This window comes from Pseudomonas sp. EL_65y_Pfl2_R95, from assembly GCF_963971045.1.
Classification (GTDB): Bacteria; Pseudomonadota; Gammaproteobacteria; order Pseudomonadales; family Pseudomonadaceae; genus Aquipseudomonas.
In genome coordinates this window covers 400,435-458,105 of record NZ_CAXAOV010000003.1, presented here as the reverse complement: position 1 = coordinate 458,105, position 57,671 = coordinate 400,435, and the positions used below count along the sequence as shown (strand labels likewise).

The window sequence follows — 57,671 nt, the reverse complement described above, 5'->3', positions numbered from 1 at the left end:
AGGTATTCAATCAGCCCGCCGGCCATCTTGAAGCCAACGAATCCCTTGGTCAGGCAGCACTGCGCGAAACGCTTGAGGAAACCGGCTGGGAGGTCGAGCTTACGGCAGTCACCGGTATATATCTGTACACCGCGCCGAGTAATGGCGTTACCTATCAACGCGTGTGCTTTGCTGCAAAGCCCGTCGCCTATCACCCAGAATTACCTCTGGATGACGGCATCATCGGCCCACAATGGCTGACCCGCGATGAACTGGCAGTGCAACCTGAGCGCTGGCGCAGTGAGCTTGTACTGCGCTGCATTGATGATTACCTCTCTGGCGAGCGATTTGCCCTAAGCCTGTTGCGCGACTGATACCCGCGGCGGCTGCAACAGACACTAGCCATCGCCGCCAGCGACGCATCCTGCTAGAATCGCGTCCTTTTGAGCTTCAGCGCACTTCTCCATGTCAGATATCGCCATGCAAACGAATCCATCCTACGACCCGGCCACCACCCGCGTAATAGTCGGCATGTCCGGCGGCGTTGACTCGTCTGTGTCCGCCCTGCTCCTGCTTGAACAGGGTTATCAGGTCGAAGGTCTGTTCATGAAGAACTGGGACGAAGACGATGGCACTGAGTACTGCACCGCCATGGACGACCTGGCTGATGCGCAAGCGGTCTGCGACAAGATCGGCATCAAGCTGCACACCGCCAATTTTGCCGCCGAATACTGGGACAATGTATTCGAGCACTTTTTGGCCGAATACAAGGCCGGTCGCACGCCTAACCCAGACATTCTGTGCAACCGTGAGATCAAGTTTAAAGCCTTTCTCGATTACGCCCTGATGCTCGGTGCCGACCTTATCGCCACCGGCCACTATGTGCGTCGCCGTGATATTGATGGCCGCACCGAACTGCTGAAAGGCCTCGATCCAAACAAGGATCAAAGCTATTTTTTGCATGCCGTGGGCGGCGAACAAATCGCAAAGACCTTGTTCCCTGTGGGCGAACTCGAGAAGCCACATGTCCGTGAAATCGCTGAGAAGTACCAGTTGGCCACGGCCAAGAAGAAAGACTCAACCGGCATCTGCTTCATCGGTGAGCGGCGCTTCAGCGATTTCCTCAAGCAATACCTGCCCGCCCAACCGGGCGACATTGAAACCACGGAAGGCGAAGTCATTGGTCGTCATCATGGCCTGATGTACCACACCATTGGCCAGCGCCAGGGATTGGGCATTGGCGGCCTGAAAGATGCCAGCGATGAACCCTGGTATGTCTTGCACAAAGACCTTGAACGCAATGTGCTGATGGTCGGCCAAGGCAATGACCACCCGTGGCTCTTCTCCAGCGCCCTGCTCGCCTCGGATATTTACTGGGTGAACCCGGTTGATCTCAGCCAGCCACGGGAACTTACCGCTAAAGTCCGTTATCGCCAAGGCGATCAAAACTGCACGCTGGAAAAGACCGCCAGCGGGTATCGGGCGACCTTTGCCATGCCCCAGCGCGCTGTCACACCCGGCCAGTCCGTGGTGTTTTATGACGGTGATATCTGCCTGGGTGGCGGCGTAATTGAAGTGGCGCAGCCGTGGAGCAGTAAGGATATGCGTCGATGAACCAGACTCAAGAGCAACTTGTCGCCCTCGGCGCGGTGTTTGAAGCGGCTGTTCAAGTCGACAAGCTCGCCAGGACGGGGCAATCCAGCGAGGCCGTCGCGGCGTGCCTGATCGGCAGCCTGCTGGTGCGCAATCCAGATTCAACCCTGGGTGTATATGGCGGCGATGACCTCAACTTGCGTGACGGTTACCGCGCACTGATCAGCTCGCTGGAGCGCGATCCCGCCACCCTGCAGCGCGAACCCCTGCGTTATGCCTTGGCCTTGCTCAACCTTGAGCGCCAGTTCTCCAAGCGTGATGACCTGCTGCAGATCATGGGCAGCCGTCTCGACCAGATTCAGCAGCAAGTCGAGCACTTTGGCGTGACCCATGAAAACGTCATGGCCAACTGCGGCTCGCTGTACCAGGACACCATCAGCACCTTCCGCCAGCGGATCCAGGTGCAAGGCGATATGCGCCATTTGCAGCAAACCGACAACGCGGCAAAAATCCGTGCGCTATTGCTCACTGGTATTCGCGCGGCTCGCCTCTGGCGTCAGCTTGGCGGACACCGCTGGCAATTGGTGTTCGGCCGTAAAAAGTTGCTCGCCGAGCTGTATCCCATGCTGCGCGGTTGAAGTAAGCGCTGCAGCCTGTTGATTTAAAAACGATTCAATAATTTCGCAGCCCTGAGCTGCAATCATGTGCATGGATTACGAAGACACTCACCGCTGAACGGCCATAGCCGAATGCGGAAATCAGCTTGTTTTCATGTATGATATGCGCCCTTTTCAATGCCCGACTGTCCGAGAACGCCTTCTTATGCAGCTTTCCTCGCTCACCGCGGTTTCCCCCGTTGATGGCCGCTATGCCGGCAAAACCAGCGCTCTGCGCCCTATTTTCAGTGAATATGGCCTGATCCGCTTCCGTGTAATGGTTGAAGTACGCTGGCTCCAACGCCTCGCCGCGCACCCTGGCGTGCCTGAAGTCGCGCCTTTTTCAGACGAAGCCCAAGCCGCGCTCAATGCGTTGGCAGAGAACTTTGCCGAAGAGCACGCGCAGCGCGTCAAAGAGATCGAACGCACCACCAACCACGACGTCAAAGCCGTCGAGTACCTGCTCAAAGAGCAAGCTGCAAAGCTGCCAGAGCTGGAAAAGGTCAGTGAGTTCATCCACTTCGCCTGCACCTCGGAAGACATCAACAACCTGTCCCATGCACTGATGCTGCGCGAAGGTCGCGACACGGTATTGCTGCCGCTGATGCGCCAGATTGCCGGGGCTATCCGCGAGCTCGCCGTCAGCTTTGCTGATGTGCCGATGCTGTCGCGCACCCATGGCCAGCCGGCCTCGCCAACCACCCTGGGCAAAGAGCTGGCTAACGTGGTGTACCGCCTTGAGCGTCAGATCACCCAGATCGCAGCCGTACCGCTGCTGGGCAAGATCAATGGCGCCGTGGGTAACTACAATGCGCACCTGTCGGCCTATGCGGATATCGACTGGGAAGCCAACGCCCGTGACTTTATCGAAGGCGATCTTGGCTTGCAGTGGAACCCCTATACCACGCAGATCGAGCCACACGACTACATCGCAGAATTGTTTGACGCGACCGCCCGCTTCAACACCATTCTGATCGATTTCGACCGCGACATCTGGGGCTATATCTCGCTTGGCTACTTCAAGCAGAAGACCATTGCAGGCGAAATCGGCTCCTCGACCATGCCGCACAAGGTCAACCCGATTGACTTCGAAAACTCCGAAGGCAACCTCGGCATCGCCAATGCGTTGCTGCAGCACCTGGCTAGCAAGTTGCCGGTTTCGCGCTGGCAGCGCGACCTGACGGACTCCACCGTGCTGCGCAACCTCGGTGTCGGTTTTGCTCACAGCGTTATCGCGTATGAAGCAAGTCTCAAGGGAATCAGCAAGTTAGAGCTCAATGCTCAACGAATTGCTGCAGATCTGGATGCCTGCTGGGAAGTATTGGCTGAGCCGATTCAGACCGTTATGCGTCGCTATGCAATCGAAAACCCGTACGAAAAGCTCAAAGAGCTGACGCGTGGCAAGGGCATCACCCCTGCAGCGCTGATGGACTTCATCGACGGCCTCGACATGCCAACTGAGGCCAAGGCCGAGCTCAAGCAGCTTACGCCAGCCAACTACATTGGCAACGCGGTCGCACAGGCTAAGCGTATCTAAGCAACCCAGCCGTTTAAACGCCCGGCAGTGCCGGGCGTTTTTATTTAAGGCTAAACATTAATTTCAAAGGCTTAGCGATGAATCCTGATAATCCACTGCAGCTACTGGGCGGCCTCACTCCTCGTGAGTTTCTACGCGACTACTGGCAGAAGAAGCCTTTGCTGGTGCGCCAGGCATTTGCCGATTTTGAAAGCCCGATCTCCCCTGACGAACTCGCCGGCCTGGCCCTCGAAGAAGAAGTCGAGTCGCGCCTGGTTATCGAACACGGTGAGCGCCCATGGGAACTGCGCCGCGGCCCATTTGCAGAGGATGCGTTCAGCCAACTACCGGAAACAGACTGGACCCTGTTGGTACAAGCGGTTGATCAGTTTGTCCCGGATGTCGCTGAGTTGATGGAAGCCTTCAAGTTCTTGCCGAAATGGCGCATCGACGACGTCATGGTCAGCTTCGCTGCACCGGGTGGCGGGGTTGGTCCGCACTTCGATAATTACGACGTTTTCCTGCTCCAGGGTTATGGCAGGCGCCGCTGGCAGGTTGGCCAGATGTGCGACTCCAATAGCCCGCTACTCGAACACTCGGATCTTAAGATCCTTGCTGAATTTGCACACACTGAAGAATGGGTTCTCGAGCCTGGCGACATGCTGTATCTGCCGCCACTTCTGGCCCACTGTGGTACCGCTGAGGATGATTGTATGACGTATTCCGTAGGCTTCCGCGCGCCTAGCGCCGCTGAAGTACTGACCCACTTTACTGATTTTTTGAGTCAGTTCCTGCCGGATGAAGAACGCTACAGCGATGCTGACGCGCAACCGACCAGCGACCCCCATCAAATTCAGCACGACTCACTGGACCGCCTGAAGGCGCTGCTTAACCAGCATATGGGCGATGAACGCCTGCTTATGACCTGGTTCGGCCAGTTTATGACTGAGCCTCGCTACCCGGAACTGGTCAACGGCATCGAAATCGACGAAGAACAGTTCCTCGATCACATCGAAGCGGGCGCCATAGTTGTGCGCAATCCAAGCGCACGCATGGCCTGGTCCGAAGTCGGCGATGGCCTGGTCCTGTTTGCCAGCGGTCATAGCCGCATGCTGCCAGCCGCCCTGCGCGACATGCTCAAGCTGATTTGCTCGGCCGATGCCCTGCACATCGACAACCTTGGCCAGTGGCTGGCTGATGATGAAGGTCGCTTGCTGGTGCTTGAGTTGCTCAAGCAAGGTAGCCTGGAGTTCGCTGATGAATAAGATCAGTGTTCGGCTGGCAGACTGGAACAAAGATAACGCTGATATCCGGCGTATCCGCGAAGCCGTGTTTGTTGCCGAGCAATCCGTCGCACCTGAACTTGAGTGGGACTCGGAAGATGCCGAAGCCGCTCACTTTCTGGCCTGCGAGGACGACTACCCTATCGGCACAGCTCGCCTGCTGGATGACGGCCACATTGGCCGGGTTTCAGTACTCAAGGACTGGCGCGGCCTGAATGTGGGCGACGCATTGATGGAAGCCGCCATTGCCGAAGCTGAAAAACGTGGACTGCGCCGGCAAATGCTCAGCGCCCAGGTGCATGCCAGCGCGTTTTATGAAAGGCTAGGCTTTAATATTATCAGCGAAGAATACCTTGAAGCCGGTATTCCTCACGTTGATATGGTGCGTGACAGCGACTGATCGGCCAGCCTGAACCTGCTTGAACAGCGGCGGCTTGCCTTGCCTATGCTGTCTATATAGGTTTTCGAGGCCACTATGATCGATGAAATAGCCCCGCGTGACCCTGTCGATGAGGAGCCAGCCCTTGAGCTGCCCGCTATCGAATTCGAGTCACCGGGGCTTTTTTCTGTGCACAACCCCGAGGCTGTCGTTTCACTGAGCGAACAGCGCGAACCGGCGCCTTTTGTACTGGGCGAGCACAGCGCACTTGAGCGCTTTAACAGCCCCGAACTTGCCCGCAGTCATGCCCTGGCGCTTCTTCAGCAAGCCAAGCGCAGCCTGTGTATTTACAGCCAGGATCTTGAGCCTTGGCTTTATCACCACAGCAGTGTGCAACAGGCCTGCACCGCGTTCTTGCTGGCCAATCCGAAGAATCGCTTACGCATTCTGGTCAAAGACCTTGGCAACGCCATCAAAGACGGCAGCCGACTCATTAGTCTGTCTCGACGATTATCCAGCAACCTGCTGATTCGCAAGCTAAACCCTGATTATCCAATTGAAGATATCGGCTATCTTCTGGCCGACGATCGTGGTTTATTTCTACGCCCTGAAGCCGATCAATGTGCGGGCTACGCCAGCTATCAAGACGCTGGCCGGGTCCGTCTGCGCCAAGCGCACTTCAATCAAGCCTGGGAAACCAGCATCACCGATCCTGACCTGCGGAGCTTTTTGTTATGACTGCGCGACTCTTGCTGCTGGCCACGCTGCTACTGACCAGCAAGGCGCTGCTCGCTGATACCCAGGTGATTGACCTGAACTACCGCACGGCCGATGAGATTCTGCCGGTAATTCAATCAACCTTAGGCAATCAAGGCAAAGTGACGCCTTATGGCAATAAGCTGATTGTTAATGCCTCCAGCGAAAAAATCGCTGAAGTTCGCAACCTGCTTGAGCAACTGGATACCCAGCCGAGACGCCTGTTGATCAGCGTCGACTCCAGCGATTCAAATGTCCAAAGCGACCGGGGCTACAGCACCAACGGCACCATTGGTTCCGGCAATGGCGAGGTGCAAATCGGTCGCGGCGAAGTCAATGGTCGCGATCAGGTGCGGATCATCAACCGCAGCACCAACAGCCGGGGCGGTGGTGTGCAGCAGGTGCAGACCAACGAGGGCTACCCGGCGCTAATACAGGTTGGTCAGAGCGTGCCGCTGACCTCAACGGGCACAGGGCCTTACGGTCAGGTCTACAACAACACCGAATACCGCGACGTTACGCGCGGCTTTTACGTAACAGCCAGCGTGACCGGTGACCAGGTCCATATTGCCTTGAGCAGCAACCGTGACCGGGTCAGCCAGAGTCGCCCGGATGTGATTGACGTACAGAGCACCGACACCCGTGTCAGCGGCCCCCTTGGCCAGTGGATTACCGTTGGCGGCATCAATGAGCAAAACCAGAGTCAGAACAGCGATTTTTTGCAGCGTCGGTCAACCCAGGGCCGGGAAGACATGACCCTGCGGGTCAAGGTCGATGTGGTCGATTAGTGCCCGACCAGTACTGACTTACCGGTCATCTGGAGAATTATGTAGTAGTGCTGAAAAAGCACTACAAAACGTTTGACGAACGCTTGGCTCCGATGCATTATGGCCTCGCTCCCGCTAATCAGGGGCTCTGGAAAGAGCCTCCGGGTTGACTTCAGACTTACCGTCCGAATCGCCCGTGTTGTAAAAGCCCACAAGGCAGATCGACGAGATTGCGACTGGAACGAAGTTGTCCTGAGGGACGGGGAAGCTAAACGTATCAACCAGCATGACCGTAACAGACACTGCATCGCCCAAGACATCCACGAGTCAAACGGCGAAAAATGACCCGCTCATGAGCAGAGACTGCTGTCATATCACTGGTCGACATCCCTCCTCCTGATTCAACTCCGTATTAGTCACTCTCTCTTTATCTGTTGTGAGCCCCCGCAACCAGTCTCTGTTTACTACAGTTGCTGAGTGGGAAAGCGGTGCTCAACCAAACACATACTTTGAAGGATTGACCATGTCAGCTTATCAAAACGACATCAAAGCCGTTGCGGCCCTTAAAGAAGCCGCCGGCAACAGCTGGAGCGCTATCAACCCTGAGTCTGTTGCTCGCATGCGCGCTCAGAACCGCTTCAAAACCGGTCTTGATATCGCCAAGTACACTGCCGCCATCATGCGCAAAGACATGGCTGAGTACGACGCTGACAGCTCGGTCTACACCCAGTCGCTGGGTTGCTGGCATGGCTTTATCGGTCAGCAGAAGCTGATTTCGATCAAAAAGCACCTGAAGACTACTAACAAGCGCTACCTCTACCTGTCGGGTTGGATGGTTGCTGCACTGCGTTCCGACTTCGGCCCACTGCCGGACCAGTCGATGCATGAAAAGACTGCAGTTTCTGGCCTGATCGAAGAGCTTTACACCTTCCTGCGCCAAGCTGACGCCCGTGAACTGGATCTGCTGTTTGTTGATCTGGACGCGGCTCGCGAAGCTGGCGATAAAGCCAAGGCAGCTGAGATTCAGGACAAGATCGACAACTACGAAACTCACGTAGTGCCAATCATTGCTGACATCGACGCGGGTTTCGGCAACCCAGAAGCGACCTACCTGCTGGCTAAGCGCATGATCGAAGCAGGCGCTTGCTGCATCCAGATCGAGAACCAGGTTTCCGACGAGAAACAATGCGGTCACCAGGACGGCAAAGTGACGGTTCCGCACGAGGACTTCCTGGCCAAGATCAACGCTGTGCGTTATGCCTTCCTTGAACTGGGTGTTGACGATGGCGTAATCGTTGCGCGTACCGATTCGCTGGGTGCTGGCCTGACCAAGCAAATCGCTGTAACCAAGACGCCGGGCGACTTGGGCGACCAGTACAACTCGTTCCTTGATTGCGAAGAAGTTTCAGCGGCTGACCTGGGCAACGGCGACGTTGTAATCAACCGTGGTGGCAAGCTGCTGCGTCCTAAGCGCCTGCCGAGCAACCTGTTCCAATTCCGCAAGGGCACTGGCGAAGACCGTTGTGTACTGGACTGCATTACGTCCTTGCAGAACGGCGCCGACATGCTCTGGATCGAAACCGAGAAGCCACACGTTGGCCAGATCGCAGCCATGGTTAACCGCATCCGTGACGTGATCCCGAACGCCAAGCTGGTGTACAACAACAGCCCATCGTTCAACTGGACACTGAACTTCCGCCAGCAAGTATTCGATGCATTCGTTGAGCAAGGTAAAGACGTCTCTGCCTACGACCGTGCCAAGCTTATGAGCATCGACTACGACAACACTGAGCTCGCTCAGGTTGCTGACGAGAAGATCCGCACCTTCCAGCGCGACGGTTCTGCCCAGGCCGGTATCTTCCACCACCTGATCACCCTGCCTACGTACCACACTGCTGCGCTGTCTACCGACAACCTGGCAAAAGGTTACTTCGCAGACCAAGGCATGCTGGCATACGTCAAAGGCGTTCAGCGTGAAGAACTGCGCCAGGGCATCGCCTGCGTTAAGCACCAGAACATGGCTGGCTCCGATATCGGCGACAACCATAAAGAGTACTTCGCTGGCGAAGCGGCTCTCAAAGCTGGTGGCAAAGACAACACCATGAACCAGTTCGGCTAAGACCCAACAGTTCTGTCCTCGCGGCTAACCCAGCGCTAGGATTTAAAACCCGGCAGCGATGCCGGGTTTTTTTATGCCTGTGAGATTCACTATCGCAGCCATAAAACCTGATCAATTGGTCAGCTTATTTGAAATGGGACAGAGTTCGACATATTATGGCGCGTATAAACAATCCGGCGCCGTGCGTTTTGGATACAATTTCGCGCAAATAGTCATACTCGCCTAGTATTGAATAGATCGATGTGGCAACATTCATTCCGAAGAAAAGTGTAACCAAAGTCTTCGTTTGCGAGGTACGAGTAGCATGTCAGACCCAGTCGTTAATTTTTCCCAAAACTGGGCGTTTGCTGTATTCATCCTCGGTGCCTTTGCCCTCATCGCATTTATGCTCGGTCTTTCCAGCTTGCTCGGCAGCAAAGCCTGGGGCCGCAGCAAGAACGAACCCTTCGAATCAGGCATGCTGCCAACCGGCACTGCACGCCTGCGCCTATCGGCAAAGTTTTATTTGGTCGCGATGCTCTTCGTGATCTTCGACGTTGAAGCCCTCTATCTTTTTGCTTGGTCAGTCTCCGTCCGCGAAAGCGGCTGGGCGGGACTCATCGAAGCGACAGTATTTATAGCAATTCTGTTGGCAGGTCTTGTCTACCTATGGCGGATCGGTGCGCTCGATTGGGCACCGCAAAGCCGTCGCGATCGACAGGCGAAGCTAAAACAATGAGGCTTTGGCGATGCAATACAACCTTACACGGATCGATCCGGATGCTCCCAACGAGCAATATCCGGTCGGCGAACGGGAGACCGTAGCCGATCCACTGCTGGACGATCAGGTCCACAAAAACATCTACATGGGCAAGCTCGAGGACGTCCTCAGTGGCGCCGTCAATTGGGGGCGTAAAAACTCACTTTGGCCGTATAACTTCGGGTTGTCGTGCTGCTACGTAGAAATGACCACTGCCTTCACTGCTCCCCACGACGTTGCACGTTTTGGGGCGGAAGTGATTCGTGCGTCACCTCGCCAGGCTGACTTCATGGTCATTGCCGGCACCTGCTTTATCAAGATGGCCCCGGTCATCCAGCGCCTTTATGAGCAAATGCTTGAGCCTAAATGGGTTATTTCCATGGGTTCATGCGCTAACTCGGGCGGCATGTACGATATCTATTCGGTGGTTCAGGGCGTCGACAAATTCTTGCCTGTCGATGTATACATTCCTGGCTGCCCACCTCGTCCCGAAGCATTCCTTCAAGGCCTGATGCTCCTCCAGGAGTCGATTGGCAAAGAGCGTCGTCCGTTATCTTGGGTCGTCGGTGATCAGGGCGTTTACCGCGCTGATATGCCTTCGCAAAAAGAGCAGCGCCGCGCCGAGCGGATTGCCGTGACCAACCTGCGCAGCCCCGACGACGTATAAGCCAGGCTCACTTAGAAGCCTGCTGATTGCCGTACCCTGATTAGTGACCGAGATCATGACCGCTGATAGCTTTCTGTCCATCGCGCCCTATACGCCAGATGACCACAGTGTCATTGGTGAACTAAGCGCAAAATTTGGCGCTGAAACCTTTACCGTGCAAACCACCCGTACCGGTATGCCGGTGCTTTGGGTTGCCCGTGCACAGCTCACCAATATCCTCACGTTCCTGCGCAATGTGCCGCGCCCCTACGTGATGCTGTATGACCTGCATGGCGTCGATGAGCGCCTGCGCACGCAACGCCGCGGCCTGCCTGAGGCCGACTTCACCGTGTTCTACCACTTGATGTCGCTGGAACGTAACAACGACGTGATGATCAAGGTAGCGCTAGCTGAAGGTGATCTTAACCTGCCCAGCATCACCAGTATCTGGCCGAACGCCAACTGGTATGAGCGTGAAGTCTGGGACCTGTACGGCATCCACTTTACCGGCCACCCGCACCTGACGCGCATCATGATGCCGCCCACCTGGGAAGGTCACCCGCTGCGCAAGGACTACCCCGCGCGGGCCACTGAATTTGATCCCTTTAGCCTGACCCTGGCTAAGCAACAGCATGAAGAAGAAGCGGCGCGTTTCCGTCCCGAGGACTGGGGTATGCAACGCGGTGGCGAGCATGAGGACTTTATGTTCCTCAACCTTGGACCTAACCACCCTTCTGCTCACGGCGCGTTCCGGATTATCCTGCAGCTGGACGGTGAAGAAATCGTCGACTGCGTTCCGGAAATTGGCTACCACCACCGTGGCGCAGAGAAGATGGCTGAGCGCCAGAGCTGGCACAGCTTCATCCCGTACACCGACCGTATTGATTACCTCGGTGGCGTGATGAACAACCTGCCCTACGTGCTCTCCGTGGAAAAACTCGCGGGAATCAAAGTCCCCGACCGCGTCGACTTTATCCGGGTGATGATGGCTGAGTTCTTCCGCATCACCAGCCACTTGCTGTTTCTGGGTACCTACATCCAGGATGTGGGCGCCATGACTCCGGTGTTCTTCACCTTCACCGACCGCCAGCGCGCGTACAAGGTTATCGAAGCCATTACCGGTTTCCGCCTGCACCCGGCCTGGTACCGCATTGGCGGCGTGGCGCATGACTTGCCGCGCGGCTGGGACAAACTGGTTAAAGAATTTGTTGATTGGCTGCCAAAGCGACTCGACGAATACACCAAAGCCGCGCTGCAAAACAGCATCCTGCGTGGCCGTACCATCGGTGTCGCCCAGTACAACACCAAGGAAGCGTTGGAATGGGGCGTTACCGGCGCTGGCCTGCGCTCAACCGGTCTCGATTTCGACCTGCGCAAGGCCCGCCCATACTCGGGCTATGAACACTTCGAGTTCGAGGTGCCGCTGGCCAGCAATGGCGATGCCTACGACCGCTGCATGGTCCGCGTAGAGGAAATGCGCCAGAGCATCAAGATTATCGATCAGTGCATGCGCAATATGCCGGAAGGCCCGTACAAAGCGGACCACCCGCTGACCACGCCGCCACCGAAAGAACGCACCCTGCGTGATATCGAAACCTTGATCACCCACTTCCTGCAAGTGTCGTGGGGGCCGGTCATGCCGGCCAATGAGTCATTCCAGATGATTGAAGCGACCAAGGGCATCAACAGCTATTACCTGACCAGTGATGGCGGCACCATGAGTTATCGCACGCGTATCCGTACGCCAAGCTTCCCGCACTTGCAGCAAATCCCCCCGGTGATTCGCGGCAGCATGGTTGCAGACTTGATTGCCTATCTGGGCAGTATCGATTTCGTTATGGCTGACGTGGACCGCTGATTATGAATACGCTAATTCAGACTGACCGTTTTGCCCTCAGCGACGCTGAACGCTCAGCCATTGAACATGAAATGCATCACTACGAAGACTCACGCGCTGCCTCCATCGAAGCGCTGAAGATCGTGCAGAAACATCGCGGCTGGGTGCCTGACGGTGCCAGTGACGCCATTGGCCAGGTACTCGGCATTCCGGCCAGCGACGTAGAAGGTGTTGCCACCTTTTACAGCCAGATCTTTCGACAGCCAGTGGGTCGCCACATTATTCGCGTGTGCGACAGCATGACCTGCTTTGTCGGCGGTCATGAAAATGTCCTGGGCACTATCAAAGATCAGTTAGGCATTGAGCCGGGCCAGACCACGGCAGACGGGCGTTTCACCCTACTTCCCGTTTGTTGCCTAGGGAACTGTGATAAAGCCCCGGCGGTAATGGTCGATGACGACACTTTCGGCAATGTTCAGCCCGATTGTGTGGCACAAATGCTGGAGGCTTATTCATGAGCACTGTATTCAGCCGCAGCACCGATGTGCTGACCTCCATTGGCCCTGCCAATGTGATTCAGCGCAGCGAAGAAACCCATCCGTTGACTTGGCGTCTGCGTGATGACGGCCAGCCCGTTTGGCTTGAAGAATACCAAGGCAAAAACGGCTACAGCGCCGCGCGCAAAGCCCTTAGCGAGATGGCCCAAGCGGATATCGTGCAAACGGTAAAAGATGCTGGCCTCAAAGGTCGCGGCGGCGCTGGCTTCCCGACCGGGGTCAAGTGGGGGCTCATGCCAGCGGATGAGTCGCTGAATATTCGCTACCTGCTGTGCAACGCTGATGAAATGGAGCCCAACACCTGGAAAGACCGGATGTTGATGGAGCAACTGCCGCACCTGTTGGTGGAAGGCATGTTAATCAGTGCCCGTGCGCTCAAGGCGTATCGCGGCTACATCTTCTTGCGTGGCGAATATGTCGACGCTGCCATCAACCTCAACCGGGCCATTGAAGAAGCCAAGGCAGCGGGCCTGCTCGGCAAGAACATCCTCGGCAGCGGCTTTGATTTCGAGCTGATCGTGCATACCGGAGCCGGGCGTTATATCTGCGGTGAAGAAACCGCCCTGATCAACTCCCTGGAAGGCCGGCGCGCCAACCCGCGCGCCAAGCCACCCTTCCCGGCTGCGGTCGGGGTTTGGGGCAAGCCGACCTGCGTCAACAACGTCGAAACCCTGTGCAACGTGCCGTCTATCATCGACCACGGCGTTGACTGGTACAAAACCCTGGCCCGACCAGGCTCGGAAGACATGGGCACCAAGCTTATGGGCTTCTCTGGCAAGGTCAAGAATCCGGGTCTGTGGGAGCTGCCATTCGGCGTCCCTGCCCGCGAGCTGTTTGAAGACTATGCGGGCGGCATGCGCGACGGTTTTACCTTGAAGGCCTGGCAACCCGGCGGCGCTGGCACCGGCTTCCTGCTGCCTGAACACCTTGATGCACCGATGTATGCGGCCGGTATCGCCAAGGTTGGCACCCGTATGGGCACTGGCCTGGCATTGGCGGTTGATGACTCGGTGAACATGGTCTCCTTGTTGCGCAACATGGAAGAGTTCTTCTCCCGCGAGTCATGCGGCTGGTGTACGCCTTGCCGTGACGGTTTGCCGTGGAGTGTGAAAATCCTCCGCGCGCTGGAGCGCGGCCAAGGCACCCGGGAAGACATCGAAACCTTGCTCGGCCTGGTCAACTTCCTAGGCCCAGGTAAGACCTTTTGTGCCCATGCACCCGGTGCCGTTGAGCCTTTGGGCAGCGCCATCAAGTATTTCCGCGATGAGTTCGAGGCCGGTGTCTCGAATCAACCCGCTTTAGCAACGACGGGGCAATTCGTCCCCGCGTAACGATTTCAGGCGCTGGCGGCCAGGTCAAACTGGCCCCGGAGCAAACCGTTTTTCCATTAGCCAAACCCGCTTAGGCGGGGAAGAAGAAACCTCAACCATGGCCACTATCCACGTAGACGGCAACAATTTTGAAGTCGATGGTGCGGACAACCTGCTACAGGCCTGTCTGTCCCTGGGACTCGACATTCCCTATTTTTGCTGGCACCCCGCGCTTGGTAGCGTCGGTGCTTGCCGCCAATGCGCGGTAAAACAGTACAGCGATGAGAACGACAAGCGCGGCCGCTTGGTCATGTCCTGCATGACGCCTGCGACCGACAACAGCTGGATTTCCATCGACGATGAAGAAGCCAAGCAATTTCGCACCAGCGTTGTTGAATGGTTAATGACCAACCATCCCCACGACTGCCCGGTGTGTGAGGAAGGCGGTCATTGCCACCTGCAGGACATGACCGTAATGACCGGTCATAACGCGCGGCGTTATCGGTTTACCAAACGCACTCACCAGAATCAGGAGCTCGGCCCGTTCATCGCCCACGAGATGAACCGCTGCATCGCCTGCTATCGCTGCGTGCGCTACTACAAAGACTATGCTGGCGGTACCGATCTGGGTGTCTATGGCGCCCACGACAACGTCTACTTCGGTCGCGTTGAAGACGGCACGCTTGAAAGCGAGTTTTCCGGCAACCTTACTGAAGTCTGCCCGACCGGCGTGTTCACGGATAAAACCCACTCCGAGCGCTACAGCCGCAAGTGGGACATGCAGTTCTCGCCGAGCATCTGCCATGGCTGCGCCAGTGGCTGCAACACCAGCCCCGGCGAGCGTTATGGCGAGATCCGCCGTATCGAGAACCGTTTCAATGGTTCGGTCAACCAGTACTTCCTCTGTGACCGGGGTCGCTTCGGCTACGGTTACGTAAACCGCAAAGACCGCCCGCGCCAGCCGATGATGATGCTCAGCAAGATGAAGATGGGCATCGACTCAGCCCTTGATCAAGGTGCCGCACTGCTCAAAGGCAAGCGGGTCATTGGTATCGGTTCGCCACGCGCCAGCCTCGAAAGCAACTACGCGCTGCGTGAATTGGTTGGCACTGAGAACTTCTACTCCGGGATCGAGGCAGGCGAGCAAGCCAATATCGCCAAGGTGCTGGACATCATGCAGAACGGCCCGCTGCCAGTGGCCAACCTGCGTGATGTGGAAAGCCACGATGCAGTGTTTGTACTGGGCGAAGACCTCACCCAAACCGCTGCACGCTTGGCGCTTGCCCTGCGTCAGTCGGTAAAAGGTAAAGCCACTGAGATTGCCGCCTCGATGAAAATCCAGGATTGGCACATGGCTGCGGTGCAAAACGTCGCCCAGGATGCGCTGAACCCGCTGTTTATTGCCAGTGTAACCGCCACCCGTCTCGACGATATCGCAGCGCAGTGCGTGCATGCGGCTCCTGATGACCTGGCCCGCATCGGCTTTGCCGTTGCCCACGCCATCGACCCAAGCGCACCCGCCGTGACCGGTCTTGAGTCTGAAGCAGAAACCCTGGTTAAGCAGATTGCTGATGCCCTGCTCAATGCCAAGCGGCCATTGCTGGTCGCCGGTACGTCGCTGGGCGGCCAGACCCTGCTTGAAGCTGCCGCCAATATCGCCAGCGCCCTGAAAAATCGTGAAAAAAACGCCTCGATCAGCTTGGTTGTCGCCGAAGCCAATAGCCTCGGTCTGGCCATGTTGATGGGCCAAGCGTTCGCGAACAAATCAGTCGATACCGCCCTCGACGCATTGACTTCAGGCCAAGCCGATGCGCTGGTTGTGCTGGAGAATGACCTCTACCGCCGCGCTGACAAGGCGGTGGTCGATGCAGCGCTGGCAGCGGCTAAAACCATAATCGTCGCCGATCACCAGCACACGCCAACGGTGGCCAAAGCCCATTTGGTGCTGTCTGCATCGAGCTTCGCCGAAGCCGATGGCACGCTGGTAAGCAGCGAGGGCCGCGCACAGCGCTTCTTCCAGGTGTTTGAACCCAGCTATTACGACGACAAGATTCTCGTCCGTGAAGGTTGGCGCTGGTTGCACGCACTGCAGGCCACCCGCGAAGGCAAGCCTGTGGATTGGACCCAGCTTGATCAGGTCACCGCTCAGTGCGCTGCCAGCAATCCTCAGCTGGCAGCCATTATTGATGCAGCGCCGAACGCCTCATTCCGCATCAAAGGCCTGAAGCTGGCCCGAGAGCCGCTGCGTTACAGCGGCCGCACCGCCATGCGCGCCAATATCAGCGTGCATGAGCCCCGTCAGCCGCAAGACAAAGACACCGCCTTTGCCTACTCGATGGAAGGCTATTCGGGAAGCAAAGAAGATCGCCAGCAAGTGCCATTTGCCTGGGCGCCGGGCTGGAACTCGCCGCAAGCCTGGAACAAGTTTCAGGATGAGGTGGGCGGTCACCTTCGCGCCGGTGATCCGGGCGTGCGCCTGATTGAGTGCAAGGGCCAGGCACTGCCATGGTTCGAGCCGACCGCGGCTTTCAACCCTGCCCAGGGCACCTTACAGGCTGTACCGCTGCATCATTTATTCGGCAGTGACGAAACCTCGGCCAAGGCCGAGCCAATCCAGCAACGCATCCCGGCGGCCTACATTGCCTTGGCTAAGGAGCATGCCGATCAGTTGGCAATCAATGACGGTGCCTTGGTCAGCTTCAGCATCAATAGCCAGACCCTGTGCTTGCCAGTACGGATCACTGAAGAGTTGGCGATTGGTATTGCCGGCCTGCCCGTTGGCTTGAGCAGCATTCCAGCGGTCATCGCCGGTGCCTGCATCAGCAACCTGCAGGAGGCCGCGCAATGAGTTGGCTGACGCCTGAATTGATTGATGTGCTGATTTCGGTACTCAAGGCCGTGGTCATACTGCTTGCAGTGGTTATCGCCGGTGCTTTATTGAGTTTTATCGAACGACGCTTACTGGGTTGGTGGCAGGACCGTTACGGCCCGAACCGTGTGGGCCCATTCGGTATGTTCCAGATCGTTGCCGACATGCTGAAAATGTTCTTTAAAGAGGACTGGACGCCACCTTTCGCCGATAAATTCATTTTTACCCTGGCGCCGATGATTGCCTTTGCCGCGATGTTACTGGCCTTTGCGATTATCCCGATCAGCCCGAACTGGGGGGTTGCAGACCTCAATATCGGCATCTTGTTTTTCTTCGCCATGGCCGGTTTGTCGGTCTACGCCGTGCTCTTCGCCGGCTGGTCGAGCAACAACAAGTTTGCCTTGCTTGGCGCGCTGCGTGCCTCGGCTCAAACCGTCTCCTATGAGGTGTTTCTGGCCTTGGCGCTAATGGGCGTTGTGGCGCAGGTGGGTTCGTTCAACATGCGCGATATCGTTGAGTATCAGGCCCAGCACCTGTGGTTCATCATTCCGCAGTTCTTCGGTTTCTGTACCTTCTTCATTGCCGCGATCGCGGTGACTCACCGTCACCCCTTCGACCAGCCAGAAGCTGAACAAGAACTGGCCGATGGTTACCACATTGAATACGCGGGTATGAAATGGGGTATGTTCTTCGTCGGTGAGTACATCGCCATTGTCACCGTCTCCGCGCTGCTGGTGACCCTGTTCTTCGGCGGCTGGCACGGACCATTCGGCATTCTGCCGCAGATTCCATTTATCTGGTTCGCCCTCAAGACCTGTTTTTTCATCATGATTTTCATCTTGCTGCGCGCCTCGATTCCGCGCCCGCGATATGACCAAGTCATGGCTTTCAGCTGGAAGTTCTGCTTGCCACTGACCCTGATCAACCTGCTGGTGACCGGCGCATTAGTGCTGGCCTCGGCCCAGTAAGGAGTTTTGCATGTTCACCTATATCAAGGATGTCGTTTACGGCACCTACACCCAGCTACGCAGCATGGTGATGGTTTTCAGCCATGGCTTTCGCAAGCGTGACACCCTGCAATACCCGGAAGAAGCTGTTTACCTGCCGCCCCGTTACCGTGGGCGCATCGTGCTGACCCGTGACCCCGACGGCGAAGAGCGTTGTGTGGCCTGCAATCTGTGTGCGGTGGCCTGCCCGGTTGGCTGCATCTCGCTGCAGAAAGCTGAAACCGAAGACGGTCGCTGGTACCCGGATTTTTTCAGGATCAACTTTTCGCGCTGCATCTTCTGTGGTTTGTGTGAAGAAGCCTGCCCGACCACTGCCATTCAGTTGACCCCGGATTTCGAGATGGGTGAGTTCAAGCGTCAGGATCTGGTCTACGAAAAAGAAGACCTGCTGATTTCTGGCCCTGGCAAGAACCCTGACTACAACTTCTATCGCGTTGCCGGTATGGCCATCGCCGGTAAGCCGAAAGGCGCCGCGCAGAATGAAGCCGAGCCGATCAACGTGAAAAGCCTGCTCCCGTAAGGACGCATATGGAATTCGCTTTCTATTTCGCTGCAGGCATTGCCGTTGCAGCCACGTTCAGGGTTATCACCAGTACCAATCCGGTGCATGCCCTGTTGTATCTGATCGTCTCGTTACTGGCGGTCTCCATGACCTTCTTCGCCCTCGGCGCACCCTTTGCCGGTGCGCTTGAGATCATCGTCTACGCCGGCGCAATCATGGTGCTGTTCGTGTTCGTGGTGATGATGCTCAACCTGGGCCCCGCCGCCGTTGAGCAAGAGCGCAAATGGTTGAGCCCGGGTATCTGGGTTGGGCCTTCGATCTTGTCTGCGCTGCTGCTTGCGCAGGTGCTCTATGCCCTGTTCAGCACCCCAAGTGGCGCGGTTATCGGCACCCAGGTGATCGATGCAAAAGCCGTTGGCATCAGCCTGTTTGGCCCCTACCTGCTGGTGGTTGAGCTGGCCTCCATGCTGCTGCTCGGCGCGTTGGTTGCGGCTTATCACCTCGGTCGCCATGAAGCTAAGGATATGACGCCATGAGTGCAATTCCGATGGAGCATGGCCTGGCGCTAGCCGGCCTGCTGTTCAGCCTGGGGCTGATTGGCCTGATGGTGCGACGCAACATTTTGTTCGTGCTGATGAGTCTTGAAGTGATGATGAATGCCACCGCCCTCGCCTTCGTGGTTGCAGGTAGCCGCTGGGTTCAAGCCGACGGGCAGGTGATGTTTATTCTGGTGATTACCCTGGCAGCCGCCGAAGCCAGCATTGGCTTGGCCATCCTGCTGCAGCTGTATCGCCGCTTCAACACACTCGATATCGACGCAGCCAGTGAGATGCGCGGATGAATCTATTATTTTTGACTTGCCTGTTTCCGCTGCTCGGCTGGCTTGCCCTGTCGTTCTCGCGCGGGCGTATTTCGGAAAACCTTGCTGCAGTGATTGGCGTGGGCTCGGTTGGCTTGAGCGCGCTAACCGCCGCGTGGATCATTATCCAGTTCAACCTCAACCCACCGGCTAACGGCGTCTACACCCAGGTTCTGTGGCAGTGGATGAGCGTTGAAAGCTTTACCCCAAGCTTTACCCTGTATCTGGATGGCTTGTCGTTGACCATGCTCGGTGTGGTGACCGGCGTTGGCTTTCTGATTCACCTGTTTGCCAGTTGGTACATGCGCGGCGAAGAAGGCTATTCGCGCTTCTTTTCCTACACCAACCTGTTTATCACCAGCATGCTGTTCTTGGTGCTCGGCGATAACCTGATGTTTCTCTACTTCGGTTGGGAAGGTGTCGGCCTGTGCTCCTACTTGCTGATTGGTTTCTATTTCAAGCACCGTGCCAACGGTAATGCGGCCCTGAAAGCCTTTATCGTCACCCGCATTGGTGACGTGTTTATGGCCATCGGCCTGTTTATTCTGTTCCAGCACCTGGGCACCTTGAATATTCAAGAACTGATGGTGCTGGCGCCACAGAAATACGTCGCCGGTGATAGCTGGCTGTGGATTGCTACGTTGATGCTGCTCGGCGGCGCCGTCGGTAAATCGGCGCAGTTGCCGCTGCAGACATGGCTGGCAGACGCCATGGCAGGCCCAACCCCGGTTTCGGCGCTGATTCACGCCGCAACCATGGTGACTGCCGGCGTGTACTTGATTGCACGCACCCACGGCTTGTTCCTGCTAACGCCAGAAATCCTTGAGCTGGTGGGTATTGTCGGCGGCGTGACCTTGGTTCTGGCCGGGTTTGCCGCGCTGGTGCAAACCGACATCAAGCGTATCCTGGCCTACTCGACCATGAGCCAGATTGGCTACATGTTCCTCGCCTTGGGCGTCGGCGCCTGGGACGCTGCGATCTTCCATTTGATGACCCACGCCTTCTTCAAGGCGCTGCTGTTCTTGGCCTCAGGTGCGGTGATCAATGCCTGCCATCACGAGCAGAACATCTTCAAGATGGGCGGTTTGTGGAAGAAACTGCCGCTGGCCTACGCCAGCTTTATCGTTGGCGGCTCAGCACTGGCTGCATTGCCGCTGATTACTGCAGGCTTCTACTCCAAAGATGAAATTCTCTGGGAAGCCTTCGCCAGTGGCCACAGCTACTTGCTGTATGCCGGTTTGCTGGGCGCCTTCCTGACCTCGATCTACACCTTCCGCCTGATCTTTATTACCTTCCATGGCGAGCCGAAGATCGACGCCCATGCTGGCAAAGGGATCGCCCATTGGCTGCCGCTGTCGGTGCTGATCGTGTTCTCGACCTTTATCGGCGCGCTGATAACCCCGCCATTGGCTGGTGTGCTGCCAGAAAGCGTCGGTCACGCCGGTGGCGATGCTCAACATCGCCTGGAACTTGCATCGGGCTTGATCGCCATTGCCGGGATATTGCTTGCCGCACTGCTGTTCCTTGGCCAACGCCGTATTGCCAAGGCCATTGCTGACAGTGCACCGGGACGCTTCTTGTCGGCCTGGTGGTTTGCCGCGTGGGGGTTTGATTGGCTGTATGACTGGCTCTTCGTCAAACCCTATCTGCTGATTACGCGCCTGCTGGCTCGCGATCCGTTTGATCGCACCATCAGCATTATTCCGCGCTCCACACGCATCGCTCACCTGGCGCTAAGTCGTACAGTTACCGGTGGCCTGCGTTGGTATGCCATGTCCATTGCCGGGGGCGCCGTTCTTGTGCTCGCCCTGCTGCTTCTGAATTAAGGAACACCGACAGTCATGATTCTGCCCTGGCTAATCCTTATCCCCTTTATTGGCGGCCTTTTGTGCTGGCAGTGCGAGCGGTTCAGCAATACGCTGCCGCGCTGGATCGCCCTGTTTACCATGCTTGCACTCTTTGTTTTAGCGCTCTGGTTGTGGATCACCGGTGACTTCACCCTCGCACCAGCACCGGGCGGCGACCCGGTTTGGGCGCACGAGTTCAAAGTGCAGTGGATCCCACGCCTGGGCATCACTATCCATTTGGCAATGGATGGATTGTCAGTGCTGATGGTGGTGCTTACGGGCCTGCTCGGCGTGCTTTCGGTGCTCTGTTCGTGGAATGAAATCCAGAACCGGGTGGGCTTCTTCCACCTCAACCTGATGTGGATTCTCGGCGGTGTAGTCGGGGTGTTCCTGGCCGTCGACCTGTTCCTGTTCTTCTTCTTCTGGGAAATGATGCTGGTGCCGATGTACTTCCTGATTGCCTTGTGGGGACACAGCGGCAGCGAAGGCAAGACGCGGATCAACGCGGCAACCAAGTTCTTCATCTACACCCAGGCCAGCGGTTTGGTGATGCTGATTGCCATCCTCAGCCTGGTCTTTATCCATTTCCAGCAAAGCGGCGTCTGGACCTTCAACTACGCGGACCTGCTGCGCACCCAGTTCGCACCGCACACTGAATACCTGTTGATGCTCGGGTTCTTTATTGCCTTTGCGGTGAAGTTCCCAGTGGTGCCTTTCCACTCGTGGTTGCCGGATGCCCACGCACAGGCGCCAACGGCGGGTTCGGTTGACCTGGCCGGGATCCTGCTGAAAACCGCCGCCTATGGTTTGATTCGTTTTGCCCTGCCGCTATTCCCCAACGCATCGGCGGAATTTGCACCCATTGCCATGTACCTGGGTGCATTCGCAATTATCTACGGCGCACTGCTGTCATTTGCGCAGACCGACATCAAACGCCTTATCGCTTACTCCAGTGTGTCGCACATGGGCTTCGTCCTGATTGCGATCTACTCAGGCAGCGAGATCGCCATGCAAGGCGCGGTGGTGCAGATGATGGCGCACGGTCTTTCAGCCGCCGCACTGTTTATCCTCTGCGGCCAGCTCTATGAGCGCCTGGGCACGCGCGACATGCGCAAGATGGGCGGGATCTGGGGGCGCATGCCTTGGCTTCCGGCAATCAGCCTGTTCTTTGCTGCTGCAGCACTGGGCATGCCGGGCACCGGTAACTTTGTCGGCGAGTTCCTGATCCTGATCGGCAGCTTCCCAGGCGCACCTTGGATCACCTCAGTGGCGGCCACGGGCTTGGTATTCGGCTCGGTCTACTCGCTGATCATGATTCACCGCGCCTACTTTGGCCCGAGCACCTCGGATGAGCCCATGCTCGGCTTGAAAGCGCGTGAACTAAGCATGGTTCTCGGCCTTGCAGGCTTGCTGGTATTGCTCGGTGTTTATCCGCAGCCGGTGCTCGATACGTCTGCCGCCAGCACCCACGGTGTGGTGCAGTGGATGAGCGAAGCGTTTAATCAACTTGATCAGGCTCGGTAAGCAGTTTTATGGACTTTACGACTCAACATTTACTCGCCCTGCTACCGCTGCTGATCACCAGCCTGACGATTGTCGCGGTCATGCTGGGCATCGCCTGGAAGCGCAATCACGCCATGACCTTTGGCATTTCGGTCATTGGTCTCAATCTCGCGTTGCTGTCGGTGTTTGCCGCCGTTAGCGTAGCCCCGTTACAGGTCACGCCCCTGTTGCTGGTGGATAAATACGCCTGCTTCTATATGGTTCTGGTCCTCGCCTCGACGCTGGCTTGCGTGACCTTGATTCATGCCTATTTGGGCGGTGAATCAGGCAAAGGCTATCCAGGTAACCGTGAAGAGCTTTACTTGCTGATTTTGCTCAGCGCAGCCGGTGGCTTGGTTTTGGTCAGCGCCCAGCATTTGGCGGGGTTGTTCATCGGCCTTGAGCTGCTTTCGGTACCCAGCTACGGAATGATCGCTTACGCCTTCTTCAATAAGCGCTCGCTGGAAGCTGGCATCAAATACATGGTGCTTTCGGCTGCAGGTTCGGCGTTCTTACTGTTCGGCATGGCGCTGCTCTATGCCGAGTCCGGCAGCATGAGTTTTGCCGGTATTGGCCACGCCGTGGTTGCCGGCGGTGATCCGAGCCTACTGGTCGAGATTGGCTTTGGCATGATGCTGGTCGGTCTGGCGTTCAAGTTATCGCTGGTGCCCTTCCATTTGTGGACCGCAGACGTTTACGAGGGCGCGCCTGCGCCGGTGGCTGCATTTCTGGCGACCGCGAGCAAGGTGGCCGTATTTGCCGTGCTGCTGCGCCTTTACGAGGTGTCACCGGCTGCCAGCGGCGGCTGGCTGACCGAACTGCTAACAGTTCTCGCCATTGCGTCAATCTTGTTCGGTAACCTGTTGGCACTGCTGCAAAACAACATCAAGCGTCTGCTGGGTTATTCATCCATCGCCCATTTCGGTTATCTGCTGATCGCCCTCATCGCCAGTAATGGTCTGGCGGTAGAAGCCGTTGCGGTTTACCTGGCCATGTATGTGTTGACCACGCTTGGCGCGTTCGGTGTCATCACGCTGATGTCCACGCCCTACAAGGGCCGTGATGCCGATGCACTCTATGAGTACCGTGGCCTGTTCTGGCGCCGTCCGTACCTCACGGCAGTCCTGACGGTGATGATGCTGTCACTGGCCGGTATTCCGCTCACAGCAGGTTTTATCGGCAAGTTCTACATCATCGGTGTGGGTGTTGAATCACAACAATGGTGGTTGCTCGGCGCGTTGGTGCTGGGCAGTGCAGTCGGGGTGTTCTACTACCTGCGCGTCATGGTTACCCTGTTCTTGGTCGAGCCTAACCTGCATCGCCACGACGCGCCGTTTGACTGGGGTCAACGTGCTGGCGGCGTGATGCTTATGGTCGTGGCCTTGCTGGCCTTCTTCCTCGGCGTTTACCCGCAGCCGCTACTCGCCTTGCTGGCTCAGTTCAGCATCGGCTAAGCTTGTGCTGCAGAGCAAAAAAATGGAGACCTTCGGGTCTCCATTTTTTGTTTGTGCCTGGCGCCAGCCCTTACACAGCTGCCAGATGCTCATAAAGAATCGCTGCACCGACCAGCATCAATACCACGCCGCCGATGATTTCAGCGCGTTTGCCAACGACATTGCCCAATACCCGTCCAAGCATCACGCCGATAGTGACCATGGTCATGGTGGCCAAGCCAATGGAAGCTGCTGCAAGCCAAATATTGACATCAATAAAGGCGAGGCCTACGCCGACTGCCAGCGCATCAATGCTGGTGGCGAAGGCGGTAACGGCCAGAATCAGAAACGAGTGTTGATTGGGCTTTTCGACCTCTTCTTCTTCGTGCTTGAGGCCGTTATAGATCATGTGGGCCCCAAGCACCAACAGCAAGGTGAAGGCAATCCAGTGATCCCAGCGCGCAACGTATTGGCTGGCAACCTGACCAATGCTCCAGCCTATTAAGGGCGTAATGGCTTCAATCACACCAAAGATCAAACCGGTACGCAGAGCTTCGCTAAAACGCGGGTTATGCAGACTTGCGCCTTTACCAAGGGCCGCAGCAAAGGCGTCCGTTGACATGGCCATGGCAAGAAAGAATAAGGAAATGGGGTTCACGGTTTACGTCCAGTCGGGCTATGAGTCAACGACGCAGCCACACGCCCGACTTTAGGCATGGATGCATCGTTGGTCTCGCCAACCCGAAGGTGTTCGTACCACGGCATGAGGCCGAGAATGTTGATACGAACGCTCTGTGACCGCAGGCCACGAGCAGGCTACTCCCCAACAAGGGCGGCCACTATAACGTCCTGGGCAAAAAAAGGCCACCGACTGAAATCGCGGCCCCTCAGCAAACGTGTATCCACGCTGTACTGCAACAACCTAAATAAAAACGCGGCAGCCAATTGTTTGGCTGCCGCGCTGGTTGATTCCGCTAACAGGCTGTTGTCAGCCCGACTGGAGCCTTACAAGACCATTGCCGCCACCCAACCGAATACCAGCAACGGAATGTTGTAGTGCAGGAATGTAGGCACCACGCTGTCCCAGATATGGTTGTGCTGGCCGTCGATGTTCAAACCAGAGGTCGGGCCCAGGGTTGAATCAGATGCAGGTGATCCCGCGTCACCCAACGCGCCAGCGGTACCGACAATACTGACGATCGCCAGCGGGCTAAAGCCTAGCTGAATACCCAGGGGCACGAAGATCGCGGCAATGATAGGCACAGTCGAGAACGATGAGCCAATACCCAAGGTCACCAGCAAACCGACCAGCAGCATCAACACTGCACCGATACCTTTGTTATTGCCAATCAGCGCGGCGGCGTCATCCACCAGGTGTTTAACGTCGCCAGTGGCCTTCATCACTTCGGCGAATCCGGCGGCGGCAATCATGATGAATCCGATCATGGCCATCATCTTCATGCCCTCCGTAAACAGGCCGTCGGCCTCTTTCCAGCGCACGACGCCAGACACTGAAAACACCACAAACCCAGCCAGCGCGCCAATAATCATCGAATCCAGCCACAGCTGTATAACGAAGGCAACGGCCACCGCAACACCTGCTACCAGCAAGCTTCGAGGATTGTATTTAACGTCTACCCGCTCAACTTGCTCGATCTTCTCAAGGTCATAAACGCGCTTTTTGCTATAGCTGAAAAATACCGCCACCAACAAACCGCAAAGCATGCCCAGTGCCGGCAGCGCCATCGCATGGGTAACACTGATCCCACTGATATCAACGCCCGCCTTAGCTACGTTGGCCAAGAGGATTTCATTAAGGAAGATGCCACCAAAACCAACCGGCAAGAACATATAAGGCGTGACCAAGCCGAAGGTCAGCACACAGGCAATCAAACGCCGATCGAGTTGCATTTTGCTCAACACGTAGAGCAATGGCGGCACCAGCAGCGGAATAAATGCGATATGGATCGGCAACACGTTCTGCGAGGCAATCGCCACACAGAGCAGCAGCCCGATCAGCAGCCACTTCAATGCCCCGCCCCCTGAACCACCTTCCTCTTTGGCGCCAACCAGGGCTACCGCTTTATCGGCCAAGGCATGAGCCATGCCCGATTTGGCAATGGCCACGGCAAAAGCGCCGAGCAATGCGTATGACAATGCAACCGTGGCCCCGCCACCGAGCCCGTTATTAAAGGCTTCGAGTGAACCGTTAAGGCCAAGGCCGCCAATCATGCCGCCTGCCAGTGCACCGACAATCAACGCGACCACCACATGTACCCGGCACAAACTGAGGACCAGCATAATGCCGACCGCTGCTATGACTGCGTTCATCAATTGCTCCCTAGAGCTCGACTAAAAATCCGCGTAGACACGCCAAAATTTGGCGATCCACAAAAAAAGCCGGGTACTCTGCCCCATGTGCCTGGAGCTGTCAAAACTTCTCGCCCACCGGTGCCAAACAACCCGTCAAGGAGGCGTGACTGGCCTAATCAGCGAGTGCGATTGGCGTTTACATACTTGCTGCCGAGCCCACTATGTCGCTAGCCTGCCCCTTTCGATATGGGGAGTACTGCATGCTTAATATTGCCATCGTCGCGGGATCTAGCCGTAACAACAGCCAATCAGGCAAAGTCGCGCGTTTTCTGCGTAAACGCCTGATGCAACTCGAGCTGACCAGTGAGGCGCAAAGTCAGGTCATTGACCTAGGGCTTGCGCCGTTGCCTCTTTGGCCAGCAGAAGATGCCGGACCTTGGGGACTATTCAGCCAGCAACTGCAAAGTGCCGATGCGGTGATTATCGTAGCGCCTGAGTGGAATGGCATGGCATGCCCGGCGATCAAGAACTTCTTTATCTACGCCAGCAAGACCGAACTTGGGCACAAGCCAGGGCTGCTGGTTGCGGTGTCGTCAGGCATTGGCGGCAGCGCTCCTATCAGTGAACTGCGCGGCTCAAGCTACAAAAACTGCCGCCTGTGCTACCTGCCTGAGCACTTGATTGTGCGCCATGTTGAACAAGTGCTGAATATGCCCGAGCCGCAAACTGAAGATGATCAACGCTTGCGCGCGCGGATTGACTACAGCCTCGACATCCTCGGCAAATACGCACAAGCGCTAAAACCGGTGCGCGAATCAATCGACATGACTCAACCCGCCTTCACCAACGGTATGTAGTACCCATTGCCTGCCCTTTACAACCCGGTTTATTCCGGGTTTTTTATGGCTCAAGCGCAGTTGGAAAACGCCCCAAAAACGGGCAGCAAAGTGAATTTTTCCAGCTTTGCTCGTTAACCCGATGAGCCGTGCAATAAAAACTACATTTTGCGGCAGTTTCTTATAAAGAAACAAAGGGCCTAGCCGATAGTTCGGTATCGAAGGTCTTTACATAGGAACACCGCATGATGCTTAACCGGCTCTCCATCCAACTAAAAATCACCTTGCTGGCAGGTTTGTGCCTGGTGGCGATCGTGACCTTGCTGGTCGGGGCTTCGCTCTATCAGGCGAAACAAAGTGCCAGCCTGGTTAGCGCATCAAGCAGCGAGATGCTTAAAGACAGCGCCGAGTTACGCCTTAAGTCGCGCGGAGAGCTTCAAGCCATACGTATCCAACGCTACTTCATGGACTCCTATCAGTACGGTAAAGGGTTCTCTCGGCAAATTCTGTTCCTCCGTGAACAGGCTGAGAAACGCTTCCTTGATGCCTTCGATTTGCGTGAAGACCTTACTCGCCAAGTGCGCACCAGCCTTGAGGCCAATCCTTCGATTCTTGGCTTGTATCTGGTGTTCGAGCCCAATGCCCTCGATAGCAAGGATGAGTTGTTTGCTGACCAAGCCGAATTGGGCAGCAATGACAAAGGCCGCTTTTCCCTCTACTGGTCGCAATCAACCCCTGGCAAGCTTGAGTCCGAAGCCATTCCGGAAGAAGACCTCAGCAAAACCGAAAAGGGCCCAAGTGGTGACCCCTACAATGCTTGGTACACCTGCCCCCGTGATACCGCTAAAGCCTGCGTCCTGGAGCCCTATTTCGATGATGTCGAAGGCAAGCAGGTACTGATGACCAGCATTGCCTTCCCGCTGCAAGTCGACGGCAAAGTCATCGGCGTAGTCGGGCTCGACATCAGCCTCGATAGCCTGCAGCAACTCAGCATTCAAGCCAGTGGCGAGCTGTACAACGGCCAGGCACACGTCAGTATTTTCAGTCCATCCGGCTTGATTGCCGGGCACAGCCTGGACGCCAGCCTGCTTAGCAAATCACTGGACAAGGCATTTCCTGAACAAAGCAGTGAAATCCAGGGCCTGATCACTGCCGGTCAATCGGCTGCTTTGCATCAGGCTGACATGCTGCGGGTGATCGAGCCATTCAAGCCGATCCCTGAAGCTAAACCTTGGAGCGTGATGATTCAGGTGCCGGAAAATGTACTGCTGGCCCCTGCCCTCAAGCTCCAGGCCCAGCTTGATGATCGCAGCACTCAAGACAGTTCCGTTTCGCTGCTGATCGGCTTGATTGCAGTGGTACTCGGCCTACTTCTTATGTGGCTCACTGCACGGGGCGTGACGCGTCCGATCATCGGTGTATCGACCATGCTCAAAGACATCGCCAGCGGCGAAGGCGATCTGACCAAACGCCTTAATTACACCAAACACGATGAACTCGGTGAGTTGGCAAGCTGGTTCAACCGCTTCCTCGACAAGCTGCAGCCAATCATTGCCGAGGTGAAGCGCAGCGTGGTTGATGCACGGGCTACGGCTGACCAGTCGGCGTCAATTGCCAGCCAGACCAGCGCAGGCATGCAACAGCAATTCCGTGAGGTTGATCAGGTCGCCACGGCATTCCAGGAGATGAGCGCCACTGCCCATGATGTCGCGCAGAACGCCGCGCAAGCAGCAGAAGCGGCGCGCAGTGCTGACCATGCCACACGCGATGGCCTCGGCGTCATCGATAAAACCACCTCATCCATTGAATTACTGGCCAATGAGATGAGCGTGGCCATGCAAGAAGTCGAAGGGCTGGCAGCCAGTAGCGATCAAATTGGCTCGGTACTTGAAGTGATTCGCTCCATCGCCGAGCAAACCAACTTACTCGCCCTCAATGCCGCCATTGAAGCGGCCCGCGCCGGTGAAGCGGGCCGTGGCTTTGCAGTGGTAGCCGATGAAGTCCGCAACTTGGCCAAGCGCACACAAGATTCGGTAGAGGAGATTCGTCAGGTCATTGAAGGCCTGCAAAGCGGTACCCGTGAAGTGGTCAGCACCATGAACAGCAGTCATCGTCAGGCCCAAGGCAGTGTTGAGCAGGTTGAGCACGCCGTGGCCGCACTGCAGCGTATCAGTGAGGCCGTTGGCATCATTACCGACATGAACTTGCAGATCGCCAGCGCGGCTGAGGAACAAAGCTCAGTGGCCGAGGAAATCAACCGCAACGTTGCATCCATCCGCGATGTCACCGAGTCAATTACCAGTCAGGCCGATGAGTCAGCTCAGGTCAGCCAGGACCTCAACCGTCTGGCCAACCAACAGCAAAGCCTGATGGATCAATTCCGGGTTTAACCTTGAGTCCGCAGCTATCGGTGGCATCATCGCGTCGATAGCTATTGAATTAAGCTGGCGTTAGCGGCTTTAGCCCTACACGCCGCGATGGCAGGGTTACTCGCACGCTCAACCCACCCAAGGGGCTGTCATCCAAACTGATTTCACCACCCCAGGCGTCAACGATATCGCGGACAATACCCAGCCCCAAACCATGGCCTCGAACTTGTTCATCAAGGCGAATGCCACGGTTCAGCACGTCTTCACGCTGATCAACTGCGATACCGGGTCCATCATCACCGACCTCAAGCTGATAACCCTCGGCCTTCGCCGTGATCACTAATTGAACCCGGGTGCTAGCCCACTTGCAGGCGTTATCCAGCAGATTGCCCAACAGCTCGAGTAAATCCTCTCGATCCCAGGGCAGGCGCAAACCCACCGGAGCTTGCCAGTCGAGTTTCAAGCCGCGGCTGTGGATCATCTCAAGGGTGCTGAACAAACCGGGTAGCTCGGCCGCGCAATCAAAGTGCGCGCCGGGTAAGGCTTCACCGGCAAGCCGGGCTTTATTCAGTTCACGGCTCAAGCGTTGTTCGATTTGCTCCAGGCAGTCATCAAGCTTTTGGCGCAGCTCGGGATGGGCTTGCAGTTCGCTGCGCGATGACAGGTTAACCAGCACAGCCAAGGGGGTTTTCAAGGCATGTCCCAAGTTACCCAAGGCATTACGCGAGCGCCGCAAGCTTTCTTCAGTATGGGCCAGCAGGTGGTTGATCTGCTCCACCAAGGGCTCTAGCTCGACGGGCACTTGGCTGTCGAGTGCATTGAGCTGACCCTGCTGCAACTGAGCAATCTGTTTGCGGGTGTTTTCCAGGGGCCGCAGTGCGCGCCGCACAATGCTGCGCTGCAAGATCAGAATCAGAATTAGCGCGCCAACGCCCAAACCGAGGCCAAGCATTTGCACATCGCGTACACTTTTGAGTATGGGTGAGTAATCCTCAGCCACCGAGATCACCAGCTTCTGGCCGAAGCGTTGATAGTCACCTCGATAAGTCAGTAACTGCTGGCCCTGGGGGCCGTCGATCAGGCCGTCCTGCAATCCGGTTTTGTCGCCCGGTTGCAATTCGCTGTCCCACAGGGAGCGCGAGCGCCAGGTTGTGTCGCCGAAATCAATGCGAAAATACAGCCCGGAGTACGGCCTTTTATAGGCCGCACTGAGGCGTTGCTCACTGAGTTGAAAACCCTGTGGGCCTCGCACCAGGGCTACGATCAGCGATTCAGCTTCATCTTGAAGATTGAGTTCAATATGCTCGCGCAAACTGCGTTCGAACACCCATAACGAGGCCTGCGCCAGCAGCAAACCGACAATCACCAGCACGGCCACCAAGCCCAGACTCAACCGCCGTTGAATCGACTTCAAGGGCAGGCACTACTAAAGCGATAGCCTTGGCCACGACGGGTTTCGATCACGTCGCGGCCGAGCTTACGGCGCAAATGATTGACGTGCACTTCAATCACATTGGAATCGCGCTCGGTTTCACCGTCGTACAGATGCTCGGCCAAATGACTCTTCGATAAAATTCTGCCTGGATGCAGCATGAAATAGCGCAACAAGCGAAACTCCGCGGCCGTGAGGTCGATCTCGGCGCCTTGGCTCGTAACGCTTTGCCGACCTTCGTCGAGCTGCAGGCCTGCTGCTTCAAGCTGTGGCTGATTGGCGATACCTCGGGCGCGGCGCAGCAACGCCTGAATGCGCAGCTGCAATTCTTCTGGATGAAAGGGTTTGCTCAGGTAATCGTCAGCACCGGCTTTTAAACCGGCAATGCGATCAGACCAGGAGTCACGCGCGGTGAGGATCAGCACCGGTGTCGCCAGCGCACCACTGCGCCACTGCTGCAGCACCTCAAGGCCCGGCAGACCAGGCAAGCCCAGATCCAGAATAATCAAGTCATAAGGCTCGCTCGCCCCTTGATAGACGGCATCGCGACCGTCCGCCAGCCAATCCACGGCGTAGCCTTGTGCGGTCAAACTGGCGAGTAATTCGTCGGCCAGGGGTACATGGTCTTCCACCAGCAACAGGCGCATTCAGTCGTCTTCCTCATCCTTCAGGATTCGCCCATCCCGGGCATCCAATTCCAATTCACGCACCTGGCCTTGCTGGGTCAGGAGTTCAATTTCATAGACTAGTACATCATCCTCTTCCTCAAGCTCAGCCTCCAGCAACGTCGCATTCGGATACCGTTGCATAGCAGGCTGCATAAGCGTCTCAAGGGGCTGTATCACGCCTTCACGGCGCAAACGCAGCGCTTCATCCTGATCAAGGTCACGCGCATGGGCGGTCTGCGCCAGCGTCAAAGCGAGCAACCCTATCAGCACAAACCTGTTAGCCGGGGTGTTCATTAGTCGTCCTGCTGATTTTTCAGCACATTGCCAGTGGTGGCATCGAGTTCGACATCCCATTTGATGCCGTCTTTATCCTTGATCTCAAGCTGATAAAGGTATTTACCATATTCGTGCTCAAGCTCGGTTTCGCTGATGCGTCCGTTCGGGTGCAGCTTCAAGGCGCTGTCATTAAGCAGCTGAAAATCCTTGATAGTCCCGGCATCACGCAATTTTACCGCTTCATCAGGGCCAAGGTCACGGGCGTTAGCGATGCCAGCACCCAGCCCGAGAGCGGCAATCATGCCAAGCGTAATAAGGCGTTTCATAGTCGGTCTCCCATAGGGTTGCGGTTAATGTTGAACAGCTTATCCAGCCTGACTTAAACCAAGCTGAATTAACCCGCTCTCAGCCCAACCCCTAGTATTCACCGAATGAAACCACTTGGCCTGCTGCGCAGCGCTCACTCTATAATCGCTGCCTAGCGTGACGGAGAGCCAGATGAGCGCCATTATTATCAAATCCCCTGCCCTGACCCTTAAAGCCGGGCCACGCGCCTTGGCACGCATTCGCGAGCGCGGGCTGCAACCGGCTGATGTCGGTATATTGCCGGGCGCGGCAGGCGGGCCAAAGGCACTGGGCATTCAGGGGTTGGATCTGGCTTTATTTGGCGACTGGTTGCCACAAGCGCCACGTGAACGCTCACTGATCGGTGCTTCGATTGGCTCATGGCGCTTCGCCAGCGCCTGCCTGCCCGATGCTGCGCAAGGTATACGCCGCCTGGGTGAGTTGTACACCTCACAACGCTTTGCCAAAGGCGTGACCATGGCTCAAATTTCGCAGAGCTGCCGGGTCATGCTCGACGAACTACTCGAAGGCCAGGATGCTGCCGTACTGAATAACCCTGATTACCGACTCAACATCGTGGTGGTGAAGAGCCATGGCTTGCTTGCCCATGATCACCGGGGCATGCTTGGCTTGGGCTTGTCCTCGGTTATCGGCAATAACCTGTTGGCGCGCTCACGCCTGGCTCGACACTTTGAACGCGTAATCCTGCATGACACTCGACTCGCGCCACCGCTGCACCCACTCACGGACTTCCCTTCGCGCTACTTGCCCCTGGACACTGACAACCTGCGCCATGCCTTACTGGCTTCAGGCTCGATCCCCATGGTTATGCAAGGTGTGCGTGATATCCCGGGAGCTGGCGCAGGCACTTACCGTGATGGCGGCCTACTCGATTACCACCTCGACCTGCCCTTCAGCGGTGAGGATATTGTCTTGTATCCGCATTTCACCGATAAGGTGATTCCGGGCTGGTTCGACAAAACCATGCCGTGGCGGCGCGGCGACAACCTGCGCTTACAAGATGTACTGCTGCTCGCGCCATCTGCCCAGTACCTGGAAAAGCTGCCCTACAGGAAGTTGCCTGACCGCAAAGACTTCAGCCGATTCCTTGGCGACGATACCGGACGTGAGCGTTACTGGCGTACTGCAATGCGCGAAAGCCAACGCTTGGGCGATGAGTTTCTAGAGTTGGCCGAAACGGCCCAACTGCACACCCGGATCATCCCATTATGAGTCTCAAGATAGTCCGATAAACCTTTGATTCCACCTAATTCCTGCATTTTCAGTCGACCTGAAAATGGCAATAAAATGCGGAAAACTTCGTGTTTAATTGCCGCTGATCAGTGCAAACACAGTTTTAATGAAAAAATCCATCTTTTTTCGAACGGATATGTGACTTATGGGTCAACACCAGTCATCAACACTGTGAAGAGTCAATAAACACAAGCGTGTACTGACTTTCACATTTTTGGGACTAACCAGGAGTCACTGACCCAATGGACGCACAATTGCGTTGCAATGAAGCTTTATTAATTGTCGACCGCGCTTTTCAACCGTTTCAATGTGTCGCATGGTCGCCACAAAATGGCACTGACGAGCTGACGCTAACGGTCATCGACCGTACCAGCACTCGCCTGCTGGGCCGTACCAAACTATCGAGCAGCACCTATACCAACCCTGAGCTATTGGCCAAGGTAATCACAGAATCTCGTGAAGAGTTGAGCCGTCAGGGTTTTGACCTCGCCCCTTGGAGCATGCCGGCTTAATTTGTCGCCTGCCTCTCAGGCTACCGCTGCGCCGTTGAGCGCAGCGGGGCCTGGATATTTCAGCTTATTGGGCTGAATCTGATTATTTGGCAATATCTGTGGGCTTCCTGTCCTTGTTGCCCTATTGTCGTTGAGCGCACACTGTATCCAACGCTCACCGCTGTGCTTCCCTCATGTGCGAACACTCATACTCCCTGCCGGTAAGGACTATCTATGCTCGAATTACGCCCCAACTGTGAGTGCTGTGATTGCGATCTGCCTGGCGACTCTGACGCAGCATTTATTTGCTCCTTCGAATGCACATTCTGCCGCGACTGTGCCAACGAGCACCTACAACTCAAGTGTCCCAATTGCTCAGGTGAGTTAGTCCCACGTCCGCGCCGGGTAAACGAGAAGCTGGTTAAATCTCCGGCTTCAACTCAACGGATTCACGCCCAGCAGGCGTGCAAGTAGCCGAGGTTCCAGGCCGTGGCAACGCGAAGCCAGTCCACCCTGGCTCGAGCCATAACCCGCATGCGCATATCCAAAAATGATGGCTAAAACGCGCCATCTACCCTCCCGACCAACGCCAAAACGGCGGTAGGTCATGTGAACCAGGCGCACAGCATGCCCGGCGGAGTTATAAATTCAGCTCAAAACAAAGGCGCCCTATAGGCGCCTTTGTTCGTCACCACTGAAACTCAGTAGTAAGCATTTTCTTTATTGCTGTGGTCGGTCACATCACGAACGCCTTTGAGCTCAGGAATACGCTCAAGCAGGGTTTTCTCGATGCCTTCCTTGAGCGTCAGGTCGGCCTGACCACACCCTTGGCAACCGCCGCCAAATTGCAGCACGGCAATGCCTTCTTCAACCACATCAATCAAACTCACCTGTCCGCCGTGGCTGGCGAGGCCCGGATTAATCTCGGTTTGCAGGTAATAGTTGATACGTTCGTTGATCGGGCTGTCTTCATTGACCATTGGCACCTTGGCGTTGGGTGCTTTGATCGTCAGCTGGCCGCCCATACGATCAGTGGCGTAGTCCACTACAGCATCTTCAAGGAAGGGCTCGCTTACAGCGTCGATCCACGCGGTAAAGCTGGCCAGACCAATGGCAGTGTCTTCAGGCTTTTGCTCACCAGGCTTGCAATAAGCAATGCAGGTTTCTGCATATTGGGTGCCGGGTTGAGTGATAAATACGCGAATGCCGATGCCCGCTGTGTCCTGCTTACTCAGCAGATCAGCCAGATAATCGTGGGCAGCGTCGGTAATAGTGATAGTGCTCATGGCAACTCCTCGCAAACATGAGTGCATTGTACGCCAACAGGGCCCAGATGATAAAGCCTGAGTATTTTTGTCGGATTAATTTGTCTGTAACAAGTCAGCGCGCCGCCCGTCCAGTACCAGACACCCAGTCGGCTTTGCTGAGGTACTTACCAATGAAAAAGATCTGGCAACTCTTGCCCACCACGTTGCTTTTGGCCAGTGCTGTGGCCCATGGCTCAGTGCAGACGTTCATCAGTCATGAGCAGCCAACCAGCGTTGTGGAACTTTACACCTCACAGGGTTGCAGTTCCTGTCCGCCAGCAGAGAAATGGCTGTCATCACTCACACAATCACCGCAGCTATGGAAACAGGTGATCCCACTGGCCTTCCATGTCGATTACTGGGATTACCTGGGCTGGAAAGATCCTTTTGCCAATAAAAGCTACAGCGGACGGCAACGCGATTACGCTCGAAGCGGCGGCACCAGTTCGGTGTATACGCCGGGATTTGTGGTCGCCGGCCACGAATGGCGTGGCTGGTTTCAAAATGAACCGTTACGCCTGCCGACAGCGCAACAGGCTGTTGGCAAGTTGCAACTGACCCTGGATGGCAGCAACCTGGACGTAGTCTTTGAGCCCAAACAACCGGCACCGAAAGACCTGACTCTATACGTCGCCCGCCTTGGCTTTGGTATCGATACCAAGATTGCCAGGGGTGAAAACGCGGGCAAGACCATCAAGCACGATTTTGTGGTACTGAGCCTGCAACAAGTCAGCAGCGCAGATAACAATCACTGGCACAGCCAATTGCATGATGATTCTCGTGGTGAACGGCAGGCAGTTGTTGCCTGGTTAGGCGTGCCAGGCCAACCTGCTCCGTACCAAGCGGTTGGCGGCTGGATCGCGCCATAAGTATCAATGGCCGCGCAGGTCACTGCGCGGCCATGATTGCTTAGAGATTTTCGTAGCGGTTCATGTCCAGGACACCGGCTTGCACCGGGTCCGTTTCTTCGATGTAGCGTGTCAGATCATGAAAGTAGCGCCAGAAATCCGGATGGGTACGGCGAATTCCCCAGTGATCAACCACCTTCTCGAAGGCGCCAGCATCTTTCGTCTGCTCAAGTGCACTGACAAACTCAGGCACTTCTTTAGCCGGGACATTAAAGATAAAGTTGGGGTAGCTGCTCATCACCCCCGGATACACTGTCAAGGTGTCCAGCCCTGGTTCGTAGCGCAAGCCCTCCCCGACGATAAAGGCGACATTACTGTGCATGCGATTACGCAGCAGGCTGTAAATGTTGCGCCTACCATTGGTCTCTTCGACACGGATGATGGTTGCCTCAGGCAACTGACTGATCACCTTGAGTCCCGCCGCCGGCTTGTTAACCAAACGGCTTAGCGCTTGCTCAGCACCTTGCATCTGCGGGTCAGATTTGGCTTGGTAGCAATGACCGTCAGCGCAGCGGTTGATCGGGTCGGGCGCTGCGTTAAGGTCGCCCGCGCGCATCAGCAACTGCGCAGCAAAATCGCGTTTAGGATGCTTGGGGTCAAGTGAAAGCGCGGTCTTGGTGTCCGTGTCGATACCTTCATAGTAATCGAGCCAAAGCTTGAGCCGACCGCTGTTGCGATACCAGTCTTTCAAGATATGTTCGCGTGAATCCGCGGGCATTAAACGCAAGAAATTTTGCTCAGCGCCATTGCGGATCAAGTCAAAGTACAAACGTGTCTGTGCCTGATGTGCGACGTTACCAAACACATCAAAATTGACCACCAGTTGATAATAGGTGCGCTCCAGCAACGGGTAGTCCAGCCACCAAATGGTTTGCGGCACGGCACCGATCAAGCCGCGGCGCACCGATGCACTGTCATATTGGCGGAAGATCGATAGCAAGGCTTGATCATTACCTGACCAGATATTCGACCAGCTAGGCAGCGCTGCGTCCTCATAATGGTCCCGGCGCAGTTCTTCGTACTCATTACGCTTGTCGTGGTAATCGTCCCACATGCCAACCAGGGTGCCGATATCATCAAACTGCCCGGGCATCGCCAGAAGCGGGTTGGCTTGGGCACGGTACTCCGGGTCAGTGACATACAGGTCGTGCTTGGGATCCTGGAACATTGTCCAGAAGTTATCGCGAATCACATCAGTGGCAATTTGACCACGGCAAACCGGCCCACGAATAAAAGTGCGGACAAAGTATTCCGCATCATCGAGCATAAATTGATAGCGTGCTTCAGCCGGAATCGCCTGATAGGTTTCAAACGGGTTGGCCCGGCGTTGTGCGCCGTAGCCCGGGATTGCATCGGCAGTCCACGGCGCGTCGAAGAACATGGATTTAATGTGCGCCATTTTCTTGGGGCTCAACTCATAGGTGATATGAGTCTTGTGCACGATGACATCGGGGACCATCGCCATGCGATAGTAAAACTCGTTGCCCGGATCTTCATTCGGCCGGCGCGTGGCGATCGGGTCAATTGGCTTGCCACTCGGCGTTCGCGAGCGCACCAGTTGGAAGAAGTGCCGGGTTTTACCCTCGTCGAAATATAAGTGGGCGAGGAATAAATGCTCATATAGCCAACGCGTAACCAACGTCTCGCGTGCGCCGCGTTGATTAAAAAACTTCTCCCACTGCTGCACCTGTGACATTTCAGAGGGCGTGGCAACCGGCGCCAGCTTGTCGACAGGCGCGCCATTGGCCAACCAGCTTTGCAGGGTTTGATAGTCTTCAGCAGTCAGGCCGGTGACCGCAAATGGCATGCCTGCAGCCGGGTTTTTGGCGGCGTACTTATCAAAATCACCGGGCAAGGCGCATTGGTTAACCCGATTAATGCTTACATCGAGCTTTTCCGGGAGCTTACTGTTGGGGGTGTATGTGTTGTTCTCATGCCCCAGCTTGAGCATTCGTGCCATTAATGCAGCTTGGCTGCCTTGCTGGTCGAGCACTGAGTTGAAGCCCTTGTTTCGCCACTCCGTTACGGTGTGAGCGTCATAGAACAGGCGCGTGGGATCTTGAGCTTTCTTGCGTCCACCGTCATATACGGGAGATTGACTGGCGCCGCGCTCGGCCCCTTCCCCGCTTTCGAGCTTGAGCTGGCAAGGCGCGTCATAACAAGCGTGGCAAGCAACGCAGTTTTTAGTGAAGATCGGCTGTATGTCCTTGCTGTACGAAATCTGTTCTGCTGCCAGCAGTGGGCTGACCAAGGCAAAACACGCCGAGATAAATAAACGAAACTGCATTACCACATCCTTATAGAGCTGTGCGGCGATTCTAGCTGCCAGGGTTTTATGTGGCTATCGTCTTTATCATGAATCAAATTCATGTTTAACCGCGCACGCTGCAAAAGCGTGCAGGTTTGCTATTATCGCGCCCCTCTGTATCCCGTAATTTTCAGGTATTTGTGTCCATGTCTTTGTCAGATCGTAGCGCCCGCTCTCTCGCTCTCCAGCAAGCCTTAAAGGATCGCATTCTGATTCTCGACGGCGGTATGGGCACGATGATCCAAAGCTATAAACTGGAAGAAGAGGATTACCGGGGTGAGCGCTTCGCCGATTGGCCAAGCGATGTCAAAGGCAACAACGACCTGCTGATTCTGAGCAGGCCCGATGTAATTGGCGCAATTGAGAAAGCCTACCTCGACGCTGGCGCCGACATTCTTGAGACCAACACCTTCAACGCCACCCGCGTATCCCAGGCCGATTACGGCATGGAAGAGTTGGCATATGAGCTCAACGTTGAAGGCGCACGCCTGGCACGCCAAGTGGCCGATGCGAAAACCGCTGAGACCCCAGACCGGCCGCGCTTTGTAGCAGGCGTCCTCGGTCCGACCAGCCGGACCTGCTCGATCTCGCCAGACGTTAACAACCCCGGCTATCGCAACGTCACCTTCGATATTTTGGTTGAAAACTACACCGAAGCGACCCGCGGCCTTATAGAAGGCGGCTCTGACCTGATCTTGATCGAAACCATCTTCGATACGCTCAATGCCAAAGCGGCGATTTTCGCTGTACAGCAGGTGTTTGAAGAACTTGGCGTCGAGCTGCCGATCATGATTTCCGGCACCATCACCGATGCATCGGGTCGTACCTTATCAGGCCAAACCACTGAGGCGTTCTGGAACTCGGTGCGTCACGCCCAACCGATTTCCGTGGGCCTTAACTGTGCACTCGGCGCCAAAGACCTGCGCCCGTATCTGGAAGAGCTGTCCAATAAAGCCGAAACCCACGTTTCTGCTCACCCTAACGCCGGCTTACCCAACGCCTTCGGTGAATACGACGAAACCCCGGCTGAAATGGCGGCCGTGGTTGAAGAGTTTGCCGCTGCGGGTTTCTTGAATATCGTTGGCGGCTGCTGTGGCACCACCCCTGGCCACATTCAGGCGATCGCCGAAGCCGTTGCCAAATATCCACCCCGCGCCCTGCCAGACATCCCTAAAGCCTGCCGCCTGTCTGGCCTCGAGCCGTTCACCATCGACCGCAACTCGCTGTTCGTTAACGTCGGTGAACGGACCAACATCACCGGTTCGGCCAAGTTTGCCCGCCTGATCCGTGAAGACAACTACACCGAAGCGCTGGAAGTGGCCTTGCAACAGGTCGAAGCCGGCGCTCAGGTGATCGACATCAACATGGACGAAGGCATGCTCGATTCCAAGCATGCCATGGTCACCTTCCTCAATCTGATTGCCGGTGAGCCTGATATCTCGCGCGTGCCGATCATGATTGACTCCTCCAAGTGGGAAGTGATCGAAGCAGGCCTCAAGTGTATTCAAGGCAAGGGCATCGTTAACTCGATCTCGATGAAAGAAGGTGTCGAGCAGTTCAAGCACCACGCCAAACTGTGCAAGCGCTATGGCGCCGCCGTGGTGGTAATGGCCTTCGACGAAGACGGCCAGGCGGACACCCAGGCACGCAAAGAGCAAATCTGTAAGCGTTCCTACGATATTTTGGTTGATGAAGTCGGCTTCCCGCCGGAAGACATCATTTTCGACCCGAACATTTTCGCCATTGCCACCGGCATTGAAGAACACAACAACTACGCGGTCGATTTTATCAATGCTTGCGCCTATATCCGCGACAACCTGCCTTACGCGCTAACGTCTGGTGGGGTGTCCAACGTTTCCTTCTCTTTCCGGGGTAACAACCCGGTACGTGAAGCGATTCACTCGGTATTCCTGTATTACGCCATCCAGAATAGCCTGACCATGGGCATCGTTAACGCCGGTCAGCTGGAGATTTACGACCAGATCCCGACTGAGCTGCGTGACGCGGTTGAAGATGTGGTGCTCAATCGCACAGCCAACGGCACCGATGCCTTGTTGGCATTAGCGGATAAATACAAAGGCGACGGCAGCGTTAAAGAAGCTGAAACCGAAGAATGGCGCAGTTTCCCAGTGCAACAACGCCTTGAGCATGCGCTGGTCAAAGGCATCACGGCGTTTATCGTTGAAGACACTGAGGAATTCCGCCAACAGTGTGCGCGTCCGATCGAGGTGATCGAAGGGCCGCTTATGAGCGGGATGAACATAGTCGGCGACTTGTTCGGCTCCGGCAAAATGTTCCTGCCACAGGTGGTTAAGTCTGCCCGCGTGATGAAGCAGGCCGTTGCCCACCTGATTCCCTTTATCGAAGCGGAAAAAGGCGACAAGCCCGAGGCCAAGGGCAAGATTCTAATGGCCACGGTCAAAGGCGATGTGCATGACATCGGCAAGAACATTGTTGGCGTAGTGCTCGGCTGCAACGGCTATGACATTGTCGATCTTGGGGTGATGGTGCCTGCGGAAAAAATCCTGCAAACCGCCATCGCTGAGAAGTGCGACATTATCGGTTTGTCCGGTTTGATCACCCCATCGCTCGACGAAATGGTCCACGTCGCCCGGGAAATGCAGCGTCAGGGCTTCAGCCTACCGCTGATGATCGGCGGTGCGACCACCTCTAAAGCGCACACCGCCGTCAAGATAGAGCCTAAGTATCAAAACGATGCCGTGGTTTACGTCACGGATGCCTCGCGCGCGGTGGGTGTAGCCACCCAGTTGCTGTCGAAAGAGCTCAAAGCAGGCTTTGTTGAGCGCACCCGTGAGGATTACGCTGTAGTCCGTGAGCGCACCGCCAACCGCAGTGCGCGTACTGAGCGTTTAACTTACAGCCAGGCCATCGCCAAGAAACCGCAATTTGATTGGGCAAGCTACCAGCCCACGGTGCCGTCCTTCACCGGCGTGAAAGTCCTGGAAGATATTGACCTGGCGGTTCTGGCCGAATTTATCGACTGGACGCCGTTTTTCATCTCGTGGGATCTGGCGGGCAAATACCCGCGCATTCTCACCGATGAGGTGGTGGGTGAAGCCGCCACGTCATTGTTTGCCGATGCCCAGGAAATGCTCAAGAAACTGATCGATGAAAAACTGATCAGCGCGCGTGCCGTATTGGGTTTCTGGCCGACCAACCAAGTCGATCACGATGATCTTGAGGTCTATGGTACTGACGGCAAGCCACTGGCCAAACTGCATCACTTGCGCCAGCAAACCATCAAGCCAGACGGCAAGCCCAACTTCTCCCTCGCAGACTTTGTTGCGCCGAAGGAATCTGGCGTGCAGGACTATATCGGTGGCTTTATCACCACCGCAGGTATTGGCGCAGAAGAGGTGGCAAAAGCGTATCAGGACAAGGGCGACGACTATAATTCAATCATGGTCAAGGCCCTCGCAGACCGCTTGGCTGAAGCCTGCGCAGAGTGGTTGCACCAGCAAGTGCGCAAAACCTACTGGGGTTACGATCCAGAAGAGCAGTTGAGCAATGATGAGTTGATCAAAGAGGCCTACAAAGGCATCCGCCCCGCCCCAGGTTATCCTGCCTGCCCCGATCATACAGAGAAAGGCACGCTGTTCGACCTGCTCAATGATAATGAACAGAGTGGCGTGTTCCTCACCGAGCATTATGCGATGTTCCCGGCGGCGTCAGTCAGTGGCTGGTATTTTGCCCACCCGCAAGCGCAGTACTTTGCCGTTGGCAAGATCGACAAGGACCAAGTCGAAAGCTACACCACCCGTAAGCAACAAGAACTGCGCACCAGCGAGCGTTGGTTAGCCCCTAACTTGGGTTATGACGACTAATAACCTTACTGATATGCACCTCTGAACAGCCCGCACTTGCGGGCTGTTTAGTGTCACCCCGAGCATGATAAAACGCTGCGCCTACTGACCAGACACGTAACCCATCCGCCAGCTAATGGTTTCGGCGGTTTGCTTGAGCCGTCCAGCCGCCAAACCTGCTTCATCGGCTTCAAACACTGAGGCTGACCCCACCACGGTGAGCACCGCAGCGACATGCCCGTAGGCGTCGAATATCGGCGCCGACAACGCATCTACACCGGGCATCAGCAAACCATGGATCGCCTGTAGTCCTTGTTCACGCACCTGGAGCAAGTGCTGCTGATAGTGAGCGGCATCAGCCAACGGGTGATTGGCGTTAGCCTGCAATTCCTGCTCGCGCAGCTCACGGGTCTCAACCTCAGGTAAATACGCGGCAAATACCAAACCTGTCGCCGAACTCAGCAAGGGTAATACCGAACCAACCTGGGTCACCAAAGTCACCGCGCGGCTGGCTTGCTGCAACTGCACAACCGTTGCGCCTTTATTGGCCCAGACCGCTAAAAAACAGCTTTCATTGAGTTCGTCACGCAATTCGGCCAATGGGGCAGCGGCAACTTTAAGTACATCCATGCTGGCCAACGCAGCGAGCCCTACCAACAAGGCTTCACGGCCCAATGCATAATGGTTGGTCGCTTGATCCTGTTGCGCAAAGCCGCTGGCAATCAACGCTTGCAGGTAACGATGAACCTTGCTTGCCGGCATCTGCACATGCTCTGCCAGATTCGACAATGATGTCGCGGGGCTCAGCTCAGCCAGGGCTTTAAGAATGTCGGTGCCAACCTCGGCAGAACGGACTTTCTGTTTGCTGGAGATTTGCGGCTTTTCCATTCAGGGCTCAGTCGGCGTTATAGGGGCTTGACGCAAAATTATACACAAATTACGTTATCCGAAATCTGATTACGGCCCATAACTGGCGCTGCGCTACACTCAAGCATGAGCCTGTCTTTAAAGCGCGCCGAGATGCCCGACTTAGACCTTCCGCGTATAGCCTGGCCAGCGTCGTTGGGTAACACTCGACTTCACCCACTGCAATAAAGAACGCTATCTTGGTTGCAGCCATAACAACAACATAGGATCGACCATGCTCGCATCAATAACTGCTTTGAGCGTAAAGCTTGTCCAACGCTACCTGCCTTCGCCGTTCGTATTCGCGATTTTGCTGAGCCTGATCGTTTTGGTCGCCAGCATGATCAGCACGGGTCAGGGCCTGCCGCAGATGGCCCAGCATTGGGGCAGCGGTTTCTGGAACCTGCTGACCTTTGCCATGCAGATGGCGCTGATTTTGGTCACCGGTCATGCCCTCGCCAGCGCACCGCTGGTGCATCGCTTACTCGGCGGACTGGCTCGTGTAGCCAAGTCCCCCGGCCAAGCCATTGTTTTAGTGACCCTGGTTGCATTAGCCGGCTCATGGATCAACTGGGGCTTTGGCTTGGTGATTGGTGCCGTGTTTGCCCGGGCATTGGCCCGCGAAGTCAAAGGCGTCGATTACCCGCTGCTTGTTGCATCGGCCTATTCCGGCTTCTTGATCTGGCACGGCGGCCTGTCCGGCTCGATTCCTCTGTCATTGGCCACCGGCGGTGCAGATCTGGCACGCATGACCGGCGGCGTAGTGACCACGGCCATTGGCGTAGGCGACACCCTGTTCACCCCCATGAACCTGACGATCATTGCCCTGTTGGTTATCGGCCTGCCTTTGCTCAACCGTGCCATGCACCCAAGCCAGCCCAAGGTAGCGGACCCAAGCTTGCTGGTTGATGCGGAAAACCCAGCGCTGCCACGTGAAACGCCAGCACAGCGCTTGGACGACAGCCGCATCCTCAACCTGATCATCGTTGCATTGGCCGTTGTCTACTTCGCCTACTACTTTGCGAGCAACGGTTTTGCCCTGACGCTCAATATCGTTATCGGCCTGTTTTTGTTTATTGGTCTGTTTCTGCACGGCTCGCCCGAGCGCTACATGCGTGCGGTACAAGAAGGCATCGGCGGCATCAGTGGGATCGTTATCCAGTTCCCTTTCTATGCGGGCATCATGGGCATGATGGTTGGCGCCAATGCTGAAGGTATCTCCCTCGGCAAGCAGGTCACCGATGCATTTGTCACCTGGTCAAACGCCGATACCTTCCCTGTCTTGGCCTTCCTCAGTGCTGGCTTCGTTAACGTATTCGTGCCGTCTGGCGGCGGTCAATGGGCTGTGCAAGGCCCCATTATGCTGCCGGCTGGCCAAGCCTTGGGCGTCGCGCCAGCAGTGACGGCAATGGCTATCGCCTGGGGCGATGCCTGGACCAACATGATTCAACCTTTCTGGGCCCTGCCTCTACTCGGCATTGCCGGTTTGGGTGCCCGTGACATCATGGGCTATTGCCTGTTGATGCTGGTTTACTCGGGTATCGTTATCTCCGGTTGTTTGTACTTTTTCGGCTGATCCCACCCGGGTGGACAAGCCAAATTTTGTCCACCCTGGTTCAATAATTCACGGGCCCATCACCAAAACGCTTAACAATGAGCAAGCAACTGAGCAGCCCGCGCCCCTGAAAATGGTGGATGCAAAAAGCGTCATCCACCCTACCGTTCGGCATAGGTAAGCGGCGACCGGGCACTCGTTAAGGAGCTAATCAGATGAATAAAATCTACCCCAGTGCGCAAGAAGCGCTAGCCGGATTGATTGAAGACGGCATGACCCTCGCGGTTGGCGGCTTTGGCCTGTGTGGCATTCCTGAGGCGCTGATTGGCGCCCTGCGTGACACCGGTAAAAGTAACCTGACGGTGATCAGCAACAATGCAGGTGTCGACGGATTTGGCTTGGGTTTACTGCTTGAGAGCCGGCAGATCAGCAAGATGATTTCGTCTTATGTGGGCGAGAACAAAGAGTTCGAACGTCAATACTTGGCCGGCGAGCTGGAACTGGAATTCACCCCACAAGGTACCTTGGCTGAAAAGCTTCGTGCTGGCGGCGCAGGTATCCCGGCGTTTTTTACCAAGACGGGCTACGGCACGCTGGTCGCGGAAGGTAAAGAAACCCGGGAGTTTGATGGCGAATGGTACGTGATGGAACGTTCATTGACTGCCGACATCGCCTTGGTTAAAGCCTGGAAAGCCGACAAGTCCGGCAACCTGGTTTTTAACAAAACCGCGCGTAACTTCAACCCGCTCGCCGCAGCGGCTGCCAAGGTGTGCATTGTCGAGGTAGAAGAGATCGTCGAAACCGGCGAGCTGGAGGCAGATCATATCCACCTGCCGGGCATCTACGTGCAGCGTCTGGTGCTTAATGACGCACCGGAAAAACGCATCGAACAACGCACACTTCGGAGCGCTTAATCATGGCTTGGACACGCGAACAAATGGCGCAGCGCGCCGCCCAAGAGCTTAAAGACGGCTTCTACGTGAACCTTGGCATTGGCCTGCCTACGCTGGTCGCTAACTATATTCCACACGGCATGGATGTGTGGCTCCAAAGCGAAAATGGCCTGATGGGCATTGGCCCCTTTCCAACTGAAGCTGAAGTCGACCCCGACCTGATCAATGCCGGCAAACAAACCATCACCACCCTGCCCGGCAGCGCTTTTTTTGACAGCGCAGCGAGCTTTGCGATGATCCGCGGCGGCCACATCAATCTGTCGATTCTCGGCGCCATGCAAGTCTCGGAAAAAGGCGACCTGGCCAACTGGATGATCCCGGGGAAGATGGTCAAGGGCATGGGCGGCGCGATGGATCTAGTCGCTGGCGTCAAACGCGTGGTGGTATTGATGGAGCATACCGCTAAAGGCGATGCCCATAAGATCCTGCCCAGCTGTGACCTGCCATTGACTGGCGTCGGCGTGGTTGACCGAATCATCACGGACCTTGCGGTGCTGGACGTCACCGAACAAGGCATGCGCGTAGTTGAACTGGCCGATGGCGTCAGTTTTGACGAAGTCCAAGCGGCTACGGGCTGCAAATTGCTACACGACTAACCCTGAAACTCGCCGTAATGCTGTTCAGTTGGACTGAGCAGCATTACGGTGAGTCAGGCACCGCTCGCAGGAGCCGCGCTAAATGCCTTTTCTGCCCGGATCTTCCGGCGGTGTTTCCACCTCAATCTCCTCAAGCTTCAATTCAAGTCCCCAGTCAGCTGCATCCGCAACGGGAGCAGGCTTTGCCTGTGCGACGGGCGCAACTGCCGGGCTTGGAGCAGGCGCTGGCGGCGTTTCGCGATACAGTTTTAACTTGAGCCTGACGTTGTTGGCCGAGTCAGCATTTTTAACCGCTTCTTCCTCATCAATAGCACCTTGGTTAACCAAGTCGATCAAAGCCTGATCAAAAGTCTGCATGCCTAGATTCTTTGATTTCTCCATGATCTCCTTGATCTCGGAGAACTCATTGCGTTTGATCAGATCACGAATGGTCGGCGTCCCCAACAGCACCTCTACCGCAGCGCGGCGTTTGCCATCAGTGGTCTTTACCAAACGCTGGGATACAAATGCCTTGAGGTTGTTACCGAGGTCATTCAACAACTGCGAACGCCGGTCTTCCGGGAAAAAGTTAATGATCCGATCGAGCGCCTGATTGGCATTATTGGCGTGCAAGGTTGAAATGGCCAAGTGGCCTGTATCGGCAAACGCCAGCGCATGCTCCATGGTTTCCCGGTCACGGATCTCACCGATCAGGATCACGTCGGGTGCTTGGCGCAGGGTGTTTTTCAGCGCGGCGTGGAAACTGCGCGTATCCACACCCACTTCTCGCTGGTTAATGATCGACTTTTTGTGGCGGTGTACGTACTCAACCGGGTCCTCAATGGTGATGATATGCCCGCCGCTGTTGCGGTTGCGGTAATCAATCAAAGCGGCAAGTGATGTTGACTTACCGGAGCCGGTGCCGCCGACAAACAACACCAGCCCACGCTTTTCCATCACCGTGTTGAGCAACACTTCGGGCAGTTTCAAATCTTCGAACTTGGGGATATCCAGCTTGATGTTACGCGCAACAATCGACACCTCGTTGCGCTGCTTGAAGATATTGATACGAAAGCGCCCCACGCCCGGCACAGACATCGCCAGGTTCATCTCCAGCTCGCGCTCAAATTCTTCTCGCTGCGCCGCATCCATAATTGCATCGGCCACGCCGGCAACCTCGCCGGGTTTCAACGGCTCGGCGCTCAATGCCTTGAGCATGCCGTTAAACTTGGCACAAGGCGGAGCCCCGGTAGACAGGTACAGATCAGAGCCGTCTTGGCTGGAAAGGATTTTGAGTAGTGCTTGAATATCCATGAGTGCGTCCGCAAGACAAGTTCTTTAACAGTAGACGAGCGACAACCCGGTAGAGCGGCAGATGCTCACCAGTTCGCCCGCCAAGATGTGCTAAATACTGGCACAATACGCCGCAAGAACTTGTGAGGAAGCGCCCATGGCTAAAGCAATGGCGAAACATATTTTAGTGAAAACCGAGGCTGAGGCCGTTCAACTGAAAAAACGCCTGGCCGCGGGTGAAGCCTTTGATGTACTGGCGCGCAAGTATTCAACCTGCCCATCCGGCAAGCGTGGAGGTGATCTGGGTGAAGTTCGCCCTGGACAAATGGTCCGGGCCATTGATCAGGTGATATTTAAGAAGCCCCTGCGCGAAGTGCATGGCCCGATCAAAAGCCAGTTTGGCTACCATCTAGTCCAAGTGTTTTACCGTGACTAAGCCCTCTGGCTGACAGAACGCCTGCTCTCAAGCAGGCGTTTTGGTTTCTGCCAAGGCGTAAGCATGCTCACCCAATAAGTCGTCTGACCCAACGCTCAGGTCGCCTGCTTGACGGTCTTATTCGCCCTCGCTCATCGCGGCCTTCGTTGTGCTCAACCCTGGCTGTTCAACCCCTGGCTTTTCGCGCGTTGGTTTAGGTCTACACCTTATGTATTAATCCCTTATAAGCGCCATGATGAATGCACTAAAGATCTGCTTGATATCAAGGTATTCACCGCTGTATTGATGCCTTCAAACCCCTATTCTAGAGCTATGTTCATACTTAGGGACTAAAGATCCAAATTCATACCTGGGGTGAATAAAGGCCACGGTTTGCGTGCTAATGTCATTACCGCTGCACCTACATCCATTGGAGAGCCGTATGAAAACAACAACATGGCCCGCGGTATTTCGTCCACGCACCCTAGCAATCGCTGTCGCCCTTGGCAGTACTGCGCCAGCCTATGCAGTCAATTTCAATATTGGGGAGATTGAAGGCCAATTTGATTCCTCACTGTCGGTTGGGGCCAGTTGGTCAACTGAAGATCCAGATAATGATCTGATCGGCCAGGCTAACGGCGGAAATGCATTCACTCAGACTAACGACGACGGTCGTCTTAACTTCAAAAAGAACAAAACCTTCTCAAAGATTTTTAAAGGCATCCATGACCTGGAATTGAAATATGGCGATACCGGCGTATTTGTTCGTGGCAAATACTGGTACGACTTTGAGTTGAAGGATGAGGGCCGCGAGTTCAAAGACATCGACGACCATAACCGCAAGGTCAGCGCGCAATCTTCCGGTGCGGAAATTCTTGATGCATTCATCTACCACAACTATGCCATTGGTGATGTACCAGGCAGCGTGCGCTTGGGTAAGCAAGTGGTTAGCTGGGGCGAAAGTACCTTCATTGGTAACAGCATCAACTCGATCAACCCAATTGACGTTTCGGCGTTCCGCCGTCCTGGCGCGGAGATCAAAGAAGGGTTGATCCCAGTCAACATGTTTTACCTGTCGCAGAGCATCAACGAAAACCTTTCAGCTGAGGCCTTCTACCAGCTTGAATGGGACCAGACTGTTATCGATAACTGCGGCACGTTCTTCTCCGGTGCCGACGTCGCGGCGGACGGCTGCGATACCAACTACAATATTCTCCAGCCTGCGGCTATTGGCGCGCTGCAAGGTGCAGCCGCTGCAGGTCTTCTGCCGGGTGTCACGGTTGAGGATGAAGGCTTGTTACTGCCACGTGGTGGCGATCGTGATGCCCGTGACTCCGGTCAATACGGCTTGGCTCTGCGCTGGTTGGGAGATGAGACCGAATACGGTGCTTATTTCATGAACTACCACAGCCGCACACCTATCGTCAGCATGCAGAACACTGACCAGGCCGGCATTGGTGCAGCGTTGCAATCGTTATCCGGGCCTGCCGGTGCATTGGGCGCGCAAGCATTGTTGATCGGTCGTGGCAGCTATTTTCTTGAGTACCCTGAAGATATTCGCCTCTACGGCCTGAGCTTCTCGACCACCCTTCCTACCGGGACATCCTGGTCGGGTGAACTCAGCTATCGACCGAATATGCCGCTGCAAACCAACACCACTGACCTTACACCCAATCTGGCAACCACTGTAGTGGATGGCCTGGTCACAGGTGGTGTACCGGGCGCTTTGGCCACAGCAGGTTTGGAGACTCACGGCTACCAGCGTAAAGAGGTTACGCAGGCACAAACCACCTTCGTTCACTTCTTCGATCAGGTTATGGGGGCTAGCCGTTTAACCCTTATTGGTGAGGTGGGTTATACCCGGGTTGGCGGAATGACCGATGAGGTTGGCAATCGTTTTGGCCGTGATGCGACCTACGGCGTACCCGAAAACGCAGAGGCGGCAGACCGTTACGGATCACATGGTTTCTACACCAGTTCATCCTGGGGCTACCGTGCCCGCGGCGTGCTTGACTACAACGATGCCTTCGCTGGCATCAACCTCAAGCCAAACATGGCGTTCTCGCACGATGTGCAAGGTTACGGCCCTACCTTTAACGAAGGCTCTAAAGCTGTCAGTTTGGGTGTCGACGCTGAATACCTGAATACGTACACCGCCAGCCTTAACCTCACCGAGTTTTTCGGCGGCGACTATAACGTGTCGACTGATCGCGACTTTGTTGCCCTCAGCTTCGGCGTAAACTTCTAATTCTGTCAGCACAGAGAATCAGTCTTATGAAAACAACAAGCAAACTGATCACTGCAATCACTATGACGCTACTGGCTAGCAGTGTCATAGCGGCAGTTCCGCCCGCAGAAGTCGCTAAACTCGGCACCAGCCTGACTCCGCTAGGTGCTGAAATGGCTGGCAATGCCGACGGCACAATCCCAGCCTGGACCGGTGGTCTTCCGGTTGATGCAGCCCCGGTAACAGCCAATGGTTTTTTGGGTGACCCTTACGCCAGCGAGAAGCCTGAGTTCACCATTACTGCCCAGAACATGGACCAGTACAAGGACAAACTCTCGCCGGGCATGATCGCCATGCTCAAACGCTACCCTGAAACCTTCAAGTTGCCGGTCTTTGTGACTCACCGCTCGGCAACCGTCCCCAAGGATATCCAGGAAAAAGCCAAGATCAGTGCGGCTAAGACCACGCTTGTGGAAGGCGGCAACGGCCTGAAAAACTTTACAGATAGCCGTTACTACCCCTTCCCAATCCCACAAAGCGGTGTGGAGGCGGTATGGAACCATATCACCCGGTATCGCGGTGGTAACCTCAAGCGCATGTACATCCAGGCCACGCCTCAGACCAATGGATCGTTCACTGCAGTAAATTTCGAGGACGAAGTAGCCTTCCCGGACTTCATGCCAGATCTGTCTGCCGATAAAGCAGCGAATGCTCTGCTGTTCTTCAAGCAACGCATTACTGCACCATCGCGTTTAGCAGGTAACGTACTGTTGGTGCATGACTCGCTTGATCAGATTAAAGAACCACGTATGGCCTGGCTGTATAACGCCGGACAGCGTCGTGTGCGCCGTGCTCCTCAGGTTGCGTATGACGGTCCAGGCACCGCAGCAGATGGCTTGCGTACCTCGGATAACTTCGACATGTACAACGGTGCGCCAGACCGCTATGACTGGAAACTGATTGGCAAGCGCGAAATGTACATCCCGTACAACAACTTCCGCATCGCCAGCCCTTCTCTGAAGTACAAGGATCTGTTACTGGCAGGTCACTCCAACCAGGACTTAGCGCGTTACGAGTTGCACCGCGTTTGGGAAGTACAGGCCACATTGAAGTCCGGTGAGCGTAATATTTACGCCAAACGTACTTTCTTTATGGATGAAGACTCTTGGACCATCGTGCTCTCAGACCTGTATGACGGGCGTGGTCAGCTATGGCGCGTGGGTCAGGCCATGACAATGCAGTACTATCAGCGTCAGGTGCCTGCGTTTGCATTTGAAGGTCTGTATGACCTGATCGCTGGTCGCTACATTGTCACGGGCATGAGCAACGAAGAGAAAGAGTTTGTGCAGTTTGATGTCAAAGCAACTGCTGCAGACTTCACTCCAGCCGCGCTGCGTAATGCTGGCGTGCGTTAAGGCTCATTGCTGACCCCAATAAGGCGGCTGAAAGGCCGCCTTATTACCCTTCCGGGTCCGTGGCCCGGTCTACACAAGGCACTGACACAGTGAGGACTCATTATGCACGACAATGTTCGTGCTTTACCGGCGTCTCGTCTGCGAGCCACCAATACTGCCTTACCACGCATGCCTGCTCAGCACCTCGCTCGCCCACGACTGACCAGCACATTACTCGCTGAAGAAAATCGCGTAAGACTCATTGCTGCGCCGGCCGGATTTGGCAAGAGCGTGCTCCTCAATGAATGCGCCCGCCGGGCAAATTCATCGACACGCGTTATATGGTTGGACCTGCTCGGACATCCATTGAGCCCAGCCGACTTTCTTGAGCGTTTTGCCGCCGCCTTGCAATTACCCTATGGTGAAGACACACCGCAAAACGAGCTGAGCTTTTTACTTGGCCGAATTGCCCACCAGTCCGTTTGGATCATTCTCGACGACTACCCCCGGCAACCGAGCTTTGCCCTTGATGCCTGTATTGATTATCTGCTTGAACGCTCACCGGACGCCTTGCATTGGTGGATCGCCGGTCGCCGCTTGCCTGCCTGGAGTTTACCCCGCCTCCTCCTCCAAGGAGGGCTCGTTGAACTCGACGCTAATGCCTTAACCCTGACTGAGCTCGAACTTGCCGATTTTCTGGAGCAACGCCACCTTGCCCCGTCAAATGAGCAAGTCGCCAAACTGCACTATCAGAGCGAAGGCTGGTTGGCCAATATTTGCTTAAAGCTCATGAGCAAAAGCAGCACTGATCTACCCGCCTTGCTGGATCGTGACTCCCCGCTTATGCAGGAGTATGTTGAGCGCGAGATTCTCAGTGAGCTGGCCCCGGATTTATACGAGGCACTGCTACTGCTCGCGCACATACCCAAGTTCTCATCGGCGCTGTGCGAACATCTGCTCGATGAGAAATATGGACCACAGGTGCTCGAGCAGTTGCGCCAGCGCCAGCTGTTTATATGCCCCGTGGATGAGCAAGCCGGCTGGTTCCGCTTATCACGGCCATTGAGCAATGTTCTCAAACGCTTTGCCGCTGACCATACACTCAACCAGACTCACCTTCTTGCCTGTCAATGGTTTGCACAGCAGGGTCAGGCGCGTGAAGCGGTTGAACATGCGCTCTGGGCAGAACAGCCCGAAACCGCCGCCAATTACCTACAGCGTTACGGCGAAGATCAACTCTTGGTTGGACACAGCGTTTCGCAGTTTTTGCGCTGGCGTGATGAGTTACCCGCCAGTTTGTTTGCCAGTACACCCAGGCTGGTGATTCTGCAAGCGTGGGCATTGATTATCTGTACCCGCTTGGATGAAGTAGAAGCCTGTGTCACTGAACTTAGCCGCTTCCTGCCGCAACCCAATGCACAGCGCCAACAACAACTGCTTGCCCAATATCAGGTGATAGTCGGCGTTATGCAACGCCAGTGCGGACTTGCCAGTGCCCGGCAACATTGCCTGGAAGCGCTGGAAGTACTCGGTGAGGCGGCATGGTCACAGCAGATTCTTTGCTATCAAGCGCTTAGCCAGCAGGCCGCGTCTGAAATGAACCTGACCCTGGCACAAGCCTATTGCCAAGAGGGATTACGCCTCTCGCAAAAGCACGGCAACATCTTATTCGAGACCTTGCTGAGCATCGATCATATTCACCAATTGGCCATGCTCGGCGAATGCCAAATCGCATTGAAACAAGCAGATCAAGCGCTTCAGCTTTTGATCGATGCGGGGTTGCGTGGCCCTGTGTTTGCGCGACTGCAATTGCTGCGCGGCGACCTGCTGGCCAGTCGAGGTGACACAGATGCTGCCAAGCTAACCCTGCATGCTGGTATCAAAGAAGCAGAAGCCTGCGAAGACGCGTATCAGCTGTTTGGCTACTTGGCCTTGGCCGAGCTTGAGGCTGAGAGCGGGCATTTGGACCTTGCGCAACAACTGCTCGACCAAGCCGAGTGCTACATGCAACAGCACCGGATACCGGAGGTCCGCTACTGCTCGGCACTAGGACTGGCCCAAGCCGCGCTGTGGCGACTTCAGGGCGACCTGGCCAAAGCCCAGCAAAGCGCCCTGGCCATTCGTCAACAACTTGAAAGTGATCATTTATTGCTCCCATCAGGGTTTTATGACCTGCTTTTACGAGCGCGCCTGTGTTTGACTAGAATCGAAATCGACCTCGGCAACGTTGAGCATGCCCAAGCCGAATTACTGAGCTTATTGAGCGACTGCCAAGGCAGCGGACACCTTAGCCTGGCTACTCAAGTACAGCTGTGTCTGGCGCAATTTTTAGAGGATGGCGACGCACATGAAAGTGCTGACCTGCACCTCAGTGCGGCGCTGCTAGCCGCGCAGCGACAGCAGCAGATTAGCCCTGTTCTTGCCCTGAAAAAGCGTCAGCCGCAATGGTTAGATGAACAGTTATTGGCCAATGAAGCCTTAGCGATATTGCGCCATCAAGTGCGTAGCGCCAGTGAGGGGCTCACCGATGATCCCGTGTCATTCGTGCGGGCGTTGAGTAAACGGGAAATAGCAGTCTTGGGCCTAATTTCCAAAGGCTACTCAAATCAGCAGGTCGCTGAAGCGCTGTATATCTCCCTGCACACAGTCAAATCCCATGCCCGGCGAATCAACACCAAGCTCGGCGTGCAACGACGCACTCACGCCGTTGCCTTGGCCAAAGAACAAGGCCTAATTGACTAAACCACGGTGCAGGCTTTGCCCAGCTGCACCGCACACCACAACAGCGCCACCCGTTTTGTGGGAATTGGCCTGAACAACAAGCCCGCTTATCAAGGCAAGGGAGTTTGCGGCGCTGCGCTTAAGCGCCCCCGAATTATTCATCCAGCGCTTTCAGAGCGTCTTGCAGTTCTTTGTGCGACTCGGCCAGCTTCTCTTTGCGTTTGTTAATCTTCTCGGCATCGCCACTCTTCATGGCTTTATCCAGATCAGCTTTGCGCTCGCTGACTTCATGCTTGGCATCAAGCACATCTTTTTCACGGTCCTTCTTTAGGGAAGCATCGGTGCAGTTTTCATTGACTTCGCTCAGAGCCTTTTCCAGGCCTGCTTGCTGATCGGTATTACCGTGGGCTTTTGCGAACTCGAGTTGCTTGGCGATGTCTTGTTTCTTCGCCGCACAGCCCTTCAGAGCCGTGGTGTCTTCTGCGGCCATCAATGGCGCAGCCAGCACGCTGCAAAGAGTTAACAGAGCCAAGGGTGTGAAGGTTTTCATAAAATATCCATATGCGAGTGCAATCGGTTGAGCGCACAGCGGTCATGCGCTGAATCTACAAGGTTAATCCTAGCAAGCTCCAGCACTTTATGGGCAACAATGGCTGCGGGGCACTCAGTCAAGTAGTTACAGTAAATGTTCAATACGCTGTCATATTCCCGTAGAGCCCCGCAGCCCTCTATCTTTTATCTCTGGCATTACTTGCAGAGCCCGATGGGGTATTCGCTTCTCACAGCGACCTGGCGACGGGGCCACGAGCATTAGCACTGTGCCGTTATGGATAAAGAAAGGTTACACATTCAGCGCTAAGCGCTGGTTCTGCTTCACCCTCGACCTCAAGCTCAGCATGCAACGTCAGCATGATGCGGCCTTCACCCTTAGCTTCGACTGAATAGACCTTTACCCTTGCCCGTACTTGCGAGCCTGCACGAACCGGCTTGCTGAAACGTACATTATTAACACCCGCGTTAACCAGGCTGCGTACACCGCTGGGCATTACACCCATTTTCATCATCAACCCACCGAGCAACGACAGATTGAGAAAGCCATGGGCGATGGTCGTTCGAAAAGGGCTTTCAGTTTGACAACGTGCCGGATCGACATGAATCCACTGGTGGTCCTCGGTGCAATCGGCAAAGGCGTTAATTCGCGACTGATCGACAGTGGCCCAGGCCGATGTGCCCAGCGACTTGCCGACAAACTGAGCCAAATTGTCGTAGTGATACTCCGTGTTCATAAGCGTCCCCCTGCGCCAGCTGCATCTTCAAGAATCATGCTTGCGCCCTTCTCGCCAATCATGGTGACGGGTTGATTGGTGTTGCCATTAACCAGTGTCGGCATGATGGACGCATCAATCACCCGCAAGCCTTCAAGACCATGCACCCGCAGTCTGGCATCAACGACGGCCAGCGGGTCGCTCGCAAGCCCCATCTTACAACTGCCAACTGGGTGGTAGGCCGTTTCAGTGTTTTGCCGAACCCAGGCGGCTAATTGCTCATCGGTTTGCACCGCTGCGCTCGGGTAAACCTCAGACTTGTTATGCGCGGCGAGCGCTGGCTGGGCAATGATTGTGCGCATCAGTTTGAGACCATGGACCAGGCGCTGCAGATCACGTTCGTGGCTTAGGTAATTGGGATCGATCAAGGGTGGTGCCAAGGGGTCATTGCTACGCAAACCAACACGGCCACGGGACAGCGGGCGACCATCGTTAATCGCAATCGAGTAACCGTAACCGGATGTCGACAATTTCATGTCTCGCCCATGATCGCGATACAGGATGGGAGCGCAATGCAGTTGCATATCGGGTATTACCGCGTCTGGCAGCGAACGGGTAAATGCACCCGCCTCGATCACGCTGGTGGTGAGCATGCCGCGACGGCGAAAAACGAACGTGAAGAACGCCAGCACGCCTTTGAATATTGACGAGGGATGCAGCGACATGCCGTGACGCGTATGGGTGCGCATGTTGATCACAACTGCGAGGTGGTCCTGCAAGTTTTGCCCAACGCCATCCAGTGGGTGATGGACCGCAATCCCGTGTTTCTCCAGCTCTGCACGCGGGCCAATGCCCGACAGCAACATAAGCTGAGGGGATTGGTAGGCACCGCCGCAAAGAATCACTTCGTTGGCGGCATGCACCTGACATAGTTTGCCATTACGCATGTACTCGACACCCACAGCCCGCTTGCCCTCTAAGAGTACGCGGGTTGCATGAGCGCCGGTAATGATGTGTAGATTTTCCCTGTCTCTCGCAGGCGTCAAATAGGCTCGGGCATTGCTGCAACGTCGACCATCTTTTTGATACGTACGTTGCAAGCAAGCCCCTTCCTGCGCGGCTCCGTTTGGATCAGAACTACGGGGCAACCCCGCCTGAGTGCAGGCATCAAGAAAGGCATGGCCGTATACGCTGGTCCAGCGTCGTTCCGACACATTCAACGGCCCTCCCTTGCCATGAAATGGCGCGTCGGCCGGCTGACTGGCAGGTTGGAAATTTTCCGATTTTTTGAAGAACGGCAACACGTCCCGAAAGCCCCAACCTTCACAGCCCAGGCGTTCCCACTCATCGTAGTCCCAGGGTTGACCCCGGGTATTAATCGCCATATTGATGCTGCTCGAGCCACCGAGGCAGCGGCCGCGAGGTTGAAACATGCGACGATTGCCCAATTGAGCTTGTGGTTCGGTTTCAAACAACCAGTTGTAACGCCGGCTTTTCATCAGCGCAACAGCACCTGCGGGAATGGCAACCAGAGGATTCCAGCGCCCGCTGGGACCCGCCTCCAAAAGCAATACACGGTTGCTTGCATCTTCACTCAGCCGATTGGCCAAAACGGAACCGGCAGACCCGCCACCAACAATGATGTAGTTCCACTTGCTGTCACTCATCTAGACTCACCTTATTATTATGTGGACACATCAATCGAATAGATCGGGATCGCTGTGAATGATCTGATCCCACAGCGGACGTGCCTGAAACCACCCGGCATAGGGTGAGCCAATTTGTGCCCGCACACCGAGCGCTGTTTTATGATCAATAAGCTTTGGCGTACCAGCAGCCA

50 protein-coding genes and 1 pseudogene (2 of these 51 only partly in view) are annotated in these 57,671 nt (G+C 55.8%); 37 read left to right on the top strand and 14 right to left on the bottom strand.

All coding sequences use genetic code 11. From position 1 onward, the window contains the following. The 22 genes from AACY09_RS12910 to nuoN form a co-directional block, all read left to right on the top strand. Window positions 1-353 carry the 3' portion of an NUDIX hydrolase gene (locus AACY09_RS12910; RefSeq protein ID WP_339488497.1) on the top strand. 88 nt of this gene lie to the left of the window's left edge, so 353 of the gene's 441 nt are visible here — the last part of the coding sequence; the start codon falls outside the window, past its left edge; the stop codon is at window positions 351-353. A 106-nt stretch (window positions 354-459) separates the two neighbouring features. After that, on the top strand, window positions 460-1,593 hold the full coding sequence (gene mnmA, locus AACY09_RS12905; RefSeq protein ID WP_339488494.1) for a tRNA 2-thiouridine(34) synthase MnmA: 1,134 nt from the start codon (window positions 460-462) through the stop codon (window positions 1,591-1,593). Further along, window positions 1,590-2,210, top strand: a complete 621-nt coding sequence (hflD, locus tag AACY09_RS12900; protein ID WP_339488492.1) for a high frequency lysogenization protein HflD — start codon at window positions 1,590-1,592, stop codon at window positions 2,208-2,210. The genes mnmA and hflD overlap by 4 nt, the downstream gene beginning before the upstream one ends. Window positions 2,211-2,394: 184 nt before the next feature. After that, a complete protein-coding gene (purB, locus tag AACY09_RS12895) occupies window positions 2,395-3,765 on the top strand; it encodes an adenylosuccinate lyase (RefSeq protein WP_339488491.1) in 1,371 nt (456 codons plus the stop codon). A 77-nt stretch (window positions 3,766-3,842) separates the two neighbouring features. After that, window positions 3,843-5,009, top strand: coding sequence for a ribosomal protein uL16 3-hydroxylase (locus AACY09_RS12890; protein ID WP_339488490.1), 1,167 nt, complete (start codon window positions 3,843-3,845; stop codon window positions 5,007-5,009). Beyond that, the gene (locus tag AACY09_RS12885; RefSeq protein WP_339488488.1) at window positions 5,002-5,427 is read left to right on the top strand and encodes a GNAT family N-acetyltransferase; all 426 of its coding nucleotides are present in this window, start codon (window positions 5,002-5,004) and stop codon (window positions 5,425-5,427) included. The genes AACY09_RS12890 and AACY09_RS12885 overlap by 8 nt, the downstream gene beginning before the upstream one ends. A gap of 75 nt (window positions 5,428-5,502) precedes the next feature. Next, on the top strand, window positions 5,503-6,144 hold the full coding sequence (locus tag AACY09_RS12880) for a DUF7931 domain-containing protein (RefSeq protein ID WP_339488487.1): 642 nt from the start codon (window positions 5,503-5,505) through the stop codon (window positions 6,142-6,144). Continuing rightward, entirely contained in the window at window positions 6,141-6,950 is an 810-nt protein-coding gene (locus tag AACY09_RS12875; RefSeq protein ID WP_339488486.1) for a secretin N-terminal domain-containing protein, read from the top strand. The genes AACY09_RS12880 and AACY09_RS12875 overlap by 4 nt, the downstream gene beginning before the upstream one ends. Window positions 6,951-7,452: 502 nt before the next feature. Then, complete coding sequence (locus AACY09_RS12870) at window positions 7,453-9,048, top strand: isocitrate lyase (protein ID WP_339488485.1); 1,596 nt, start codon at window positions 7,453-7,455, stop codon at window positions 9,046-9,048. Window positions 9,049-9,352: 304 nt separating this feature from the next. After that, window positions 9,353-9,766, top strand: coding sequence for an NADH-quinone oxidoreductase subunit A (locus tag AACY09_RS12865; protein ID WP_339488483.1), 414 nt, complete (start codon window positions 9,353-9,355; stop codon window positions 9,764-9,766). A 10-nt stretch (window positions 9,767-9,776) separates the two neighbouring features. Further along, window positions 9,777-10,454 carry a NuoB/complex I 20 kDa subunit family protein gene (locus AACY09_RS12860; protein WP_339488480.1) on the top strand — a complete coding sequence of 226 codons (678 nt, stop codon included), beginning with the start codon at window positions 9,777-9,779 and terminating at the stop codon, window positions 10,452-10,454. A gap of 55 nt (window positions 10,455-10,509) precedes the next feature. Next, entirely contained in the window at window positions 10,510-12,291 is a 1,782-nt protein-coding gene (gene nuoC, locus AACY09_RS12855) for an NADH-quinone oxidoreductase subunit C/D (RefSeq protein WP_339488477.1), read from the top strand. Window positions 12,292-12,293: 2 nt separating this feature from the next. Then, window positions 12,294-12,788 (top strand): NADH-quinone oxidoreductase subunit NuoE, encoded by a 495-nt coding sequence (nuoE, locus tag AACY09_RS12850; protein WP_445323839.1) that lies wholly within the window; start codon window positions 12,294-12,296, stop codon window positions 12,786-12,788. Then, window positions 12,785-14,158, top strand: coding sequence for an NADH-quinone oxidoreductase subunit NuoF (gene nuoF / locus AACY09_RS12845; protein WP_339488475.1), 1,374 nt, complete (start codon window positions 12,785-12,787; stop codon window positions 14,156-14,158). The genes nuoE and nuoF overlap by 4 nt, the downstream gene beginning before the upstream one ends. A gap of 97 nt (window positions 14,159-14,255) precedes the next feature. Continuing rightward, window positions 14,256-16,985 carry an NADH-quinone oxidoreductase subunit NuoG gene (gene nuoG, locus AACY09_RS12840; protein WP_339488473.1) on the top strand — a complete coding sequence of 910 codons (2,730 nt, stop codon included), beginning with the start codon at window positions 14,256-14,258 and terminating at the stop codon, window positions 16,983-16,985. Then, entirely contained in the window at window positions 16,982-17,974 is a 993-nt protein-coding gene (gene nuoH, locus AACY09_RS12835) for an NADH-quinone oxidoreductase subunit NuoH (protein ID WP_339488471.1), read from the top strand. The genes nuoG and nuoH overlap by 4 nt, the downstream gene beginning before the upstream one ends. A gap of 10 nt (window positions 17,975-17,984) precedes the next feature. After that, window positions 17,985-18,533, top strand: a complete 549-nt coding sequence (gene nuoI, locus AACY09_RS12830) for an NADH-quinone oxidoreductase subunit NuoI (RefSeq protein WP_087516784.1) — start codon at window positions 17,985-17,987, stop codon at window positions 18,531-18,533. 8 nt (window positions 18,534-18,541) lie between these two features. Further along, entirely contained in the window at window positions 18,542-19,051 is a 510-nt protein-coding gene (nuoJ, locus tag AACY09_RS12825) for an NADH-quinone oxidoreductase subunit J (RefSeq protein ID WP_339488469.1), read from the top strand. Next, on the top strand, window positions 19,048-19,356 hold the full coding sequence (nuoK, locus tag AACY09_RS12820; protein ID WP_087516782.1) for an NADH-quinone oxidoreductase subunit NuoK: 309 nt from the start codon (window positions 19,048-19,050) through the stop codon (window positions 19,354-19,356). Before nuoJ ends, nuoK begins: the two co-directional genes overlap by 4 nt. Continuing rightward, window positions 19,353-21,200, top strand: coding sequence for an NADH-quinone oxidoreductase subunit L (gene nuoL / locus AACY09_RS12815; protein WP_339488468.1), 1,848 nt, complete (start codon window positions 19,353-19,355; stop codon window positions 21,198-21,200). The genes nuoK and nuoL overlap by 4 nt, the downstream gene beginning before the upstream one ends. A 15-nt stretch (window positions 21,201-21,215) precedes the next feature. Further along, window positions 21,216-22,745 (top strand): NADH-quinone oxidoreductase subunit M, encoded by a 1,530-nt coding sequence (gene nuoM, locus AACY09_RS12810; protein ID WP_339488467.1) that lies wholly within the window; start codon window positions 21,216-21,218, stop codon window positions 22,743-22,745. A gap of 8 nt (window positions 22,746-22,753) precedes the next feature. Beyond that, complete coding sequence (nuoN, locus tag AACY09_RS12805) at window positions 22,754-24,217, top strand: NADH-quinone oxidoreductase subunit NuoN (protein WP_339488466.1); 1,464 nt, start codon at window positions 22,754-22,756, stop codon at window positions 24,215-24,217. 70 nt (window positions 24,218-24,287) lie between these two features. Here nuoN and mntP read toward each other — a convergent pair whose 3' ends face one another. Together mntP and AACY09_RS12795 are read right to left on the bottom strand one after the other, a co-directional pair. Beyond that, a complete protein-coding gene (gene mntP, locus AACY09_RS12800) occupies window positions 24,288-24,854 on the bottom strand; it encodes a manganese efflux pump MntP (RefSeq protein ID WP_339488465.1) in 567 nt (188 codons plus the stop codon). A 347-nt stretch (window positions 24,855-25,201) separates the two neighbouring features. Beyond that, on the bottom strand, window positions 25,202-26,527 hold the full coding sequence (locus AACY09_RS12795) for a Na+/H+ antiporter family protein (protein ID WP_339488464.1): 1,326 nt from the start codon (window positions 26,525-26,527) through the stop codon (window positions 25,202-25,204). Between the two features lie 242 nt (window positions 26,528-26,769). Here AACY09_RS12795 and AACY09_RS12790 point away from each other — a divergent pair, with 242 nt between their 5' ends. From AACY09_RS12790 to AACY09_RS22055, 3 genes and pseudogenes are all read left to right on the top strand, one after another. Then, a complete protein-coding gene (locus AACY09_RS12790) occupies window positions 26,770-27,366 on the top strand; it encodes an NADPH-dependent FMN reductase (protein WP_339488463.1) in 597 nt (198 codons plus the stop codon). A 224-nt stretch (window positions 27,367-27,590) separates the two neighbouring features. Further along, window positions 27,591-28,877, top strand: a pseudogene (locus AACY09_RS22060) (PDC sensor domain-containing protein); the annotation flags it as partial. 102 nt (window positions 28,878-28,979) lie between these two features. Then, window positions 28,980-29,735: a methyl-accepting chemotaxis protein gene (locus AACY09_RS22055; RefSeq protein ID WP_445323848.1), complete on the top strand. Its 756-nt coding sequence runs from the start codon at window positions 28,980-28,982 to the stop codon at window positions 29,733-29,735. A 49-nt stretch (window positions 29,736-29,784) separates the two neighbouring features. On the opposite strand, the gene AACY09_RS12780 is transcribed toward AACY09_RS22055, so the two are convergent. From AACY09_RS12780 to AACY09_RS12765, 4 genes are read right to left on the bottom strand one after another with little or no spacing between them, the layout of a single operon-like run. Beyond that, the gene (locus AACY09_RS12780) at window positions 29,785-31,128 is read right to left on the bottom strand and encodes a sensor histidine kinase (RefSeq protein ID WP_339488461.1); all 1,344 of its coding nucleotides are present in this window, start codon (window positions 31,126-31,128) and stop codon (window positions 29,785-29,787) included. Next, window positions 31,125-31,793, bottom strand: coding sequence for a response regulator transcription factor (locus tag AACY09_RS12775; protein ID WP_339488459.1), 669 nt, complete (start codon window positions 31,791-31,793; stop codon window positions 31,125-31,127). Before AACY09_RS12775 ends, AACY09_RS12780 begins: the two co-directional genes overlap by 4 nt. Next, window positions 31,794-32,108, bottom strand: coding sequence for a PepSY domain-containing protein (locus tag AACY09_RS12770; RefSeq protein WP_339488457.1), 315 nt, complete (start codon window positions 32,106-32,108; stop codon window positions 31,794-31,796). Further along, a complete protein-coding gene (locus AACY09_RS12765; RefSeq protein ID WP_339488455.1) occupies window positions 32,108-32,416 on the bottom strand; it encodes a PepSY domain-containing protein in 309 nt (102 codons plus the stop codon). Before AACY09_RS12765 ends, AACY09_RS12770 begins: the two co-directional genes overlap by 1 nt. 172 nt (window positions 32,417-32,588) lie before the next feature. Here AACY09_RS12765 and AACY09_RS12760 point away from each other — a divergent pair, with 172 nt between their 5' ends. The 3 genes from AACY09_RS12760 to AACY09_RS12750 all read left to right on the top strand — a co-directional run bounded on the left by AACY09_RS12760 (window position 32,589) and on the right by AACY09_RS12750 (window position 34,654). After that, complete coding sequence (locus AACY09_RS12760) at window positions 32,589-33,668, top strand: patatin-like phospholipase family protein (protein ID WP_339488452.1); 1,080 nt, start codon at window positions 32,589-32,591, stop codon at window positions 33,666-33,668. A gap of 263 nt (window positions 33,669-33,931) precedes the next feature. Then, window positions 33,932-34,201 carry a hypothetical protein gene (locus tag AACY09_RS12755; protein ID WP_339488450.1) on the top strand — a complete coding sequence of 90 codons (270 nt, stop codon included), beginning with the start codon at window positions 33,932-33,934 and terminating at the stop codon, window positions 34,199-34,201. A 213-nt stretch (window positions 34,202-34,414) separates the two neighbouring features. Next, window positions 34,415-34,654, top strand: a complete 240-nt coding sequence (locus tag AACY09_RS12750) for a DUF1272 domain-containing protein (protein ID WP_339488447.1) — start codon at window positions 34,415-34,417, stop codon at window positions 34,652-34,654. A 227-nt stretch (window positions 34,655-34,881) separates the two neighbouring features. On the opposite strand, the gene nfuA is transcribed toward AACY09_RS12750, so the two are convergent. Beyond that, on the bottom strand, window positions 34,882-35,466 hold the full coding sequence (gene nfuA / locus AACY09_RS12745; RefSeq protein ID WP_339488445.1) for a Fe-S biogenesis protein NfuA: 585 nt from the start codon (window positions 35,464-35,466) through the stop codon (window positions 34,882-34,884). A 152-nt stretch (window positions 35,467-35,618) separates the two neighbouring features. On the opposite strand from nfuA, the gene AACY09_RS12740 reads away from it, so the two are divergent. After that, window positions 35,619-36,356: a DUF1223 domain-containing protein gene (locus tag AACY09_RS12740; RefSeq protein ID WP_339488443.1), complete on the top strand. Its 738-nt coding sequence runs from the start codon at window positions 35,619-35,621 to the stop codon at window positions 36,354-36,356. A 40-nt stretch (window positions 36,357-36,396) separates the two neighbouring features. On the opposite strand, the gene AACY09_RS12735 is transcribed toward AACY09_RS12740, so the two are convergent. Beyond that, window positions 36,397-38,682 carry a fatty acid cis/trans isomerase gene (locus AACY09_RS12735; RefSeq protein ID WP_339488441.1) on the bottom strand — a complete coding sequence of 762 codons (2,286 nt, stop codon included), beginning with the start codon at window positions 38,680-38,682 and terminating at the stop codon, window positions 36,397-36,399. Between the two features lie 161 nt (window positions 38,683-38,843). On the opposite strand from AACY09_RS12735, the gene metH reads away from it, so the two are divergent. Further along, complete coding sequence (gene metH, locus AACY09_RS12730) at window positions 38,844-42,548, top strand: methionine synthase (protein ID WP_339488437.1); 3,705 nt, start codon at window positions 38,844-38,846, stop codon at window positions 42,546-42,548. Between the two features lie 81 nt (window positions 42,549-42,629). On the opposite strand, the gene AACY09_RS12725 is transcribed toward metH, so the two are convergent. After that, window positions 42,630-43,415, bottom strand: coding sequence for an IclR family transcriptional regulator (locus AACY09_RS12725; RefSeq protein ID WP_339488435.1), 786 nt, complete (start codon window positions 43,413-43,415; stop codon window positions 42,630-42,632). Window positions 43,416-43,668: 253 nt separating this feature from the next. On the opposite strand from AACY09_RS12725, the gene AACY09_RS12720 reads away from it, so the two are divergent. The 3 genes from AACY09_RS12720 (at window position 43,669) to AACY09_RS12710 (ending at window position 46,537) form a co-directional block, all read left to right on the top strand. Next, window positions 43,669-45,009: a short-chain fatty acid transporter gene (locus AACY09_RS12720; RefSeq protein ID WP_339488433.1), complete on the top strand. Its 1,341-nt coding sequence runs from the start codon at window positions 43,669-43,671 to the stop codon at window positions 45,007-45,009. A 194-nt stretch (window positions 45,010-45,203) separates the two neighbouring features. Continuing rightward, window positions 45,204-45,902 carry a CoA transferase subunit A gene (locus tag AACY09_RS12715; RefSeq protein WP_339488431.1) on the top strand — a complete coding sequence of 233 codons (699 nt, stop codon included), beginning with the start codon at window positions 45,204-45,206 and terminating at the stop codon, window positions 45,900-45,902. A 2-nt stretch (window positions 45,903-45,904) separates the two neighbouring features. Next, window positions 45,905-46,537, top strand: coding sequence for a CoA transferase subunit B (locus AACY09_RS12710; RefSeq protein WP_339488429.1), 633 nt, complete (start codon window positions 45,905-45,907; stop codon window positions 46,535-46,537). A 78-nt stretch (window positions 46,538-46,615) separates the two neighbouring features. On the opposite strand, the gene AACY09_RS12705 is transcribed toward AACY09_RS12710, so the two are convergent. Beyond that, on the bottom strand, window positions 46,616-47,830 hold the full coding sequence (locus AACY09_RS12705; RefSeq protein WP_339488428.1) for a PilT/PilU family type 4a pilus ATPase: 1,215 nt from the start codon (window positions 47,828-47,830) through the stop codon (window positions 46,616-46,618). A 136-nt stretch (window positions 47,831-47,966) separates the two neighbouring features. On the opposite strand from AACY09_RS12705, the gene AACY09_RS12700 reads away from it, so the two are divergent. The 4 genes from AACY09_RS12700 to AACY09_RS12685 all read left to right on the top strand — a co-directional run bounded on the left by AACY09_RS12700 (window position 47,967) and on the right by AACY09_RS12685 (window position 54,587). Then, window positions 47,967-48,245, top strand: a complete 279-nt coding sequence (locus tag AACY09_RS12700; protein ID WP_339488426.1) for a peptidylprolyl isomerase — start codon at window positions 47,967-47,969, stop codon at window positions 48,243-48,245. Window positions 48,246-48,666: 421 nt separating this feature from the next. Beyond that, entirely contained in the window at window positions 48,667-50,472 is a 1,806-nt protein-coding gene (locus tag AACY09_RS12695; protein ID WP_339488423.1) for a DUF1302 domain-containing protein, read from the top strand. Window positions 50,473-50,498: 26 nt separating this feature from the next. After that, complete coding sequence (locus AACY09_RS12690; RefSeq protein WP_339488421.1) at window positions 50,499-51,866, top strand: DUF1329 domain-containing protein; 1,368 nt, start codon at window positions 50,499-50,501, stop codon at window positions 51,864-51,866. Window positions 51,867-51,968: 102 nt separating this feature from the next. Beyond that, window positions 51,969-54,587 carry a LuxR C-terminal-related transcriptional regulator gene (locus tag AACY09_RS12685; protein WP_339488418.1) on the top strand — a complete coding sequence of 873 codons (2,619 nt, stop codon included), beginning with the start codon at window positions 51,969-51,971 and terminating at the stop codon, window positions 54,585-54,587. Between the two features lie 133 nt (window positions 54,588-54,720). On the opposite strand, the gene AACY09_RS12680 is transcribed toward AACY09_RS12685, so the two are convergent. From AACY09_RS12680 to AACY09_RS12665, 4 genes are all read right to left on the bottom strand, one after another. Beyond that, complete coding sequence (locus AACY09_RS12680; protein WP_339488415.1) at window positions 54,721-55,116, bottom strand: DUF1090 domain-containing protein; 396 nt, start codon at window positions 55,114-55,116, stop codon at window positions 54,721-54,723. 274 nt (window positions 55,117-55,390) lie between these two features. Beyond that, window positions 55,391-55,852 carry a MaoC family dehydratase gene (locus AACY09_RS12675; RefSeq protein WP_339488412.1) on the bottom strand — a complete coding sequence of 154 codons (462 nt, stop codon included), beginning with the start codon at window positions 55,850-55,852 and terminating at the stop codon, window positions 55,391-55,393. Beyond that, entirely contained in the window at window positions 55,849-57,498 is a 1,650-nt protein-coding gene (locus AACY09_RS12670) for a GMC family oxidoreductase (protein WP_339488409.1), read from the bottom strand. Before AACY09_RS12670 ends, AACY09_RS12675 begins: the two co-directional genes overlap by 4 nt. Before the next feature lie 30 nt (window positions 57,499-57,528). Next, on the bottom strand, window positions 57,529-57,671 hold the 3' portion of the coding sequence (locus AACY09_RS12665) for a class II aldolase/adducin family protein (RefSeq protein WP_339488406.1). Its footprint extends 673 nt past the window's final position; 143 of the gene's 816 nt are visible here — the last part of the coding sequence; its start codon lies off the right edge, out of view; its stop codon occupies window positions 57,529-57,531.

What these genes read in the sequence shown, in the direction of transcription:
- AACY09_RS12865 (WP_339488483.1), top strand. Translation starts at nt 9,353, where the DNA reads ATGTCAGACCCAGTCGTTAATTTTTCCCAAAACTGGGCGTTTGCTGTA.
- AACY09_RS12740 (WP_339488443.1), top strand. Translation starts at nt 35,619, where the DNA reads ATGAAAAAGATCTGGCAACTCTTGCCCACCACGTTGCTTTTGGCCAGT.
- nuoF (WP_339488475.1), top strand. Translation starts at nt 12,785, where the DNA reads ATGAGCACTGTATTCAGCCGCAGCACCGATGTGCTGACCTCCATTGGC.
- nuoE (WP_445323839.1), top strand. Translation starts at nt 12,294, where the DNA reads ATGAATACGCTAATTCAGACTGACCGTTTTGCCCTCAGCGACGCTGAA.
- AACY09_RS12720 (WP_339488433.1), top strand. Translation starts at nt 43,669, where the DNA reads ATGCTCGCATCAATAACTGCTTTGAGCGTAAAGCTTGTCCAACGCTAC.
- AACY09_RS12770 (WP_339488457.1), bottom strand. Translation starts at nt 32,108, where the DNA reads ATGAACACCCCGGCTAACAGGTTTGTGCTGATAGGGTTGCTCGCTTTG.
- AACY09_RS12760 (WP_339488452.1), top strand. Translation starts at nt 32,589, where the DNA reads ATGAGCGCCATTATTATCAAATCCCCTGCCCTGACCCTTAAAGCCGGG.
- AACY09_RS12860 (WP_339488480.1), top strand. Translation starts at nt 9,777, where the DNA reads ATGCAATACAACCTTACACGGATCGATCCGGATGCTCCCAACGAGCAA.
- AACY09_RS12750 (WP_339488447.1), top strand. Translation starts at nt 34,415, where the DNA reads ATGCTCGAATTACGCCCCAACTGTGAGTGCTGTGATTGCGATCTGCCT.
- AACY09_RS12705 (WP_339488428.1), bottom strand. Translation starts at nt 47,830, where the DNA reads ATGGATATTCAAGCACTACTCAAAATCCTTTCCAGCCAAGACGGCTCT.
- AACY09_RS12875 (WP_339488486.1), top strand. Translation starts at nt 6,141, where the DNA reads ATGACTGCGCGACTCTTGCTGCTGGCCACGCTGCTACTGACCAGCAAG.
- AACY09_RS12685 (WP_339488418.1), top strand. Translation starts at nt 51,969, where the DNA reads ATGCACGACAATGTTCGTGCTTTACCGGCGTCTCGTCTGCGAGCCACC.
- nuoN (WP_339488466.1), top strand. Translation starts at nt 22,754, where the DNA reads ATGGACTTTACGACTCAACATTTACTCGCCCTGCTACCGCTGCTGATC.
- AACY09_RS12670 (WP_339488409.1), bottom strand. Translation starts at nt 57,498, where the DNA reads ATGAGTGACAGCAAGTGGAACTACATCATTGTTGGTGGCGGGTCTGCC.
- AACY09_RS12870 (WP_339488485.1), top strand. Translation starts at nt 7,453, where the DNA reads ATGTCAGCTTATCAAAACGACATCAAAGCCGTTGCGGCCCTTAAAGAA.
- purB (WP_339488491.1), top strand. Translation starts at nt 2,395, where the DNA reads ATGCAGCTTTCCTCGCTCACCGCGGTTTCCCCCGTTGATGGCCGCTAT.
- AACY09_RS12675 (WP_339488412.1), bottom strand. Translation starts at nt 55,852, where the DNA reads ATGAACACGGAGTATCACTACGACAATTTGGCTCAGTTTGTCGGCAAG.
- AACY09_RS22055 (WP_445323848.1), top strand. Translation starts at nt 28,980, where the DNA reads ATGCAACAGCAATTCCGTGAGGTTGATCAGGTCGCCACGGCATTCCAG.
- AACY09_RS12775 (WP_339488459.1), bottom strand. Translation starts at nt 31,793, where the DNA reads ATGCGCCTGTTGCTGGTGGAAGACCATGTACCCCTGGCCGACGAATTA.
- hflD (WP_339488492.1), top strand. Translation starts at nt 1,590, where the DNA reads ATGAACCAGACTCAAGAGCAACTTGTCGCCCTCGGCGCGGTGTTTGAA.
- AACY09_RS12795 (WP_339488464.1), bottom strand. Translation starts at nt 26,527, where the DNA reads ATGAACGCAGTCATAGCAGCGGTCGGCATTATGCTGGTCCTCAGTTTG.
- AACY09_RS12880 (WP_339488487.1), top strand. Translation starts at nt 5,503, where the DNA reads ATGATCGATGAAATAGCCCCGCGTGACCCTGTCGATGAGGAGCCAGCC.
- AACY09_RS12885 (WP_339488488.1), top strand. Translation starts at nt 5,002, where the DNA reads ATGAATAAGATCAGTGTTCGGCTGGCAGACTGGAACAAAGATAACGCT.
- AACY09_RS12710 (WP_339488429.1), top strand. Translation starts at nt 45,905, where the DNA reads ATGGCTTGGACACGCGAACAAATGGCGCAGCGCGCCGCCCAAGAGCTT.
- AACY09_RS12695 (WP_339488423.1), top strand. Translation starts at nt 48,667, where the DNA reads ATGAAAACAACAACATGGCCCGCGGTATTTCGTCCACGCACCCTAGCA.
- nuoC (WP_339488477.1), top strand. Translation starts at nt 10,510, where the DNA reads ATGACCGCTGATAGCTTTCTGTCCATCGCGCCCTATACGCCAGATGAC.
- nuoK (WP_087516782.1), top strand. Translation starts at nt 19,048, where the DNA reads ATGAGTGCAATTCCGATGGAGCATGGCCTGGCGCTAGCCGGCCTGCTG.
- nuoM (WP_339488467.1), top strand. Translation starts at nt 21,216, where the DNA reads ATGATTCTGCCCTGGCTAATCCTTATCCCCTTTATTGGCGGCCTTTTG.
- mnmA (WP_339488494.1), top strand. Translation starts at nt 460, where the DNA reads ATGCAAACGAATCCATCCTACGACCCGGCCACCACCCGCGTAATAGTC.
- AACY09_RS12690 (WP_339488421.1), top strand. Translation starts at nt 50,499, where the DNA reads ATGAAAACAACAAGCAAACTGATCACTGCAATCACTATGACGCTACTG.
- AACY09_RS12735 (WP_339488441.1), bottom strand. Translation starts at nt 38,682, where the DNA reads ATGCAGTTTCGTTTATTTATCTCGGCGTGTTTTGCCTTGGTCAGCCCA.
- AACY09_RS12725 (WP_339488435.1), bottom strand. Translation starts at nt 43,415, where the DNA reads ATGGAAAAGCCGCAAATCTCCAGCAAACAGAAAGTCCGTTCTGCCGAG.
- nuoH (WP_339488471.1), top strand. Translation starts at nt 16,982, where the DNA reads ATGAGTTGGCTGACGCCTGAATTGATTGATGTGCTGATTTCGGTACTC.
- nuoG (WP_339488473.1), top strand. Translation starts at nt 14,256, where the DNA reads ATGGCCACTATCCACGTAGACGGCAACAATTTTGAAGTCGATGGTGCG.
- AACY09_RS12765 (WP_339488455.1), bottom strand. Translation starts at nt 32,416, where the DNA reads ATGAAACGCCTTATTACGCTTGGCATGATTGCCGCTCTCGGGCTGGGT.
- nfuA (WP_339488445.1), bottom strand. Translation starts at nt 35,466, where the DNA reads ATGAGCACTATCACTATTACCGACGCTGCCCACGATTATCTGGCTGAT.
- nuoI (WP_087516784.1), top strand. Translation starts at nt 17,985, where the DNA reads ATGTTCACCTATATCAAGGATGTCGTTTACGGCACCTACACCCAGCTA.
- AACY09_RS12715 (WP_339488431.1), top strand. Translation starts at nt 45,204, where the DNA reads ATGAATAAAATCTACCCCAGTGCGCAAGAAGCGCTAGCCGGATTGATT.
- nuoJ (WP_339488469.1), top strand. Translation starts at nt 18,542, where the DNA reads ATGGAATTCGCTTTCTATTTCGCTGCAGGCATTGCCGTTGCAGCCACG.
- AACY09_RS12755 (WP_339488450.1), top strand. Translation starts at nt 33,932, where the DNA reads ATGGACGCACAATTGCGTTGCAATGAAGCTTTATTAATTGTCGACCGC.
- nuoL (WP_339488468.1), top strand. Translation starts at nt 19,353, where the DNA reads ATGAATCTATTATTTTTGACTTGCCTGTTTCCGCTGCTCGGCTGGCTT.
- AACY09_RS12790 (WP_339488463.1), top strand. Translation starts at nt 26,770, where the DNA reads ATGCTTAATATTGCCATCGTCGCGGGATCTAGCCGTAACAACAGCCAA.
- AACY09_RS12680 (WP_339488415.1), bottom strand. Translation starts at nt 55,116, where the DNA reads ATGAAAACCTTCACACCCTTGGCTCTGTTAACTCTTTGCAGCGTGCTG.
- AACY09_RS12890 (WP_339488490.1), top strand. Translation starts at nt 3,843, where the DNA reads ATGAATCCTGATAATCCACTGCAGCTACTGGGCGGCCTCACTCCTCGT.
- AACY09_RS12700 (WP_339488426.1), top strand. Translation starts at nt 47,967, where the DNA reads ATGGCTAAAGCAATGGCGAAACATATTTTAGTGAAAACCGAGGCTGAG.